This window comes from Streptomyces sp. NPDC052101, from assembly GCF_040680235.1.
Lineage (GTDB): Bacteria > Actinomycetota > Actinomycetes > Streptomycetales > Streptomycetaceae > Streptomyces.
In genome coordinates this window covers 1-57,243 of sequence record NZ_JBFAWH010000001.1, presented here as the reverse complement: position 1 = coordinate 57,243, position 57,243 = coordinate 1, and the positions used below count along the sequence as shown (strand labels likewise).

Below are 57,243 nucleotides of genomic sequence, written 5' to 3'. Positions count from 1 at the left end.
CTACTCCTGCGCCCGCGCCGGCATCGAGGTCCTCCTGAAGGACGTGTCCGCCGAAGCGGCCGCCAAGGGCAAGGGCTACTCCGAGAAGCTGTGCGCCAAGGCCGTCGCCAAGGGCCGTACGAGCCAGGAGAAGGCGGACGCGCTGCTCGCCCGCATCACGCCCACCGCCGACGTGTCCGACCTCGCGGGCTGCGACGCGGTGATCGAGGCCGTCTTCGAGGACACCGCGCTCAAGCACAAGGTGTTCCAGGAGATCGAGTCCGTCGTCGCCCCGGACGCCCTGCTCTGCTCCAACACCTCCACCCTGCCCATCACCACGCTCGCCGAGGGTGTGGAGCGCCAGGCCGACTTCATCGGGCTGCACTTCTTCTCACCGGTCGACAAGATGCCGCTGGTGGAGATCATCAAGGGCGGGCGCACCGGCGACGAGGCCCTCGCCCGGGCCTTCGACCTGGTGCGGCAGATCAACAAGACACCGATCGTGGTGAACGACTCGCGCGGCTTCTTCACCTCCCGGGTGATCGGCCACTTCATCAACGAGGGCGTCGCCATGGTCGGCGAGGGCATCGAGCCGGCCTCCGTGGAACAGGCCGCCGCCCAGGCCGGCTACCCGGCGAAGGTCCTCTCCCTCATGGATGAGCTGACCCTCACCCTCCCGCGCAAGATCCGGAACGAGACCAGGCGGGCCGTCGAGGAGGCCGGCGGCACCTGGACGGCGCACCCGGCGGAGGCTGTCATCGACCGCATGGTCGACGAGTTCGGCCGCCCTGGCCGCAGCGGCGGCGCCGGGTTCTACGACTACACGGAGGACGGCAAGCGGGCCGGACTCTGGCCGGGCCTGCGCGAGCACTTCGCCGCGCCGGGGCACGAGATCCCGTTCCGGGACATGCAGGAGCGGATGCTCTTCGCCGAGGCGCTCGACACCGTGCGGCTCCTGGAGGAGGGCGTGCTGACCTCGGTCGCCGACGCCAACATCGGCTCGATCCTCGGCATCGGCTTCCCGGGCTGGACCGGCGGCGTGCTCCAGTACATCAACGGCTACGAGGGAGGCCTGACCGGATTCGTGGCCCGCGCGCGGGAACTCGCCGAGACCTACGGCGAGCGCTTCACCCCGCCCGCGCTGCTCGTGGAGAAGGCCGAGAAGGGCGAGCCGTTCAGCGACTCAGTCCCTGCCTGACCCGGTGACCCACTCGCTCAGCTCTTCCCGCAGTGAGCGCTGGAACGTCGTCAGCAGCGCCTGCACCACCAAGGGGTGCATGTGCGCCGACAGGGACTTCACGTCCTGGGCGTCCCGCTCCGCCACCTCGCCGCGGAAGAGCTGGGAGAGTGCGTGAGCCGCGGCGCGCGAGTGCTCGATGAGCACCTCGCGCGCCGCGAGGATCGCCTCCTGCGAGAGCGGTACGTCGAGCAGTTGCACCCCGAGGCGGAGCAGCCCCGAGTCGACCCGGAAGGCGTCACCGCCCGCTGCGCCGTCGGCGGATGCGTCACCGTCCGCCGCCATGACGACGTTCATCGCCGCGAGCCGCTCCAGGTCCTCGGGGGCGAGCGGCCGTCCCGCCCGCCGCTCCAGTTCCCGCCGGGACACCGTGTCCACCGCGTCCGGCGCCCAGGAGGCCACCACCGCACGGTGAATGGCCAGGTCGTGCGGGGTGAGGTCGGCCGGCAGCCGGTGCAGGTACCGCTCGATGGCCGACAGGGTCATGCCCTGCTGCTGCAACTCCTCGATGAGGGCCAGCCGCGCCACATGCTCCGGACCGTAGTGCCCCACCCGGCGCGGGCCGATCACCGGAGGGGGCAGCAGCCCCTTGCTGCCGTAGAAACGGACGGTGCGGACCGTGACGCCCGCCCGGGCGGCCAGCTCGTCGATGGTGAGGGGCGTCTGCCCGGCATCGGTCGTCATGTGCAGCAGTATCGCTGTCTCACCAATGGTGTGAAACCTGTGGTGAACATCGCATGGACGCTGAGTGGATCGTGTGAGAAGCAACGCTCTGTGACATGGGACACCGCGTACGGGCGGATCTTTCTGGGAAGCTGCTGGCTTGGTCTGTGCCGCGACTCACCAGGGTGGTGCGGGCCGAGAAAGTAACCACCTGGGCCCACGAGGTCCGGGAGCACCAGGAAAGTGGTACCACCCGTGAGCAAGGACGCCGTGGATTCGGCACAGGCCGTAGCCCCTGCGCAGGCGGCCGCAACGCCCGCGGACGCGGGCGACGCCGGTTACAGCAAGGACCTCAAGGCCCGCCACATCAACATGATCGCCATCGGCGGCGCCATCGGCACCGGCCTCCTCCTGGGAGCCGGCGGCCGACTGCACAACGCGGGCCCCGCGCTCGCCCTGGCCTATCTGGTCTGCGGCGTCTTCGCCTTCTTCGTCGTGCGCGCCCTGGGCGAGCTGGTCCTGTACCGCCCGTCCTCCGGTTCCTTCGTGTCGTACGCGCGCGAGTTCCTCGGCGAGAAGGGTGCCTACGTCGCCGGCTGGATGTACTTCCTGAACTGGTCGACCACCGGCATCGCCGACATCACCGCGATCGCGCTCTACACGCACTACTGGAGCTTCTTCACCTCCATCCCGCAGTGGGTGCTGGCCCTGATCGCCCTCGCGGTGGTTCTCTCCGTGAACCTGATCTCGGTGAAGATCTTCGGCGAGATGGAGTTCTGGTTCGCGATCATCAAGGTCGCCACCATCGTCGGCTTCATGCTGATCAGCATTTTCCTGCTCGCCACCCACCACAAGGTCGGCGGCCACACACCCGGCCTGAACGTGATCACCGACCACGGCGGCGTCTTCCCGCACGGCCTGATGCCGGTCGTCCTGGTCATGCAGGGCGTGATCTTCGCGTACGCCGCCCTGGAGCTGGTCGGTGTCGCCGCCGGCGAGACCGCCGAGCCGGAGAAGGTCGTCCCGCGCGCGGTGAACTCGATCATGTGGCGTGTGGGCCTGTTCTACGTCGGCTCGGTCGTGCTGCTCGCCCTGCTGCTGCCCGGCTCGGTGTACTCCGCCGACGAGAGCCCGTTCGTGACCGTCCTGTCCAAGATCGGCGTCCCGGCGGCCGGTGACGTGATGAACCTCGTCGTGCTGACCGCCGCCATGTCCTCGCTGAACTCCGGCCTGTACTCCACCGGCCGCATCCTGCGCTCGATGGCCATGGCGGGCTCCGCCCCGAAGTTCACCGCCCGGATGAGCCGCACCCAGGTGCCCTACGGCGGCATCCTGCTGACCTGTGCGGTCTGCGTGCTCGGCGTCGGCCTGAACTACCTGATGCCCAGCCAGGCCTTCGAGATCGTGCTGAACGTCGCCTCCCTCGGCATCATCAGCACCTGGGTGATCATCATGATCTGCCACATGATCTTCGTCCGCCGCGCCCGCGCGGGCCTGGTGACCCGGCCGCACTTCCGCCTGAAGGGCAGCCCGGTCACGGAGATCGTCACGATCGCCTTCCTGCTGGTCTGCCTCGGCATGATGTGGAACGACCCCGATGTCGGCCGCAAGACGATCCTGCTGATCCCGGTGATCGCGGTCATGCTGGTGGGCGGCTGGTTCGCCTTGCGCCGCCGGGCGTCCGCGAACACCGACAAGGACCTGTCGCAGCTGACGAAGTAGCAGCTCAGAGCCACTGTCAGTGGCATCGCCTACGGTGGCGTCATGTCGGAGATCAGGTATGTCCGGGGTGACGCCACCGTTCCGTCGGTCAAGGGCGCCAAGGTGATCGCCCATGTCTGCAACGACATCGGGGGCTGGGGCAAGGGCTTCGTGCTCGCGCTCTCGCGCCGCTGGCCGGAGCCGGAGCGGGCGTACCGCGCCTGGCACCGCGACCGCGCGAAGAACGACTTCGGGCTGGGCGCGGTCCAGCTGGTCCGGGTCGGGCCGCAGCTGTGGGTGGCCAACATGATCGGCCAGCGCGGAGTGAAACCGGGCGGCAAGGGCGTCCCCGTCCGCTACGAGGCGATCGACACCGCCCTCGCCCGCCTCGCCGACGAAGTGATCGAACTCGGCGCGTCGGTGCACATGCCCCGCATAGGCTGCGGCCTGGCGGGCGGCACGTGGTCCCGCACGGAGCCGCTCATCGCCGAGCGGCTGGTGAAGCGAGGGATCACGGTGACGGTGTACGACCACGGGGAGGGCGGCGGATGAGCGCACAGACCGCGACGGACGTTCTGGTGCTGGGCGGGTCCGGCGTGGACACGATCATCCACGTCCCCGAACTGCCCCTCCCGTACGCCGACAGCTACATGATCGACACCGGGATCCGCACCCGGGCCGGGCAGACCGGTGACTTCGTCGCGCTGGGTCTCTCCGCGCTCGGCCTGCGCACCCACCACCTGGACCTGGTCGGCGACGACCCCGAGGGCGACCTGGTGCGCGTCCTGCACCGCGAGCACGGCATCGCACTGACCGCACTGCCGCAGCCCGCCGGCACCAGGAGGGCGGTCAACCTCGTCGGCCCGGACGGCCGCCGCCTGTCCCTGTACGACACCAGCCGCGCCCGCCCCGGCGACCGTTTCCCGTCGGAGACGCTGCGCATGCTGGCCGGGGCGAGCCGGCATGTCCATGTGACGATCACCCAGCCCTGCACCGAGGCCCTGCCGCTGCTCGCCGCGACGGGCGTACCCCTGTCGACGGACCTGCACGACTGGGACGGCGACAACCCCTACCACGAGCCGTTCGCGTACGCGGCGGACGTCGTCTTCCTGTCGGCCGCCGCGCTGACCGACCCCGAGCGGACCCTGCGGCGCATCGCCGAGCGGGGCCGGGCCCGGACCGTCGTCGCCACCGCCGGAGCCGAGGGCGCGTATCTGCTGGCCGACGGCGAGCTGACCCGCGTGCCCGCGGCGTCGCCGCCCGCGCCGGTGGTGGACTCAAACGGCGCGGGCGACGCCTTCGCCGCCGCGTTCCTCTACGGCCGCCTCAGCGGCGAGCCGCCCGAGACCTGCGCCCGCTACGGCGCGGTCGCGGGCGCGTACGCGTGCACGGTCCCGGCCTCCCGAGCGGAGTCGATAGGCCGGGACGAGCTGCTCGAGCGGGCGACCGAACCGAGACCTTAGCCCGCCCCGGCGCAGCGGCCGGGGCCCAGTGTCCCCGAGCCGCCCTCGCGTGTCGCCGCTCTGTAGCCGTGCTTTCGCGTGGCCGATCCGAGGCCGGAGCCCGCCGTGTGCGTCCGTCCCGGGGTCAGCGCCTGGAGGGCGTAGGCGCCCCGGTCGTGGACCGCGTCGCCTCCTGTCCGTCGTGCGCTGCCTCGATCTTCTTCCACGACTTGGGCTGGGCCACCGCCGTGCCCGCCTTCGCCAGGGACGCCGCGTGGCCCGCGAACGCGGCCGGCTTCGACGGCTGGAACAGCCAGGTGTCGAACAGCGCGGCGAGGGGCTTGCCGGACACCTGCTCGGCGTACCGCTGGAAGTCGGCCACCGAGGCGTTGCCGTACGCGTGATCCTTCGGCCAGCCCTTCAGAATGGCGAAGAACGCGTCGTCACCGACCTCGTTGCGCAGCGCCTGGAGGGCCAGGGCGCCCCGGTCGTAGACCGCGGCGTCGAACTGCTTGTCCGGGCCCGGGTCACCGGGCTTGACCGTCCAGAACGGGTCGTCGGCCGGGTGCGAGGCGTACACGTAGTCGGCCAGCTGCTGGGTGGTGCCCTCACCCTCGTGCTCGGACCACAGCCACTGCGCGTACGACGCGAAGCCCTCGTTGAGCCAGATGTCCTTCCAGCCCTTCACCGACACATCGTCGCCGTACCACTGGTGGGCCAGCTCGTGCACGACCACCGAGGCGTTGGAGCCCTTCGCGAACTGCTTCGGGCTGTAGTAGACACGGGTCTGGGTCTCCAGCGCGTACCCGGTCGTGGTGTTCGGCACATACCCGCCGGCCGAGCTGAACGGATACGGCCCGAAGTAGCCGCTCAGCCAGTCGACGATCTCGCCGGTGCGCTCCACGCTCGCCCGCGCGGCCCCGTCGTTGTCCCCGAGGTCCTTGCTGTAGGCGTTGACGACCGGCACCCCGCCGTCCGAGGTGCTGGTCGTGATGTCGAACTTGCCGACGGCGAGCGTGGCCAGATAGGTCGCCTGCGGCTTGTTCTGCCGCCAGCTGTAGCGGGTCCAGCCCAGCTTCGAACTGGTTGCCTGCAGCGTGCCGTTGGAGATGGCCTGGGTGTCGTCCGGCACGGCCACCGACACGTCGTAGGTGGCCTTGTCGCTCGGGTGGTCGTTGCTCGGGAACCACCACCAGGCGGCTTCGGGCTCGTCGGCCGCGACCGCGCCGTCGGGCGTGCGGTGCCAGGCGTTGAAGCCGTAGGCGGTCTTCGTCGACGGCACCCCGCTGTAGCGGACGACGACCGTGATCGGGGTGCCCTTGGCCAGCGGTGTCTTCGGCGTGATCACCAGCTCGTGCTGCCCGGAGCTCGTGAAGGCAGCCTTGGCGCCGTTGACCCGCACCTCGCTGACGTCCAGCAGGAAGTCCAGGTCGAAGCTGGACAGGTCCTGTGTGGTCTTCGCCAGGATCGTCGCCGTGCCCTGCAGCTCGTCCGTCTTCGGCTGGTACTGCAGCCTCAGGTCGTAGTGCGAGACGTCGTAGCCGCCGTTGCCGTAGTCGGGGTAGTAGGGGTCGCCGATGCCCGGCGCGCCGGGGGAGTAGCTCGCGGCCGATGCCGGGATCGCCAGCAGGAGAGAGGCCGCCGCGAGCGCGCCCGGCGCGATGATTCTGCGGTGCACGTAAGCTCCAAGTCGTCTGGACTGCGGGTCCGTTCGGAGAACTCTGTACGGAGCCTATTCAGTCCCTGTGGCCCCTGACCTGTCCATGGCCCCTGCTGTCACACGATCGCCATTCAGCCGTCATGAGCACGCGCGCCGCCGTAAAGTGCTCTTCTGTAAAGGAGTTCACCGGAGTACCGTCCGCGCATGCCGATTCGTTCTCTCATCCGCAGGCGCTTCACGATCTGGAGATCGCTCGCCACAGCGGTCGTCGCCATCCTGACGGCCGCCTTCCTCACCCCGGTCGCCGCGCAGGCCGCCACCCATCACAGCCGGACGGTCCGCGAGAGCCGGCCCGTCTACTCCTACGCCCACGCCATCCGCGAGTCCGTATGGGTCGACACCGGCCTGGACGCGGACGGCGACGGCCGGCCGGACCGTGTGGCCGCCGACATCGTCCGGCCCGCCGAGCCCGCCCACCAGGGGCGCAAGGTGCCCGTCATCATGGACGCGAGCCCTTACTACTCCTGCTGCGGACGCGGCAACGAGAGCCAGGTCAAGACGTACGACCCGCAGGGCCATGTCGTCCAGATGCCGCTGTTCTACGACAATTACTTCGTGCCGCGCGGCTACGCCTTCGTCGGCGTCGACCTCGCCGGCACCAGCCGCTCCGACGGCTGTGTCGACGTCGGCGGCCGCTCCGACATCCAGTCCGCGAAGGCCGTCATCGACTGGCTGAACGGCCGCGCCACGGCGTACACGAGCCGCACCGGGACACAGACCGTCAAAGCCGGCTGGACCAACGGCAGAACGGGCATGATCGGCAAGAGCTGGGACGCCACGATCGCCAACGGCGTCGCCACCACCGGTGTCCAGGGCCTGAGGACCATCGTCCCGATCAGCGGCATCTCCTCCTGGTACGACTACTACTTCGCACAGGGTGCCCCGCTGTACGACAGCAGCCCCGCCGGCCTCGCCGGCTACGTCCAGAGCGACGCGGCGAAGGCCCACTGCGCGGCCGTGGAGAAAAGGCTCACCGACGGCAGCCCGCGCAGCGGCGACTGGACCCCGCTGTGGACCGAACGGGACTACGTCAAGGACGCGGCGAAGGTGCGCGCCAGCGTGTTCCTGGTGCACGGCATGCAGGACCTCAACGTCCGCACCAAGCACTTCGGCCAGTGGTGGGACGCCCTCGCCGCGCATGGCGTGCACCGGAAGATCTGGCTGTCCCAGACCGGGCACGTCGACCCCTTCGACTACCGGCGCGGCGCCTGGGTCGACACCCTGCACCGCTGGTTCGACCACGAACTCCTCGGCTACGACAACGGCATCGACCGTGCGCCGATGGCCGACATCGAACGCCACCCCGAGCAGTGGGTGACCTCCCCTGTCTGGCCGCCGCAGGACACCCGCACCACGGTCCTGCACCCGGCCGCCGGCACCGGCGCCGGCGTCGGCACGCTCGGCCTGCGCCCCGCGACCGGCACCGAGACCTTCACCGACGACCCGAAGCTGAGCGAGACCGACTGGGCAGCGCACCTGACCACGTCCACGTCCGAGAAGTCCGGCTTCCTCACCGCGCCGCTCACCCGCGACCTGCGGCTGTCCGGCTCGTCCACGGTGACGGTGACCGCTACACCGACCACCACCTCGGCCCACCTCTCCGCCGTTCTGGTCGACCTCGGCCCGGACACCATCCGGGACTACGCCGACAGCCACGAAGGCATCACCACGCTCACCGACCGCACCTGCTGGGGCGAGAGCACGGCCGGGGACAGCGCCTGCTTCAAGGAGACCGAGGCCAAGACGACCAAGGTCGACTACACCGTGTTCAGCCGCGGCTGGGCCGACCTCGGCCACTACGCCTCCCTCGCCAAGGGCGTCCCGCTCACCCCGGGCAAGGCGTACACCATCACCCTCCGCCTCGCGGCCACCGACCACGTCGTACCCAAGGGCCACCGCCTGGCCCTGATCATCGCGGGCACCGACAACGGCCTCATCGACCCGCCGTCCACCAAGCCGACCCTCACGGTCGCCCTGTCCGGTACGACGGCCCGACTCCCGCTGGTCGGCGGCGCCCCGGCGTTCGCCCGCGCCACCAGCGGCGGCACGGCTGCGGCCCCCGCCCCGACGACCCTGACCGGCGTCCGCCCCCCACGCACCACCCAGCACATCCCGGCCGGCTGACACCCAAGGCGGCCGGGAACCAGCCACAGTCCCCGGCCGCCTGCCCCGCCGACGGCTCGGGCGCCGACGGCTCGGCCGCCGGGGGCGACGCCATGAGATCCGCCGAGTGAACTACCGGATGGCCGCCGGGTGGTGGTGGCGTGTACGGGCCGGTGGCCGATGGCGCATACGGGCTGGCGGGAGGTAGCGCATATTCCGGGTTCGGTCGGGCGGGTTCTGCGAGGGCGGGATCATCCTGGGGCCAGGAGACCGCCACGCCACCCCGGACCGTCTCCTCAGCCATCAGCACCACCATGCCCCCTCACCCCGCCGCAACCGCCAATTCCGCCGCCTCCCGGGCGCAGCCCCAGGCCACGGTGATGCCGGCGCCGCCGTGGCCGTAGTTGTGTACCAGGGCGCGGCCGTCGGGGAGGGGCCGGCGTTCCAGTCGTACCGCGGGCCGGGCCGGGCGCAGTCCCACGCGGTGGGACAGTACCCGCGCGTCGGCCAGCTCCGGGCGGACCGCCGCGCACCGGGCGACGATCGCCGCGGCGGTGGCCGGGTCCGGCTCCAGGGACCAGTCGTCGTCCTCCGCCGTACCGCCGAGCAGCAGGCCGCCCGGCTGCGGAATGAAGTACGTGGAGGCGCCGGAGGTGTCGTCTGCGGATGTGTACCAGGTCGTGATACCCGGGTTCGCCACGACCACCAGCTGCCCGCGTACCGGACGCACCGCAGGGTCCGGCACCAGTGAACGCGCGCCCAGGCCCGTGCAGTTGACCACGACCGGCGCCGGCACGGCGGCGAGGTCGGTCACCTCACGGGTCTCCACCACGGCGCCCGCCTTGCCGAGCCGCTCCCGCAGCCACGCCAGATGCACCGGCATGTCGATCACCGGCAACCGCGCCGCCAGCCCGCCGGGCACCGCCCGCAGCCCCGCCACGCGGCCCGCCCACGCGCCCAGATCGTCCAGCCGTATCCCCTGGTGTACGCCGTCGACCAGGCGTACGCCCGTCTCCTCCGGCCGGTCCGCCAACTCCTCGTACACGGCGAGGGACGCCACCGCCCACGCGCCGACCAGCGGCTCGGGTTCGATGCGATACGGCCACCACAGGCCGCCGGCGACCGCCGAGGTCGTACGCTCGGCGGGCTCCCGCGCCCAGACCCGTACCCGCCGCCCGGCCTCGGCCAGCACCACGGCCGTCGTCAGCCCGGCGACCCCGCTCCCGACCACGATCACTTCGGCACTCGGCTCGCTGTCCACGCCAGGACGATAGGCCCTGTCCGGCCGACTCGGTCCCGCCGTGCTCACATCCATGTCTGTGTGGGGATACTCACAGCATGTCTGCCGCATACGCGACCTTCGGCCTGGCTCCGGCGATCCGCGCCGGCGGTGTGCTCGCCGACGGCGGCTACCAGGTCCACCGCGACTTCGTGGACTTCGTCGTGGACGGCCGTCCGCTGCTCTTCCGGCTGTCCGACCTGGACGCCGTCTCCCCGCTCGCCTCGGACATCCCGCCCGCCATCTTCACGGAACAGGTGCGCGCGCTGCTGCTGGAGGCCGAACCACCGCTCCCGGACGGCCGGTTCGTGATCTACGGCTGCCCCGAGTGCGCGGACCTGGGCTGCGGGGCGGTCACCGCCGTCATCGAGCGCGACGGCGAGGACTACATATGGCGGGATTTCGCCTGGCAGACGGACGAACACGCCGACCTGGAACTCAACGGCTACCAGGGCGTGGGGCCGTTCCGCTTCCACGGTGCCGAGTACCGCGCCGCCCTGACCTCGCTGAGCGAAGGCCCGCCTCGGCGCCGGGTGCTGCTGATCGGCGCCCGGGTCGCGGTGCTGGCCAGGCTGGCCGCCGCGCTGCGCACCATCGGCATCGGCGCCGACATCACCCAGGACGCCCGTGCCGTCTCCGCCGAGGAGCTGCGCGGCTACGGCGCGGTCGCCTTCGGCCGCGCGGTCGGCGAGGCCGAACGGGCCGCGGTGCTGGAGGCCTTCGAGCGGGCCGGGGCCGAGGTCGCCCGCGTGGACGGCCTGGCCCCGATCGTGCCGCTGCTCGTCGCCCAGATCGAGCACGCCCTGGACCGCGGCCCGCTCCCGCAGCGCCGGCTCACCGGGCTGGCCGCCACCGACGGTGCCGCGGATGTCGAGGTGACCTCGGCGTGCCGGGTGCGGATCACCGCCTACCGGCTGGACCGGATCTACCGCACCCGCACCCGCGAGGTCTTCGACGGCGTCCTGGAGCCCGGCCGGCACCGCGTGCCCCTGGACCCGCGGGCGGTCAGAGGGCAGGCGTACCTTGTCGCCCGTACGACGGGAGAGGTGCTCGCGACACCGGTCACCGGCGGGAAGCGCGGCTGAGGCGCGGCCGGGGCGCGGCTGAGCCGCGGGCGCCGGGCCCGTTAGGATCGGCGTCCTGATGACTGCCACCCTCGTCGCCAAGAATCTCGCCGCCGGGCACGGCGACCGCTCCCTCTTCTCCGGGCTGGACCTCGTCGTGGCGCCCGGCGACGTGATCGGTCTCGTCGGTGCCAACGGCGCGGGCAAGTCCACCCTGCTGCGGCTGCTCGCCGGACTCGTCCGGCCCGAACAGGGCGAGCTGCGGCTGTCCCCGCCGACCGCGGCCGTCGGCCATCTGCCGCAGGAGCCGGAGCGCAGGCCGGGGGAGACCGTCCGGGAGTTCCTGGCCCGTCGTACGGGGGTCGCCGAGGCGCAGCGCGTCATGGACGAGGCCACTCAGGCGCTGGTGGACGGCGCGCCCGGCGCCGACGACGCCTACGCGACCGCCCTGGAGCGCTGGCTCGGCCTCGGCGGCGCCGACCTGGAGGAGCGCGCGGCGGACGTCGCCGACTCCCTCCGCCTCGCCGTCGACCTGGACCAGCCGATGACCTCGCTCTCCGGCGGCCAGGCGGCCCGGGCCGGCCTCGCCTCCCTCCTGCTGTCCCGCTACGACGTCTTCCTGCTGGACGAGCCCACCAACGACCTCGACCTCGACGGTCTGGAGCGTCTGGAACGCTTCGTCACCGGCCTGCGCGCCGGCACGGTCGTCGTCAGCCACGACCGCGAGTTCCTCACCCGCACGGTCACCAAGGTCCTCGAACTCGACCTGGCCCAGCGGCAGATCAACCTCTACGGCGGCGGATACGCGGCCTACCTGGAGGAACGCGAGGTCGCCCGCCGGCACGCCCGCGAGGACTACGAGGAGTACGCCGACAAGAAGGCCGGCCTCCAGGACCGCGCGCAGATGCAGCGGGCCTGGATGGACAAGGGCGTGAAGAACGCCCGGCGCAAGAGCGGCAACGACAACGACAAGATCGGCCGCAAGTTCCGCAGCGAGGCGAGCGAGAAGCAGGCCGCCAAGGCCCGGCAGACCCAGCGCATGATCGAGCGGCTGGAGGTGGTCGAGGAGCCGCGCAAGGAGTGGGAACTGCGCATGGAGATCGCCGCCGCCCCGCGCTCCGGCGCGGTCGTGGCGACCCTGCGGGACGCCGAGGTGCGGCGCGGCGACTTCACCTTCGGCCCGGTGTCCCTGCAGATCGACTGGGCGGACCGGGTCGCGGTCACCGGGGCGAACGGCGCCGGCAAGTCGACCCTGCTCGGCGCGCTGCTGGGCCGTGTCCCGCTCGACTCCGGACACGCCGCCATCGGCTCGGGGGTCCTCGTCGGCGAGGTCGACCAGGCCCGCAAGCTGTTCCACGGCACCGAGACGCTGCTGGACGCGTTCTGCGCGGCCGTCCCCGACACCGAGCCGGTCGACGTGCGCACCCTGCTCGCCAAGTTCGGCCTGAAGTCCGACCACGCGCTGCGCCCGGCCACGACGCTCTCCCCGGGCGAACGCACCCGCGCCGCCCTGGCCCTCCTCCAGGGCCGAGGCGTCAACCTCCTGGTCCTGGACGAGCCGACGAACCACCTCGACCTGCCCGCCATCGAGCAGCTCGAACAGGCCCTGGACAGCTACGAGGGCACGCTGCTGCTGGTCACCCACGACCGCCGCATGCTGGACGCGGTCCGGGTGGCCCGCCGCCTGGAGGTGGCGGCCGGGAAGGTGACGGAGCGTTAGCGCTCCGCTGGAAGGGCCGCGACGGGCCGCAGTGCCGTAGTCGTAGTGCCGTAGTTCCGGGACGCACGAAGGCGCCCTCCGGGGCGGAGGGTGCCTTTCAGCCGACCGAGACGGGTGGCGTGTGGGGAAATGCCGTCCCCGGGGCGGAGGCCCCGGGGACGCGGCCGAAGCCCCGCAGGGTCAGCGCTTCTTCGGGTCGAGCAGGCCCGCGCGGCGCAGCGCGTCGGCCATCGCGCTGTTAGCGGGCGGCTGGGCCTGCCGTCCGCCCCGGTCGCCGCCGCCCCGGCCCTCGCGCCGGCCCTGGCCCTGGCCGCCCTGCCGCTGCTGGGGCGGCCGGGTGCCGCCGCCGCGCTGCTGCCGGCCGCCGCCCTGGCCGCCCTGCGGGGCCGCCTCGTCGTCCAGGCGCAGGGTCAGCGCGATCCGCTTGCGCGGGATGTCCACGTCCAGGACCTTCACCTTGACGATGTCACCGGGCTTGGCGACATCGCGCGGGTCCTTGACGAACGTCCTGGACATCGCCGACACATGCACCAGGCCGTCCTGGTGGACGCCGATGTCCACGAACGCGCCGAAGGCGGCCACGTTCGTCACGACGCCCTCCAGGATCATCCCGGCGGACAGGTCGGAGATCTTCTCCACGCCCTCCTTGAAGGTGGCCGTCTTGAAGGCGGGTCGCGGGTCGCGCCCCGGCTTCTCCAGCTCCTTGAGGATGTCCGTCACCGTCGGCAGGCCGAAGGTGTCGTCCACGAAGTCGGCGGGCTTCAGCGAGCGCAGCACACCCGTGTTGCCGATGAGGGAGGCCACCTCCTGGCCGGCGGTCTTCACCATGCGGCGGACCACCGGATAGGCCTCGGGGTGCACGCTGGAGGCGTCCAGCGGGTCGCCGCCGCGGATGCGCAGGAAGCCCGCGCACTGCTCGAACGCCTTCGGGCCGAGCCGTGCCACCTTCTTCAGCTCCGAACGGGACATGAAGGGGCCGTTCGCGTCGCGGTGCGTCACGATGTTCTCGGCGAGGCCCGAGGAGATGCCCGACACCCGCGCGAGCAGCGGCACGGACGCGGTGTTGACGTCCACGCCGACGCCGTTCACACAGTCCTCGACCACCGCGTCCAGCGAGCGGGACAGCTTCACCTCGGACAGGTCGTGCTGGTACTGGCCGACGCCGATGGACTTCGGGTCGATCTTCACCAGCTCGGCCAGCGGGTCCTGCAGCCGCCGCGCGATGGACACCGCGCCGCGCAGCGACACGTCCATGTCGGGCAGCTCCTGCGAGGCGTACTGCGACGCCGAGTACACCGACGCGCCCGCCTCGGACACCATCACCTTGGTGAGCTTCAACTCCGGGTGCTTGGTGATGAGTTCACCGGCGAGCTTGTCGGTCTCGCGGGAGGCCGTGCCGTTGCCGATCGCGACCAGCTCGACCGTGTGCTCCCGGGCGAGCCGGGCCAGCTTGGCGATCGCCTCGTCCCACTTGTTGGCCGGGACGTGCGGGTAGATGACGTCCGTGGCGACGACCTTGCCGGTCGCGTCGACCACGGCGACCTTCACGCCCGTACGGAAACCGGGGTCCAGGCCCAGCGTCGCGCGGGTGCCCGCCGGGGCGGCCAGCAGCAGGTCGCGCAGGTTGGCGGCGAAGACGTTGACCGCCTCGTCCTCCGCGGCCGTACGCAGCCGCAGCCGCAGGTCGATGCCGAGGTGCACGAGGATGCGGGTGCGCCAGGCCCAGCGGACCGTGTCCTTCAGCCACTTGTCGGCGGGACGCCCCCGGTCGGCGACCCCGAACCGGTGCGCCACGGTGCCCTCGTACGACGACGGGCCCTCCGTGGCTTCCTCCGGCTCCAGGACGAGGTCGAGGACCTCCTCCTTCTCGCCGCGCAGCATCGCCAGGATCCGGTGCGAGGGCAGCTCGGTGAACGGCTCGGCGAAGTCGAAGTAGTCGGCGAACTTGGCGCCGGCCTCCTCCTTGCCGTCGCGCACCTTCGCGGCCAGCCGCCCGCGCACCCACATGCGCTCGCGCAGCTCGCCGATCAGGTCGGCGTCCTCCGAGAACCGCTCGGTGAGGATCGCCCGCGCGCCGTCCAGGGCGGCTTGCGGATCGGCGACGCCCTTGCCGGCGTCCACGAACGCGGCGGCGGCCGCCAGCGGCTCCACCGTGGGATCGCCCAGCAGGCCCTCGGCCAGCGGCTCCAGACCGGCCTCGCGCGCGATCTGCGCCTTGGTGCGCCGCTTGGGCTTGTACGGGAGGTAGATGTCCTCCAGCCGCGCCTTGGTCTCGGCGCCGCGGATCCGCGCCTCCAGCTCCTCGGTGAGCTTGCCCTGCTCGCGCACCGACTCCAGGATCGCGGTCCGCCGCTCCTCCAGCTCCCGCAGATAGCGCAGCCGCTCCTCGACCGTGCGCAGCTGCGCGTCGTCGAGCATCTCGGTCGCTTCCTTGCGGTAGCGGGCGATGAAGGGCACCGTCGAACCGCCGTCGAGCAGTTCCACCGCGGCCTTCACCTGCCGCTCCCGTACGCCGAGTTCCTCGGCGATCCTGCCTTCGATGGATCCTGCTCCGATGGATCCGGGTGTCGTCACGATCCCGTACCGCCTTCTCCACTGAGGTTGCGCGGCAATTGTGGCAGGTGACACCGACAACCGGGGATCAGGGCGGCGCTCCGGCGGGGCGCCGGGCCCAGGGGCCGCACGCGGGGCCCGGCCCCCAAGCCCGGCGCATGGCAGAAAAGGTGGGAAACGTGTCGTTGCGGCCACGCTTCGGGTGGCGAAGAATCGAGGGCATGGCGCAGCGAACCCTCCTCTTCGTCCTCTTCGACGGCGTCCAGAGCCTCGACGTCACCGGTCCGCTGGAGGTGTTCTCCGGCGCCGAGAAGCACACGCCGGGCACATACCGGGTCCGTACGGCCTCCCTGGACGGCGGCCCGGTGCGCACCTCCAGCGGCCTGACCCTCGTACCGGACGAGGCGCTCACCGCGGACCAGGATCCGCACACCCTGCTCGTTCCCGGCGGCGAGGGCACGCGCGCGCCCGACCCCAGGCTGATCGCCTGGCTGCGCGCCCACGGGCCGCGCGCGCCCCGGCTGGTCTCGGTGTGCACGGGCGCCATCCTGGTCGCCGCCGCGGGCCTCCTCGACGGCCGCCGGGCCACCACGCACTGGGCCTACTGCGACAAGCTCGCCCGCGACCATCCGGCCGTCGCCGTGGACCCGGAGCCCATCTACGTCCGGGACGGGCACGTCGCCACCTCGGCCGGGGTGACCTCCGGCATCGACCTGGCCCTCGCCCTGGTCGAGGAGGACCTGGACCGGGACGTCGCCCTCGCCGTCGCCCGGCACCTGGTGGTCTTCCTGCGCCGGCCCGGCAACCAGGCGCAGTTCAGCGCCCAGCTCGCCGCCCAGACCGCGCAGCGCGCACCGCTGCGGGAGGTGCAGCGATGGGTCACCGAGCACCCGGCCGGCGACCTCACGGTCGAGTCGCTCGCCGCGCGGGCCCGTCTGTCGCCCCGCCACTTCGCGCGCGCCTTCCGGGAGGAGACCGGCACGACACCCGGCCGCTACGTGGACCGGGTCCGCCTGGAACACGCCCGCCGGCTGCTGGAGGACACCACCGACGGCATCGAGGAGGTCGCCCGCGCCAGCGGCTACGGCACCCCCGAGGCGATGCGGCGCGCGTTCGTCAAGGCGCTCGGCGCGGCACCGGCCGAGTACCGGCGCCGCTTCCGGCCCGCCGTCACCCACTGACGTGCTGTTGCCCGGCACACCCACCGAAGGGACAAACCCATGCAGATCGCCATGGTCGTCTACGACCGCTTCACCGCCTTGGACGTCGTCGGACCCTACGAGATCCTCAGCCGGCTCCCGGACGCGGATCTCACCTTCATCGCCGAGCGGCCCGGCCCCGTCCGCACCGAGACCGGCTTCCTCGCCGTCACCGCCGACAAGGCCCTCGACGAGGTGCCCAGCCCCGACCTCCTGGTGGTCTCGGGCGGCCCCGGCACCATGGCCCAGCTGGAGAACCCGTCCCTGCTGGACTGGCTGCGCGTGGCCGACGCGACGAGCACCTGGACGACGTCGGTCTGCTCGGGCTCGCTGCTGCTCGCCGCCGCGGGGCTGCTGCGCGACCGCCGGGCGACCAGCCACTGGACCGCACTGGACCTGCTGAAGAAGCTCGGCGCGGAACCGACGAGCGAACGGGTCGTGACCGACGGCAAGTACGTCACCGCCGCCGGCGTCTCCTCCGGTATCGACATGGCGCTCACCCTGACCGGCCGGATCGCGGGTGACGAACACGCCCAGGCCGTCCAGCTGTTGACCGAGTACGACCCCCAGCCGCCCTACGACGCCGGTTCCCCGCAGAAGGCGCCCGCGCACCTCGTCGAGGAACTGCGTTCGGGCAGCCGGTTCAGTCTGACGTAGACACGCTCCAGCTGAAGCGCGGCAGCCGGCGCTCCAGGAACGCGGCGACCCCCTCCGCGGTGTCGGGGTTGCCGCGCGCCCGCTCGGCCCAGTGGGCGTCCCGGTCGGTCCGGCCGTCCGTGAACTCCTTGGCGGCGGCCTGGGTGAGCTGCGAGCGGGAGACCAGGACCCTGGTCAACTCCGCGACCCGCTTGTCCAGTTCGCCCTCCGGCAGCACCTCGTCCACCAGCCCGGCCCCGAGCGCCCGCCCGGTGTCGATCAACTCGGCGGTGAACAACAGGTACTTGGCGGTGGCCGGGCCCACCAGCGACACCAGGCGGCGGGTCGAGGAGGCCGGATAGACGATCCCGAGCCGTGCCGGTGTCACCCCGAACAGCGTGCCCTCCTCCGCCAGCCGCAGATCGCAGGCCGCCGCGAGCTGTGCCCCGCCGCCGACACAGTGCCCGCGCACGGCGGCCAGGGTCGGCTTGGGAAACGCGGCGAGCGCCTCCTCGGCGGCCACCGCGAGCGTCTGGGCCTCCTCGGGGGAGCCCTGCAGCGTGCTGATGTCCGCCCCCGCGCAGAAGGTCCCGCCCTCCCCGGTCAGCACCAGCACCCGCACCCCCGGGTCCCGCGCGAACCCCTCCAGCAGCGGCGGCAGCGCACGCCACATCGCGGCGGTCATCGCGTTGCGCTTGGCCGGGTTGCGGATGACGACGGTGGCGACGGCATCTTCGATGCGATGCGACAGCTGGGGCTCCATGCGCGGATCGTATCGGGGGGGAATCCTCCCCGCCCCCGGCCGGGGAGCGCAGCGAGTTACGGAATCCGACTCAGCGGGGACAAAAAGGAAAGGGAGGCTGAAAACGGCAGCTGTCGAGGAGGCCGCGATGCCCGGAGTCGGCAAGCGCAAGGACAGCAGGCGCAAGGACAAGGCGACGACACTGCGCCGGGACTTCGGCTGGCTCGCCGCGCTCGGCGTGATCCTCGTGCTCGCCGGGATCGTCGGGCTCTTCTACACCGCGGTCGCCACGCTCACCTCGATGCTGCTGTTCGGCTGGCTGCTGCTGATCGGCGGGATCGTCGGCCTGCTGCACGCGGTCCAGGCCCGCGGCACCAGCTTCTTCTGGCTCGGTGCCGTGGTCGCCGCCCTCAACATCGCGGCCGGCGTCGTCGTCATCCGCCTGCCGCACGCGGCGGCCGCCGCGCTCGCCATGTTCGCCGCGCTGCTGTTCCTCTCCGCGGGCCTCTTCCGGCTGGTCGGCAGCCTGGTCGTGCGCGGACCGCAGTTCGGCTGGACGCTGCTGCTCGGCGCCTTCGACCTGCTGCTCGGGATCCTGGTCCTCGGCTCCTGGCCGAGCAGCAGCCAGTATGTGATCGGCACCTTCTTCTCGCTCGCCCTGCTCTTCGACGGCCTCGGTCTGGTGGCCGCCGGCTACGGCGGGCGCCGTATCGTCGGGCTGGTCTCGGAGCGGGGGCGGCTCGGGCCCATACCACCCGACTAGTTCGCGAACCGGCGTCCGGGCGACAGGAACAGTCCCACACGTGACCGTGTCATACGCACTCGGTCAGAAACCGTCCGATACCCGCTGACTTGTGTTCAGGTGCGCGGACCGCAGCGGATCGTTACCAACACTCGACGTGTGGTGACAATCGAGCGCGAGGGTGGCGACCGGACGATGGACAACCACGGGCGCGGGGACGGCCCGCGCCCAGCGGGGGGCGCCGAGCGGCCGCCCGATCCGCTTCCGTACGAAGGCGTCTGGCGGTTCACCGCCGCCGCGGTGGACGCCTCGGTCCCGCAGGCCCGGCATGCCGTCCGGGACCTGCTGCTGCGCCAGGGCGTGCCGGTCTCCGACGAGCTGGAGTACGGCCTGCTGCTGATCGTCTCCGAGCTGGTCACCAACGCGGTCCGGCACGCGGCGCTGCTGTCGCCGACGCTGGCCGTGGAGGTCGCCGTCGGAGCCGAGTGGGTGCGGGTGTCCGTCGAGGACAACCACCCCTACCGCCCGACCGCCCTGGAGGCCGACCACGGCCAGACCGGCGGCCGGGGTCTGCTCCTGGTCCGCGAGGTGGCACGGGAGGCGGGCGGCACGGTCGACGTGGAGCACACGGCGAGCGGCGGCAAGGTGATCTGGGCCGCCCTGCCGCTCAAGCCCGTGGGCCTGCCGTAGCACCGCCGGACCCGGGCACCGCCGTCGGGCCGATCACCAGCCCGCGGACGGGCCGGTCAGCTCCCTGATCGCCGGGCGGGCGGAGTCCAGGACGGTCATGAACCAGGCTGAGAACGGGTCGCGGGCATGCCGCTCCGCCAGCTCGGCGGCGGTCACGAAGGCGGCCTCGGCGACCTCGTCCGGGTCCGGCGCGAGCGGCGCCTGCACCAGGCCGACGAACAGATGGTTGTACTCCTGCTCGACCAGGCCCGAGTCCGGGTCCGGATGGTTGTAGCGGACCCGGCCCGCCTCCGCCAGCAGCGACGGGGACACGCCCAGCTCCTCGAACGTGCGCCGGGCCGCGGCGGCGAACGGCGACTCGCCCGGGTAGGGGTGGCCGCAGCAGGTGTTGGACCAGACACCGGGGGAGTGGTACTTGCCGAGCGCCCGCTGCTGCAGCAGCAGCCGGCCCTGCTCGTCGAAGAGGAACACCGAGAACGCGCGGTGCAGCTGCCCCGGTGGCTGGTGGGCGGCGAGCTTCTCCGCCGTACCGATCGTCACACCCTTCTCGTCGACCAGTTCCAGCAGAATCGCCTCTTCGGTGCCTTTCGACGAGCTCTGCGTCGCGGTGGCAGGTGTGATCGGCATACCCATCCTTCGCCTCGGTCTTCGCACCCCAAGTCTGCCGTACGAATCCGGCACTCCCGGCACTTTCCGTCACGTACACGCGCGGCGGCGTGCCCGGAGTCGGACCCGGTAGATCATCGTTCCCGGCCGCAGGAGTGCAGAACCGCCCCGGGGTGTCGAACACCCGAGCGGGTCGTCAGTGGCACAGCCGGGCCTCGTGCTCCGCGTGTCCGCCCGGCTCCAGCTGGAAGGTGCAGTGCTCCACGTCGAAGTGATCGCCGAGGCAGCCCTGCAGCTCGTGCAGCAGCTTCTCGTGCCCGATCGCGCTGAGCACGTCCGAGCTGACCACCACGTGCGCCGACAGTACCGGCATCCCGGAGGTGATCGTCCAGGCGTGCAGGTCGTGTACGTCCACCACGCCGTCCAGCGCCAGGATGTGTGCCCGTACCTCCGTCATGTCGACGTTCTTCGGGGCCGCCTCCAGCAGCACGTCCAGCGTCTCGCGCAGCAGCTTCAGCGTCCTCGGCACGATCATCAGGCCGATGACGATCGAGGCGACCGGGTCGGCGGCCTGCCAGCCGGTGGTGAGGATCACCGTCGCCGCGATCACCGCCGCGACCGAGCCCAGCGCGTCCGCGGCGACCTCCAGGAAGGCGCCGCGCACGTTCAGGCTCTCCTTCTGCCCGCGCATCAGCAGGGTCAGTGAGATCGAGTTCGCGACCACACCGATCAGACCGAACACGATCATCAGCCCGCCGCGGGTCTGGGCGGGAGTCACGAACCGCTCGACCGCCTCGTACAGCACATAGCCGCCGACCCCGAGCAGCAGCAGGCAGTTGGCCAGGGCGGCGAGGATCTCCGCCCTGGCGTAGCCGAAGGTGCGGTTGGTGCTCGCCGGGCGGTTGGCGAAGTGGATCGCGAGCAGCGCCATGCCGAGGCCCACCGCGTCGGTCGCCATGTGCGCCGCGTCCGCGATCAGCGCGAGCGAGTTGGCGGCCAGACCGCCGACGATCTCCACCACCATGATCGTGAGCGTGATGCCCAGCGCGATCCGCAGCCGCCCCCGGTACGCGGCCGCAGCCGTACCCGTGGCCGGCGCATGGCTGTGCGCATGCCCGTGGTCGTGCCCTGCCCCCATGACCTTCCGCCCTTCCCTGTTCCGTCCGGCAGGGCCCAGTGAACTACGGGTGGGGGGTATGGGGCAACGCGGCACTGAACACCGTTGTCATGTGCCTTGACCTGCGGAAACGTTCCGCAGGTCAGGGTGGGTGCGGATCGTGTGCCCGGCTCACAGGCCGTGGTGCAGTTGCCAGCCCCGCCAGGCCGACTCCACCATCTCGCGCACCCCGCGCCGGGCCCGCCAGCCCAGCTGCTCGGCGGCCCGCTCGGCCGAGGCGACCGCACGCGGCGCGTCCCCCGGCCGGCGCCCCTCCACCACCGGCTCCCGGCGGTCCCCCGTCACCTCGCCGATGACCGTGATCAGCTCGCGCACCGAGACACCCTCGCCGCGTCCGATGTTCAGCGTCAGATCGCCCGACAGGTCCCCGTCGGTCAGCCGGTGCGCCGCCGCGAGGTGGGCCTCGGCGAGGTCGGCCACATGGATGTAGTCCCGGATGCAGGTGCCGTCCGGCGTCGGGTAGTCATCACCGAAGATCCGCGGGGCCTCGTCGCGGATGAGCCGGTCGAAGACCATCGGCACGATGTTGAACACGCCCGTGTCCGCCAGCTCCGGCGCCGCCGCGCCCGCCACGTTGAAATACCGCAGGCACACCGTGGAGATGCCGTGCGCCCGCCCGGCCGCCCGTACCAGCCACTCCCCGGCCAGCTTGGTCTCGCCGTAGGGGTTCACCGGCGCGCACGGGGTGTCCTCGGTGATCAGGTCCACGTCGGGGTTGCCGTACACGGCGGCCGACGAGGAGAACAGCAGCCGCCGGATCCCGGCGCCGGCCACCGCGTCCAGCAGCGTGGCGAGGCCGCCCACGTTCTCCCGGTAGTAACGGGTGGGCTCGGCCACCGACTCGGCGACCTGCTTGCGCGCCGCGAGATGGACGACGCCCGTGACGCCGTACTCCTTGAAGACCCGCTCCAGCAGCTCGCCGTCCAGCGTCGAGCCCGCGACGAGCGGGACGCCGGCCGGGAGCCGCTCGGGCACCGCCGCCGACAGGTCGTCCAGCGCCACGACGCTCTCCCCGGCACCGGCCATGACCCGTGCCACATGCGCCCCGATGTATCCGGCTCCGCCGGTGATCAGCCACGTCATGGTCGTCCACCCTATGCGGACCACGCGCCCCGGCCGGAGGCGGCGATGCGGCTCGTGCCTGTGGGGGGCGGTGCGGTGGGGCCTGGCGGGGGTTTGTGGCTGGTGTTGGTGGGGTCGGTGTGGTCTTGGCCCGGGGCGTGGCTGAGTGCTGGGGATGCGGGCTGGGCGCCGTTCGCGGGGGCGAGTGCTGGGTATTGCGGGTGGGAGGGGTGGACTGTGTGCCTGGGTCGGCGACGGCGATGTGGACTTGCGCCTGTGGCGGGGGCGGTGCGGTGGGGCCTGGCCGGGGTTCGTTGCGGGCCTGCGGGCCTGCGGGTCGGCGGGGGCGGCGGCGACCAGGCTGCCCAGCTCCGGCCGGTGCACCGCGCAGCCGTCGGTGTCGAGGGCGGTGACGACGCGGTCGGCGAGGCTGTCCACGGCGAGCGCGGTGCCGCCGCCGGCCGAGGTCTCGCGGGCGACCGCCCGGGTCAGCTCCTGGCGGGGGTTCGTGGGGTCGGTGTGGCCTCGGCTCGGGGTGTGGCAGAGTGCAGGCCGGGCGCCGGTTCCGCGGGCGAGTGCGGGCATGTCGGCCGGGAGGGGTCGGCCCGCGTGCCGGGAGGCTTGCGGCGGCGGTTGTGGGCTGTCCTGGTTGCCCGGGTCTGCGCCGGCGGTTTGTAGGGCGGGCCCCGGATCCCCGATGATGATCGCGGCAAAGGCCTGGGCAGCGCCCGTGGGCCGGGCCGTGAACGGCCGGTGAACAGGGGCTCGCGCCCATCCGATAGCCTCTGCCGACATGCCGCCCGGGTGCCGCAGGCAGGGCGCCCCATCATGTGAGAGACCGGCGCCCGCGCGCCGGCACCCAGGGAGTGAGTTCGGTTGTCGACGGCCATCGTCACCGGTCAGCCGGTCCCCGGATCGTCCCTAGAGAACGATCTGCGGTCGCTCGGCTTCGACGTCCGGGTGGCAGCGGACGCCGCCGAGGCCGAGACCCTGCTCGCCGCCGCTCCGGCCGGCGACCGCGTGGCCCTGGTCGACGCCCGCTTCGTCGGCCACCCGCACGCGCTGCGCCTCGGCCTGACCGACCCGCGCTTCCCGCTCGCCGCCGTCCCCGGCGCCGTCACCGCCCAGCCGCCCGCCCGCCCGGAGCTGACCCGGGCGGTCGCCCGCGAGACCTCGGCCGGCGGCGGCACCACGCTCGCCGTGGACAGCCTCGCCGACCGCGTCGTCACCGCCCTCGACACCGACGGCTGCGCGGTGCACCGGCCGGAGCTGGGCAGCCTGGTCGCCGCCGTCCCCGCCGACCCGCAGGCCCGCAACGAGGCCCGCCAGGCCGTCGCCGCCGTCGACGACGAGGCCGTACGCCTGAAGTCGGCCGTGAAGTCCCGCGACGGCTTCTTCACCACGTTCTTCATCAGCCCCTACTCGCGCTACATCGCCCGCTGGTGCGCCCGCCGAGGCCTGACCCCGAACCAGGTCACCACGGCCTCGCTGCTCACCGCCCTGATCGCCGCGGGCTGCGCGGCGACCGGCACGCGCGCGGGGTTCATCGCGGCGGGTGTGCTGCTGATCGCGTCCTTCGTGCTGGACTGCACCGACGGCCAGCTCGCCCGCTACGCGCTGAAGTACTCCACGCTCGGCGCCTGGCTCGACGCCACCTTCGACCGTGCCAAGGAGTACGCCTACTACGCCGGTCTCGCCCTGGGCGCGGCCCGGGGCGGCGACGACGTGTGGGCGCTCGCGCTCGGCGCGATGGTCCTGCAGACCTGCCGGCATGTGGTCGACTTCTCCTTCAACGAGGCCAACCACGACGCCACCGCCAACACCAGCCCCACCGCCGCCCTCTCCGACAAGCTGGACAGCGTCGGCTGGACGGTGTGGGTGCGGCGGATGATCGTCCTGCCCATCGGCGAGCGCTGGGCGATGATCGCGGTCCTCACCGCGGCCACCACACCCCGGATCACCTTCTACGTGCTGCTCATCGGCTGTGCCTTCGCGGCGACGTACACCACCGCCGGCCGCGTGCTGCGGTCCCTGACCCGCAAGGCGCGGCGGACCGACCGGGCCGCTCAGGCGCTCGCGGACCTCGCCGACTCCGGTCCGCTCACCGAGGCCGTGCGGCGGGTGGTCAAGCGGGGGCTGCCCGGCCTCGCCGTACCCGCCGTCGCCTTCCTGGGCGGCGCCGCGGTCGTCGCCTGCTCGGCCCTCACCGGCTTCGGCTCGGCGTTGCCGGTGATCGGCGCCCTGGTCTACGTCCTCACCTCGGCGCTCGCCGTCGCCCGCCCGCTCAAGGGCGCCCTCGACTGGCTGGTCCCGCCCTTCTTCCGGGCCGCCGAGTACGGCACCGTCCTCGCCCTCGCGGGTAAGGCGGGAGTAAACGGAGCCCATCCAGCGGCTTTCGGCCTGGTGGCCGCCGTCGCCTACCATCACTACGACACGGTGTACCGCATCCGCGGCAACGCCGGAGCGCCCCCGGCCTCGCTGGTGCGCGCCATCGGGGGGCACGAGGGGCGGACGCTGCTCGTCGCCGTCCTGGCCGCGGTGCTCACCGCCTCGCAGTTCACGGTCGCGCTCACGGTCCTCGCCGTGGCCGTGGCCCTAGTGGTGCTCGTCGAGAGCATCCGTTTCTGGGTCTCCGCAGGAGCCCCAGCCGTACACGACGAAGGAGAACCCGCATGATCGGCCTTGTGCTGGCGGCCGGCGCCGGACGGCGTCTGCGTCCCTACACCGACAGCCTGCCCAAGGCACTGGTGCCGGTAGGGCCCGCGGGCATAGAGGACTCGATCACGGTCCTCGACCTCACCCTGGGCAACTTCGCCGAGATCGGCCTGACCGAGGTCGCCATCATCGTCGGCTACCGCAAGGAGGCCGTCTACGAGCGCAAGGCGGCGCTGGAGGCGAAGTACGGCCTCAAGCTCACCTTGATCGACAACGACAAGGCCGAGGAGTGGAACAACGCCTACTCCCTGTGGTGCGGTCGTGACGCCCTCAAGGACGGTGTGATCCTCGCCAACGGCGACACCGTCCACCCGGTCTCCGTCGAGAAGACGCTGCTGGCCGCGCGTGGCGAAGGCAAGAAGATCATCCTCGCCCTCGACACCGTGAAGTCCCTCGCGGACGAGGAGATGAAGGTCGTCGTCGACCCCGAGAAGGGCATGACGAAGATCACCAAGCTGATGGACCCCGCCGAGGCCACCGGCGAGTACATCGGCGTCACCCTGATCGAGGGCGACGCCGCCCCCGAGCTGGCCGACGCGCTGAAGACGGTCTGGGAGACCGACCCGCAGCAGTTCTACGAGCACGGCTACCAGGAGCTGGTCGACCGCGGCTTCCGGATCGACGTGGCGCCGATCGGCGACGTCCAGTGGGTCGAGATCGACAACCACGACGACCTCGCCAAGGGACGGGAGATCGCGTGCCGCTACTGACCCGGCTCATTCCCTCGCCGGTCGTCGTGGACATCCGCCCGGGTGCCCTGGACGACCTGGCCGCTGTCCTCGCCGACGAGCGCATCGCGCAGTCCGGCCGGCTCGCCGTCGCCGTCAGCGGCGGCTCCGGCGCGAAGCTGCGCGAGCGCATCGCCCCCTCGCTGCCCGGCGCCACCTGGTACGAGGTGGGCGGCGGCACCCTCGACGACGCCATCCGGCTGGCCGGCGAGATGAAGTCCGGCCACTACGACGCGGTGGTCGGGCTCGGCGGTGGCAAGATCATCGACTGCGCCAAGTTCGCCGCGGCTCGCGTCGGCCTGCCCCTGGTCGCCGTACCGACGAACCTCGCGCACGACGGCCTCTGCTCGCCGGTCGCCACCCTCGACAACGACGCGGGCCGCGGCTCCTACGGCGTGCCGAACCCGATCGCGGTCGTCATCGACCTGGACGTGATCCGCGAGGCCCCGGCCCGTTTCGTGCGGGCGGGCATCGGCGACGCGATCTCCAACATCAACGCGGTCGCGGACTGGGAGCTGTCCAACCGGGTCACCGGAGAGAAGATCGACGGACTCGCCGCGGCCATGGCCCGCCAGGCCGGTGAGGCGGTCCTGCGCCACCCCGGCGGCATCGGCGACAACGGCTTCCTCCAGGTGCTCGCCGAGGCGCTGGTCCTCAGCGGTATCTCGATGTCGATCTCCGGCGACTCCCGGCCGTCCTCCGGCTCCTGCCACGAGATCAACCACGCCTTCGACCTGCTGTTCCCCAAGCGGGCGGCCGCCCACGGCGAACAGTGCGGACTCGGCGCGGCCTTCGCGATGTATCTGCGCGGGGCCCACGAGGAGGCGGTCCACACCGCCTTCGTGCTGCGTCGGCACGGGCTCCCGGTGCTGCCCGAGGAGATCGGCTTCACCCTGGACGAATTCGTCCGCGCGGTGGAGTTCGCCCCGGAGACCCGCCCGGGCCGCTACACGATCCTCGAACACCTCGACCTCAAGACGAACCAGATCAAGGACATCTACGCCGACTATGTCAAGGCCATCGGTAGCTGAACTCCGTCCGGTCGTCCACCCCGCGGGGGTGAAGGACCGGCGCAGCGGTGAGCACTGGGCGGGACGCCTCTACATGCGCGAGGTGTCCCTGCGCGTCGACCGCTACCTGGTCAACACCAGGGTCACGCCCAACCAGCTCACGTACCTGATGACCGTCTGCGGCGTGCTCGCGGCCCCGGCCCTGCTGGTGCCGGGGATCGCGGGCGCCGTCCTCGGCGTCGTCGCCACCCAGCTGTATCTGCTGCTCGACTGCGTCGACGGCGAGATCGCCCGCTGGAAGAAGCAGTACTCGCTCGGCGGGGTCTACCTGGACCGCGTCGGCGCCTATCTGACCGACGCGGCCGTCCTGGTGGGCCTCGGCCTGCGCGCCGCCGACCTGTGGGGCAGCGGCCGTATCGACTGGCTGTGGGCCTTCCTCGGCACGCTCGCCGCGCTCGGCGCCATCCTGATCAAGGCCGAGACCGACCTGGTCGGCGTCGCCCGGCACCAGACCGGCAAGCCCCCGGTCCAGGAGGCCGCCTCCGAGCCGCGCTCCTCCGGCATGGCGCTGGCCCGCCGGGCCGCCTCGGCGCTCAAGTTCCACCGCCTCATCCTCGGCATCGAGGCCTCGCTGCTGATCGTGGTCCTAGCCGTCGCCGACCAGATCCACGGCGACCTGTTCTTCACCCGCCTCGGCACGGCCGTCCTCGCCGGCATCGCCCTGCTGCAGACCCTGCTGCACCTGGTGTCCATCCTCGCCTCCAGCAGGCTGAAGTGAGTGCCGTGAAGGTCGGCGCCGTCATCATCACCATGGGCAACCGGCCCGAGGAGCTGCGGGCCCTCATCGACTCGGTCGCCAAGCAGGACGGCGACCAGGTCGAGGTGGTCGTCGTCGGCAACGGCTCGCCCGTCCCGGACGTCACAGAGTTCTCATCGGTTGTACGGACCGTGGAGCTGCCCGAGAACCTGGGCATCCCCGGCGGCCGCAACGTCGGCATAGAGGCCTTCGGGGCCAGCGGCCGCGATGTCGACATACTGCTCTTCCTCGACGACGACGGACTACTCGCGCGCCACGACACCGCCGAGCTGTGCCGTGAGGCGTTCGAGGCCGACCCGAAGCTCGGCATCGTCAGCTTCCGTATCGCCGACCCCGAGACCGGCGAGACCCAGCGCCGCCACGTGCCCCGGCTGCGCGCCTCCGACCCGATGCGCTCCTCGCGGGTGACGACCTTCCTCGGCGGCGCCAACGCCGTCCGCACCCGCGTCTTCGCCGAGGTCGGCGGCCTGCCGGACGAGTTCTTCTACGCCCATGAGGAGACCGACCTGGCCTGGCGGGCCCTCGACGCCGGCTGGATGATCGACTACCGGTCCGACATGGTGCTGTACCACCCGACGACCGCCCCCTCGCGGCACGCGGTCTACCACCGCATGGTCGCCCGCAACCGGGTCTGGCTCGCCCGCCGCAACCTCCCCGCCCCCCTGGTCCCGGTCTATCTCGGCGTCTGGATGCTGCTCACGCTGCTGCGCCGTCCCTCCCGGCCGGCCCTCAAGGCGTGGTTCGGCGGATTCCGCGAGGGCTGGACCACGCCCTGCGGTCCGCGCCGTCCCATGCGCTGGCGCACGGTGTGGCGGCTGACCCGGCTGGGCCGGCCTCCGGTGATCTGAGAAGCTTCTCTTACCTGAAGAGAGCAAGCTTCTTACCAAGAGAGTCCGGATTCCCACTCGTGAGTCACACAACCCATGACGGCGGTGTCGCGGTGAGCGCGATACCGCCGCCCGACGAGGGACTGACGGCCGCGCAGCTCGCCGCCAAGTACGGGCTCGCCGTCAGCGGTGCCCGCCCCTCTCTCGCCGAGTACGTCCGCCAGCTGTGGGGGCGGCGCCACTTCATCCTCGCCTTCTCCCAGGCGAAGCTGACGGCGCAGTACAGCCAGGCCAAGCTCGGCCAGCTGTGGCAGGTGGCGACCCCGCTGCTCAACGCGGGCGTGTACTACTTCATCTTCGGCGTGATCCTGCACGCGAGCCGCGGCCTGTCCCAGGACGTGTACATCCCGTTCCTGGTCACGGGCGTGTTCGTGTTCACGTTCACGCAGAGTTCGGTGATGTCGGGCGTGCGCGCCATCTCCGGCAATCTGGGTCTGGTGCGCGCCCTGCACTTCCCGCGCGCCTCGCTGCCCGTCTCCTTCTCGCTGCAGCAGCTCCAGCAGCTGCTCTTCTCGATGATCGTGATGTTCGTCGTGGCGATCGGCTTCGGCAGCTACCCGAGCCCGGCCTGGCTGCTGATCGTGCCCGTCCTGCTGCTGCAGTTCCTGTTCAACACCGGGCTCGCGCTGATCGTGGCCCGTATGGGCGCCAAGACCCCGGACCTCGCCCAGCTGATGCCGTTCGTCCTGCGCACGTGGATGTACGCCTCCGGCGTCATGTTCTCCATCCACACGATGATGGAGGGCCGCTCCGAGCTGGCGGTCCGGCTGCTCCAGGTCAACCCCGCCGCCGTCTACATGGACCTGATGCGTTACGCGCTGATCGACGGCTACGGCGCCGCGAACCTGCCGCCGCATGTGTGGGCCATCGCGCTGTTCTGGGCCGTGGTCGTCTTCGCCGGCGGTTTCGTGTACTTCTGGAAGGCGGAGGAGAGGTACGGCCGTGGCTGAGCAGAACGCCGAGCGCGGCGTCGAGCAGGACGCCGGGCAGACCACCGAGCAGAACAGCGGGCAGGACAGCGGGCAGACCGCCGAGCAGACCACCGGGCAGGGCGCCGGTGAGCGCCGCCCCACCGTGATCGCGGACGACCTGCACATCGTCTACCGCGTCAGCGGCGCCAAGACCGGCAAGGGCAGCGCGACGGCGGCACTGAGCCGGATCCTGAGGCGAGGCTCAGACGACGCGGCGCGCGGCGTACGCAAGGTGCACGCCGTGCGCGGCGTGTCCTTCGTCGCCTACCGCGGCGAGGCCATCGGCCTGATCGGCTCCAACGGTTCCGGCAAGTCCACGCTGCTGCGCGCCATCGCCGGTCTGCTGCCCGCCGAGAAGGGCAAGGTCTACACCGACGGCCAGCCCTCGCTGCTCGGCGTCAACGCGGCCCTGATGAACGACCTGACCGGTGAGCGGAACGTGATCCTGGGCGGCCTCGCCATGGGCATGTCCCGGGAGCAGATCAAGGAGCGCTACCAGGACATCGTCGACTTCTCGGGCATCAATGAGAAGGGCGACTTCATCACCCTGCCGATGCGCACCTACTCCTCCGGTATGGCGGCCCGGCTGCGGTTCTCCATCGCCGCCGCCAAGGACCATGACGTCCTCATGATCGACGAGGCGCTCGCCACCGGTGACCGCAAGTTCCAGAAGCGCTCGGAGGAACGCATCCGGGAACTGCGCAAGGAAGCCGGCACGGTCTTTCTGGTCAGCCACAACAACAAGTCCATCCGTGACACCTGTAACCGTGTCCTGTGGCTGGAACGGGGCGAGCTGCGCATGGACGGACCGACCGAAGAGGTTTTGAAGGAGTACGAGAAGTTCACGGGCAAGTAGTCCGTTTCGGCCAGGGTCCCGCCGGAACTCGTCCGGCGGGGCCCGCGCCCGTAAAGGAACCGCCAACTCCGGCCTGCGTCAGGAATCTTGGAACCAATCGGTGTGTTGTTGTGATCCGCGGGACACCCCGACGGACGGCACCGCGTTGTACAACGTAAGCTGTACCGGTGCCGGAAAGCGGCAAGTGGGGCGATATTGCGCGACACCCCACGCCAGGGCGACCCCGCGAATTGCCGGGCGGCGTGTCCGAAATAGTGTGTATTGGGTCGGCAGTGTAGAACGGGAGATGTGACGGCAATGGCTACGGAAACTCCCCAGCTCAACGCAGCATGTGCCGTCCCCGCCCCGGGCAGCGCCCGATGACGGCCACCGAGACGGCGCCCCACCTGGAACGCGCCACGCTGGACAAAGCCACGAGCGAGAACTTTCCCGTGGCCCCTTTCTTCCTGCCCCGGGCGTGGCGCGACGACCTCATGGCCGTCTACGGCTTCGCCCGACTGGTCGACGACATCGGTGACGGCGACCTCGCCCCCGGCGGAGCCGACGCCCGGGCGCTCGGCGTGTCGCGCGACGAGGCCGCGGACCGCCTGCTCCTCCTCGACGCCTTCGAGGCCGATCTGCGCCGTGTCTTCGACGGCACCCCGCGCCATCCGCTGCTGCGCCGGCTGCAGCCCACCGTCCGCCGCCGCTCCCTGACCCCGGAACCCTTCCTCGGTCTGATCGCCGCCAACCGCCAGGACCAGCTCGTCACCCGGTACGAGACCTACGACGACCTGCTCGCCTACTGCGAACTGTCCGCCAACCCCGTCGGCCGCCTCGTCCTCGGCGTCACCGGCACCTCCACCCCCGAGCGGATCCGCCTGTCCGACTCGATCTGCACCGCGCTGCAGATCGTGGAACACCTCCAGGACGTCGCCGAGGACCTCGGCCGCGACCGGATCTACCTTCCGGCCGCGGACATGAAGCGCTTTCACGTGCAGGAAGCGGATCTTGGCGCAAAAACCTCAGGCGCATCGGTGCGCTCCCTGGTTGCATACGAAGCACAACGCGCCCGTGATCTGCTGAATGAAGGCGCCCCCCTGGTGGGTAGCGTCCACGGCAGGTTGAAGCTGCTGCTCGCGGGGTTCGTGGCGGGAGGAAGGGCGGCGATCCGGGCGATCGCCGCCGCCGAATACGACGTACTTCCCGGCCCGCCCAGACCCGGCAAGGTCCAGTTGCTGCGTGAGGCGGGCGTGATCCTGCGAGGAGAGGGGTGATCCGGACCGTGGATTCTCCGTCACACGTGTCCGCACCGGTACTCGCCGCCTACAGCTACTGCGAGGCCGTCACCGGGCAGCAGGCCCGTAACTTCGCTTACGGCATCCGGCTGCTGCCCACGCCCAAGCGCCGCGCCATGTCGGCGCTGTACGCGTTTTCCCGGCGCGTGGACGACATCGGCGACGGCGATCTGGCCGACGAGGTGAAGCTGAAGCGGCTCGAGGACACCAGGGCGCTGCTCGCCCGGGTCCGGGAGGGCGAGGTGGAGGAGGACGACACCGACCCGGTGGCCGTCGCCCTCGATCATGCCGCGCGCGCCTTCCCGATCCCGCTCGGCGGCCTCGACGAGCTGATCGACGGCGTCCAGATGGACGTGCGCGGCGAGACCTACGAGACCTGGGACGACCTGAAGGTCTACTGCCGGTGTGTCGCCGGTGCCATCGGCCGGCTCTCGCTCGGCGTGTTCGGCACCGAACCGGGAGCGCGCGGCGCCGAGCGCGCGTCCGAGTACGCCGACACCCTCGGGCTCGCGCTGCAGCTGACCAACATCCTCAGGGACGTCCGCGAGGACGCCGAGGGCGGCCGTACCTATCTCCCCGCCGACGACCTTGCCAAGTTCGGCTGCTCGGCCGGGTTCGAGGGGCCGAACCCGCCCGAGGGCTCCGACTTCGCGGGCCTCGTGCACTTCGAAGTGCGGCGGGCCCGTGCCCTTTTCGCCGAGGGCTACCGGCTGCTGCCCATGCTCGACCGGCGCAGCGGCGCCTGCGTGGCCGCCATGGCCGGCATCTACCGCCGACTGCTGGACCGCATCGAGCGCGACCCGCAGGCCGTACTGCGCGGCCGTGTCTCGCTGCCCGGGCGCGAGAAGGCCTACGTCGCCGTACGCGGCCTGTCCGGTCTGGACACCCGGCATGTGACCCGCCATGTCTCCCCGCGTTCCGTCAGGAGGCGCGCCTGATGGACCTCGGCGAACCAGGGGACATGCGGCAGGCAACCCTTCACTGCGGCGTGGCGTCCCTGACTGCGACAGCCGAGCGTGCACCGTTCACCCTGCACGCCCGGCACGCATGGAAGGACGCACGATGAGCGACGGCTCGCGCCCCGCACCGGCGCACGGCACCGCGCAATCAGAGAGCGCGGCAGGCCGCAGCGCCGTCGTGGTCGGCGGCGGGCTCGCCGGGATCACCGCGGCGCTCGCGCTCGCCGACGCGGGCGTCCGTGTCACCCTGCTCGAAGGCAGGCCCAGGCTGGGCGGCCTCGCCTTCTCCTTCCAGCGCGGCGAGCTGACCGTCGACAACGGCCAGCATGTGTACCTGCGCTGCTGCACCGCCTACCGCTGGTTCCTCGACCGGATCCAGGGCGCGGCGCTGGCGCCGCTGCAGGACCGCCTGGACGTGCCCGTCGTCGACGTCACCAAGCCCGAGGGCAGACGGCTCGGCAGGCTGCGGCGCGACCCGCTGCCCGTCCCCCTCCACCTGGGGCGCAGCCTGGCCGCCTATCCGCACCTCTCGCTCGCCGAGCGCGCCGCGGTCGGGCGGGCCGCGCTCGCGCTGAAGGGGCTCGACCTCGCCGATCCGGCCCTGGACACCCAGGACTTCGGCAGCTGGCTGGCCGCGCACGGCCAGTCGGCGCGCGCTGTCGAGGCCCTGTGGGACCTGGTCGGGGTCGCCACCCTCAACGCGGTCGCGGGCGACGCCTCGCTGGGGCTCGCCGCGATGGTGTTCAAGACCGGTCTGCTGTCCGACCCGGGCGCGGCCGACATCGGCTGGGCCCGCGTCCCGCTGGGCGAACTGCACGACCGGCTGGCCCGCAAGGCGCTCGACTCCGCGGGCGTCCGTACCGAGGTCCGTACACGCGTCACCTCCGTCTCTACCAACGAGAACGGGACCTGGAGCGTTCAGGTTCCCGGCGAGCGCCTCGAAACCGACGCCGTCGTCCTCGCCGTACCCCAGCGCGACACCCACGACCTGCTGCCGCCCGGCGCCCTCGACGCCCCCGAGCAGCTGCTCGGGATCGGCACCGCGCCGATCCTCAACGTCCATGTCGTCTACGACCGCAGGGTGCTCGCGCGCCCCTTCTTCGCGGCCCTCGGCACCCCGGTGCAGTGGGTCTTCGACCGCACCGACGCCTCCGGTCTCTTGAGAGGCGGGCCCGAAGGGCCTCCGTACAAGGGTGGTGGCGGGCGACGGGCGGGCCAGTACCTCGCGCTGTCCCAGTCGGCCGCGCAGGACGAGATCGACCTGCCCGTCGCCGAACTCCGCGAGCGCTATCTGCCCGAGCTGGAGCGGCTGATCCCGGGTACCCGTGGCGCCGAGGTACTGGACTTCTTCGTGACCCGGGAGCGCACGGCCACGTTCGCCCCCACCCCCGGCGTCGGGCGCCTGCGGCCCGGTGCCCGTACCAAGGCCCCCGGCCTGTATCTGGCCGGAGCGTGGACCGCCACCGGGTGGCCCGCGACCATGGAGAGTGCGGTCCGCAGTGGAGTGAGCGCGGCCGACGCCGCCCTCAGTGCCCTGGGCCGGCCCCGCCCCCGCCATCTCTTCGAGATCGAGGAGGCGGCCTGATGCCCCACCGGCATGCGGCAGGCCCCCGCACCCCCGGTACCGCAACAAGAGGAGAGACTGTGCCCACTGTGCCCCCGGCCTCGACGCCCGTCCCACGGGCCGCGGTGGACGTGACCGCGTTGCTGGAGCGCGGCCGGACGCTGGCCACTCCGGTCCTGCGTGCGGCCGTAGACCGGCTGGCGTCTCCCATGGACACCGTCGCCGCCTACCACTTCGGCTGGATCGACGCCGCCGGCAACCCGGCCGACGGCGACGGCGGCAAGGCGGTGCGTCCCGCGCTCGCCGTGCTCTCCGCCGAGGTCACCGGCGCCGCGCCCGAGGTGGGCATCCCCGGCGCCGTCGCCGTCGAACTCGTCCACAACTTCTCGCTGCTGCACGACGACCTGATGGACGGCGACGAGCAGCGCCGGCACCGCGACACGGTCTGGAAGGTGCACGGCCCCGCCCAGGCGATCCTGGTCGGCGACGCCCTGTTCGCCCTCGCCAACGAGGTGCTGCTGGAACTGGGCACGGTCGAGGCGGGCCGCGCCACCCGCCGGCTGACCACCGCCACCCGCGCCCTGATCGACGGTCAGGCGCAGGACATCTCCTACGAGCACCGCGACCGCGTCAGCGTCGAGGAGTGCCTGGAGATGGAGGGCAACAAGACCGGCGCGCTGCTCGCGGCCTCCAGCTCCATCGGCGCGGTCCTCGGCGGCGCGGACGACGCCACCGCCGACGCGCTGGAGAAGTACGGCTACCACCTCGGTCTCGCCTTCCAGGCCGTCGACGACCTGCTCGGCATCTGGGGCGACCCGGAGGCCACCGGCAAGCAGACCTGGAGCGACCTGCGCCAGCGCAAGAAGTCCCTGCCGGTCGTCGCCGCCCTCGCGGCCGGTGGCCCCGCCTCCGAGCAGCTCGGCGAGATCCTCGCCGCGGACGCCAAGAGCAGCGACTTCGAGAACTTCTCCGAGGAGGAGTTCGCGGCCCGCGCGGCCCTCATCGAGCAGGCCGGCGGCCGCGACTGGACGGCCGGGGAAGCGCGCCGTCAGCACACCGTCGCCATCGAAGCCCTGGACGCCGTCGACATGCCCGACCGGGTGCGCGACTCCTTCACGGCGCTCGCCGACTTCGTCGTCGTACGAAAGAGATGATCACTATCGGTCGAACACTCGCGTAGTCGCCGGCCGGTGCCGCAGCGCTTGCGGACACCGACCGACGGCGGACCCACAGCAGCACGACTCGCACGACTGCACAAAGGGGAAGCCATGACAGCGACGACCGACGGAAGCACCGGGGCGACCCTGCCGCCCCGCGCGGCCGCGGCCAGCGACACCACCCGCACCACCCCCGAGACGACCGGGGTACAGGAAGCCGCCGCACGCGCCGCACGGCGCGCCACCGACTTCCTGCTCGCGCACCAGGACGCCCAGGGCTGGTGGAAGGGCGACCTGGAGACCAACGTCACCATGGACGCCGAGGACCTGCTGCTCCGTCAGTTCCTGGGGATCCGCGACGAGAAGACCACGCAGGCCGCCGCGCTCTTCATCCGCGGCGAGCAGCGCGAGGACGGCACCTGGGCGACCTTCTACGGCGGACCCGGCGAACTGTCCGCCACCGTCGAGGCGTACGTCGCCCTCCGGCTGGCGGGCGACGCACCCGAGGCCCCGCACATGGCGAAAGCATCCGCCTGGATCCGCGAGCGCGGCGGCATCGCCGCCTGCCGGGTGTTCACCCGGATCTGGCTCGCCCTGTTCGGCTGGTGGAAGTGGGAGGACCTGCCCGAACTCCCGCCGGAACTCATCTACTTCCCGACCTGGATGCCGCTCAACATCTACGACTTCGGATGCTGGGCCCGGCAGACCATCGTGCCGCTGACCGTCGTCTCGGCCAAGCGCCCGGTGCGCCCGGCGCCCTTCCCGCTGGACGAGCTGCACACCGACCCCGCGCACCCCAACCCGCAGGGTCCGCTCGCCCCGGTGGCCAGTTGGGACGGCGCCTTCCAGCGTCTGGACAAGGTGCTGCACCAGTTCCGCAAGGTCGCCCCGCGCCGGCTCCGCAGGGCCGCGATGAACTCGGCCGCCCGCTGGATCATCGAGCGCCAGGAGAACGACGGCTGCTGGGGCGGCATCCAGCCCCCGGCCGTGTACTCGGTCATCGCCCTGCACCTGCTCGGCTACGACCTGGAGCATCCGGTGATGCGCGAGGGCCTCGCCTCGCTGGACCGTTTCGCCGTGTGGCGCGAGGACGGCGCCCGGATGATCGAGGCCTGCCAGTCCCCGGTGTGGGACACCTGCCTCGCCACCATCGCGCTCGTCGACGCGGGGCTGCCCGTCGACCATCCGCAACTGGTCAAGGCGGCCGACTGGATGCTCGGCGAGGAGATCGTGCGGCCCGGCGACTGGGCCGTGAAGCGCCCCGGGCTCCCGCCGGGCGGCTGGGCGTTCGAGTTCCACAACGACAACTACCCCGACATCGACGACACCGCCGAGGTCGCCCTCGCGCTGCGCCGCGTCCGGCACCACGACCCCGAGCGCGTGGACCGGGCCGTCGGGCGCGCCGTGCGCTGGAACCTGGGGATGCAGTCGAAGAACGGCGCGTGGGGCGCCTTCGACGTCGACAACACCAGCCCGTTCCCGAACCGGCTGCCGTTCTGCGACTTCGGCGAGGTCATCGACCCGCCGTCGGCGGACGTCACCGCGCACGTGGTCGAGATGCTCGCCGCCGAGGGCCTCGCCCACGACCCGCGCACCCGCCGGGGCATCGAGTGGCTGCTCGCCGAACAGGAGCCGGACGGCTCATGGTTCGGCCGCTGGGGCGTCAACTACGTCTACGGCACCGGGTCGGTCGTCCCCGCACTGACCGCTGCCGGGCTGCCCGGCTCGCACCCGGCGATCCGGCGGGCCGTGACCTGGCTGGAGGGCGTGCAGAACGACGACGGCGGCTGGGGCGAGGACCTGCGCTCCTACAAGTACGTCAAGGAGTGGAGCGGCCGGGGCGCCTCGACCGCCTCGCAGACCGCCTGGGCGCTGATGGCGCTGCTCGCGGCGGGGGAGCGGGACTCCAAGGCCGTCGAGCGCGGTGTCCGATGGCTGGCCGACACCCAGCGGGAGGACGGCACCTGGGACGAGCCGTACTTCACCGGCACCGGATTCCCCTGGGACTTCTCCATCAACTACCACCTGTACCGGCAGGTCTTCCCGCTCACCGCGCTCGGCCGGTATCTGCACGGCGACCCCTTCGAGCGGGGTCTCCTCGCCGGGAAACCGCTGTCCGAGGCGAGGGTGAGCTGAATTGAGCAACCAGCCCGGACCGTCCCCGCTGCTGATCGCCTGCGCGCTCGGCATCGAGCATCTGGCCCTGCGCACGGGGGACCGGAGCGGGGCGGACGGGCCGGTCTCCTTCCTCCGCACGGGCATGGGGCCCCGTGCGGCGGAACGGTCCGTCACCCGGCAGCTCTCCGGCCCGGCGCTGGCCGACGCGGCTGTGCTCGCCACCGGCTTCTGCGCCGGACTCGCGCCCGGCATGCATCCCGGCGATCTGGTGGTCGCCGAGGAGACCCGGGACCCGCGCGGCACTGTCGCCTGCGTGGGCACCGAGCTTCTGGTCAAGGAACTCACGCGGCTGCTGCCCGGACGTACGGTCCACACCGGGCCGCTCACCGGCTCCGATCACGTCGTACGCGGCCCCGAGCGGTCCCAGCTGTTCGCGACCGGCGCGATCGCGGTCGACATGGAGTCGGCGGCCACGCTCCTGACCGCGGTGCGCGGCGGCGAGCGCCCGGTGGCGGCCGTACGGGTGGTCGTCGACGCCCCAGAACATGAACTCGTCCGGATCGGCACGCTACGCGGAGGAATATCTGCCTTCCGCGTTCTTCGTTCCGTTCTTCCCGCTTTTTATGAATGGCACCGTTCTTTGTTGCTCCCCCGGAGGTGAGCCAGATGGCCATGCCACTGCGTCAGACGATCAAGGTCGCTTCTTATCTGTTCGAACAGAAGCTCAGGAAGCGGGACAAGTTCGCCCTGCTCGTCGAGTTGGAGCCGTTGTTCGCGTGCAACCTCAAGTGCGAGGGCTGCGGCAAGATCCAGCACCCGGCGGGCGTGCTCAAGCAGCGCATGCCCGTGGCGCAGGCGGTGGGCGCGGTCCTGGAGTCCGGCGCGCCGATGGTGTCGATCGCCGGCGGCGAGCCTCTGATGCATCCTCAGATCGACGAGATCGTACGGCAGTTGGTGGCGAGGAAGAAGTTCGTCTTCCTGTGCACCAACGCGCTGCTGATGCGCAAGAAGATGGACAAGTTCAAGCCCTCGCCCTACTTCGCCTGGGCCGTGCACATCGACGGGCTGCGTGAGCGGCACGACGCCTCCGTCGCGAAGGAGGGCACCTTCGACGAGGCGGTGGAGGCCATCAAGGAGGCCAAGCGGCGCGGCTTCCGGGTGACCACCAACTCCACCTTCTTCAACACCGACACCCCGCAGACCATTGTCGAGGTGCTCAACTTCCTCAACGACGACCTGAAGGTCGACGAGATGATGCTCTCGCCCGCCTACGCCTACGAGAAGGCCCCAGACCAGGACCACTTCCTCGGCGTCCAGCAGACCCGGGAACTGTTCAAGAAGGCCTTCTCGGGCGGCAACCGCGCCAAGTGGCGGCTCAACCAGAGCCCGCTCTTCCTGGACTTCCTGGAGGGCAAGGTCGACTTCCCGTGCACCGCGTGGGCGATCCCGAGCTACTCGCTGTTCGGCTGGCAGAAGCCCTGCTACCTGATGAGCGACGGCTACGTGCCCACGTACCGGCAGCTGCTGGAGGAGACCGACTGGGACCAGTACGGCCGCGGCAAGGACCCCCGCTGTGACAACTGCATGGCGCACTGCGGCTACGAGCCGACCGCCGTCCTCGCCACCATGGGCTCCCTGAAGGAGTCGCTGCGGGCCGCCCGGGAGACGATGACGAGCGGAAAGCAGAACTGAGGCCATGGCCGCCATCCCCTTGGGCGTTCCCGGGGTACCGGCCCGGCAGGTGGCACCGCGGCGGCAGTCGCGGCAGATCCACGTCGGGCCGGTGGCGGTCGGGGGCGGAGCCCCGGTGTCGGTGCAGTCGATGACGACGACCCGTACGTCCGACATCGGCGCCACCCTGCGGCAGATCGCGGAACTCACCGCATCCGGCTGCCAGATCGTCCGGGTCGCCTGTCCCACCCAGGACGACGCGGACGCCCTCGCCGTCATCGCCCGCAAGTCGCAGATCCCGGTGATCGCGGACATCCACTTCCAGCCGAAGTACGTCTTCGCCGCCATCGAGGCCGGCTGCGCGGCGGTCCGGGTCAACCCCGGCAACATCAAGAAGTTCGACGACCAGGTGACGCAGATCGCGCGCGCCGCCAAGGACCACGGCACGCCGGTCCGGATCGGTGTCAACGCCGGCTCCCTGGACCGGCGGCTGCTGCAGAAGTACGGCAGGGCGACCCCGGAGGCGCTGGTCGAGAGCGCGCTGTGGGAGGCCTCGCTCTTCGAGGAGCACGACTTCCGGGACCTCAAGATCTCCGTCAAGCACAACGACCCGGTCGTGATGATCGAGGCGTACCGGCAGCTCGCCGAGCGCTGCGACTACCCGCTGCACCTCGGGGTCACCGAGGCGGGCCCCGCGTTCCAGGGCACGGTCAAGTCGGCCGTGGCCTTCGGGGCGCTCCTGTCCCGGGGTATCGGCGACACGATCCGCGTCTCCCTGAGCGCCCCGCCGGCGGAGGAGGTCAAGGTCGGCATCCAGATCCTCCGGTCGCTCGGTCTCAGGGAGCGGCGTCTGGAGATCGTCTCCTGCCCGTCCTGCGGCCGGGCGCAGGTCGATGTCTACAAGCTCGCCGAGGAGGTCACGGCGGGTCTGGACGGCATGGAGGTGCCACTCAGGGTGGCGGTGATGGGGTGCGTGGTCAACGGTCCCGGCGAGGCCCGCGAGGCCGACCTCGGAGTTGCCTCAGGCAACGGCAAGGGGCAGATCTTCGTGAAGGGCGAGGTCATCAAGACCGTACCCGAGTCGAAGATCGTGGAGACCCTCATCGAGGAGGCCATGAAGCTCGCCGAGCGGACGAGCCCCGCGGACAGTTGAGTCGAGGCAAGGCACGGATCGAGAGGGGGCCCAGCGTGACCATTCTGGAGAACATCCGGGGACCACAGGACCTGAAGGCGCTGTCCGAGGCGGAACTCGGCGAACTGTGCGAGGAAGTACGCGAGTTCCTGGTGCACGCGGTGTCACGGACCGGCGGCCATCTCGGGCCCAACCTGGGCGTGGTGGAACTCTCCGTCGCGCTCCACCGGGTCTTCGAGTCACCGGTCGACCGCATCCTGTGGGACACCGGCCACCAGTCCTATGTCCACAAGTTGCTGACGGGGCGTCAGGACTTCTCCAAGCTGCGCGGCAAGGGCGGTCTGTCCGGCTACCCCTCGCGCGAGGAGTCCGAGCACGACGTCATCGAGAACAGCCATGCCTCCACCGCGCTCGGCTGGGCCGACGGCCTCGCCAAGGCCCACCAGGTGCAGGGGGAGAAGGGCCATGTGGTCGCCGTCATCGGCGACGGCGCCCTCACCGGCGGCATGGCCTGGGAGGCGCTGAACAACATCGCGGCCGCCAAGGACCGCCCGCTGATCATCGTCGTCAACGACAACGAACGCTCCTACGCCCCGACCATCGGCGGCCTCGCCAACCACCTGGCCACCCTGCGCACCACCGACGGCTACGAGAAGGTCCTCGCCTGGGGCAAGGACGTACTGCTGCGGACACCCCTCGTCGGCCACACCATCTACGAGTCCCTGCACGGGGCGAAGAAGGGCTTCAAGGACGCCTTCGCCCCGCAGGGCATGTTCGAGGACCTGGGCCTGAAGTACGTCGGCCCGATCGACGGGCACGACATCAAGGCCGTCGAGTCGGCGCTGCGCCGCGCGAAACGCTTCCACGGCCCGGTCCTGGTCCACTGCCTCACCGAGAAGGGCCGCGGCTACGAGCCGGCCCTCCTGCACGAGGAGGACCACTTCCACACCGTCGGCGTGATGGACCCGCTGACCTGCGAGCCCCTCGCACCGTCGGGCGGCCCGTCCTGGACCTCCGTGTTCGGCGAGGAGATCGTACGGATCGGCGAGGAACGCGACGACGTCGTCGCCATCACGGCGGCCATGCTGCACCCGGTCGGGCTCGGCGCGTTCGCCGAGCGCTTCCCCGATCGCGTGTGGGACGTGGGCATCGCCGAGCAGCACGCGGCCGTCTCCGCGGCCGGCCTCGCCACCGGCGGCCTGCACCCGGTCGTCGCCGTCTACGCCACCTTCCTCAACCGCGCCTTCGACCAGCTGCTGATGGACGTCGCCCTGCACCGCTGCGGGGTCACCTTCGTCCTGGACCGGGCCGGCGTCACCGGCGTCGACGGAGCCTCCCACAACGGCATGTGGGACATGTCGGTCCTGCAGGTCGTCCCCGGTCTCAGGATCGCCGCCCCGCGCGACGCCGGCCAGCTGCGCGCCCAGCTGCGCGAGGCCGTCGCCGTGGACGACGCGCCCACCCTGGTCCGCTTCCCGAAGGAGTCTGCCGGGCCGGACATCCCGGCGCTCGACCGCGTCGGCGGCATGGACGTGCTGCACCGCGCCGAACGCCCCGAGGTGCTGCTGGTGGCGGTCGGCGTGATGGCCCCGGTGTGCCTGCAGGCCGCCGAGCTGCTTCAGGGGCGCGGCATCGACTGCACAGTGGTGGACCCCCGCTGGGTCAAGCCTGTCGACCCCGCGCTGCCGGGCCTCGCCGCCGAACACCGGCTGGTGGCCGTCGTGGAGGACAACAGCCGTTCCGCGGGCGTGGGTTCGGCCGTGGCGCTGACCCTCGGCGACGCCGACGTGGACGTGCCGGTGCGCCGGTTCGGCATCCCGGAGCAGTTCCTCGCGCACGCCAAGCGCGGCGAGGTGCTGGCCGACATCGGTCTCACGCCCGTCGAGATCGCCGGGCGGATCAGCGCGAGCCTGGCCGTCAAGGACGTGGACGGCACAGCCAAGGAGAGTCAATGAGCACGGAGTTCGACCTCGGCGCCCTGCTCGCCGAGCGCGGAGCCGAACGTTACGAGCTGCACGCGAAGCACCTCAATCCACAGCTCCCGCGCATGCTGCACACCATCGGCTTCGACAAGTTCTACGAGCGGGCCGAGGGCGCCCACTTCTACGACGCGGACGGCAACGACTACCTGGACATGCTCGCCGGGTTCGGGGTGATGGGCCTCGGCCGCCATCACCCGGTCGTCCGCAAGGCGCTGCACGACGTGCTCGACCTGGATCTCGCCGACCTGACCCGGTTCGACTGCCAGCCGCTGCCCGGCCTGCTCGCCGAGCGGCTGCTCGCCCACAGCCCGCACCTGGACCGGGTGTTCTTCGGCAACAGCGGCACGGAGGCCGTCGAGACGGCCCTGAAGTTCGCCCGGTACGCCACCGGCAGACCCCGCGTCCTCTACTGCGACCATGCCTTCCACGGCCTGACCACCGGCTCCCTGTCGGTCAACGGCGAGCGAGGCTTCCGCGACGGCTTCGCCCCGCTGCTGCCCGACACCGCCGTACCCCTCGGCGACCTGGACGCCCTCGCCCGGGAGCTGAGGAAGGGCGACGTCGCCTCGCTGATCGTCGAGCCGATCCAGGGCAAGGGTGTGCACGAGGCGCCGCCCGGCTATCTGCGCGCCGCACAGGAACTCCTGCACAGGCACAAGGCGCTGCTCATCGCCGACGAGGTGCAGACCGGCCTCGGCCGCACCGGCGACTTCTACGCCTATCAGCACGAGGACGGCGTCGAACCCGATCTGGTGTGCGTGGCCAAGGCGCTGTCCGGCGGGTACGTCCCGGTCGGTGCCACGCTCGGCAAGGACTGGATCTTCAAGAAGGTCTACTCGTCCATGGACCGTGTGCTGGTCCACTCGGCGAGCTTCGGCTCAGGCGCCCCGGCGATGGCGTGCGGCCTCGCCGTGCTGTCGGTCATGGAGAACGAGCAGATCGTCGCCGGCGCGCGCACCACCGGCGAGCTGCTGAAGTCCCGGCTGACCGCGCTCATCGACAAGTACGAGCTGCTCGCCGACGTCCGCGGCCGGGGCCTGATGATCGGCATCGAGTTCGGCAGGCCGTCCTCGCTGAAGCTGCGCAGCCGCTGGACCATGCTCCAGGCCGCCCGCAAGGGCCTGTTCGCACAGATGGTCGTCGTACCGCTGCTGCAGCGGCACCGGATCCTCACCCAGGTCTCCGGTGACCACCTGGAGGTGATCAAGCTGATCCCGCCGCTGGTCGTCGACGAGGCGGACGTCGACCGGTTCGTGGACGCCTTCACGGCCGTGATGGACGACGCGCACAGCGGCGGCGGCCTGATGTGGGACTTCGGCAAGACACTGGTCAAGCAGGCGGTGGCCAACCGCTGATCCTCGCCGGCCTCCAGACCCGTCCGATGCCCCGGAGGGCGGCGTGGTTTGCCTCAGAGGCAAGAATATTGCCGAATGGGCAAAATCGGGGCTGAATGGAGGCATGAACGCCTCAGACGCCGGGCCACCGGCGGATCCGGGCGACGAGCTGCCCGCCGTCGTGCCCGCCGTGGCACCGCAACTGCGGGCACTGCGCCGACGGGCCGGCCTCACGCTGGAGGCCGCGGCCCGCGCCGCCGGGCTCTCACCGGCCCATCTGTCCCGGCTGGAGACCGGGCAGCGCCAGCCGTCGCTGCCGATGCTGCTGGCCCTCGCCCGCATCTACGGTACGACCGTCTCCGAGCTGCTGGGCGAGACGGTCGCCGACCGGGACGCGATCGTGCGCGCCGGCGACATGGAGCCGACCCGGGCGGGCGGCTGGACCTACTTCCAGGCCGGGGCGCCCGGCCGGGGCATGCAGGCCCTGCGCGTGCGGGTGCCCCACGGCACGCAGGGCGACATCGTGCGGGTCCATCCCGGCGAGGAGTGGCTCTATGTGCTCAGGGGCCGGCTGCGGCTGCGCCTCGGTGACACCGCGCACCTGCTCGGGCCCGGCGACAGCGCGCACTTCGACTCGCTCACCCCGCACCGCCTCGCCGCCGAGGACCACGACGGCGTCGAGCTGCTGTTCGTCCACACCCTGCTGCAGAGCCCCACGGCCACGCTGTGCCTGGGGCCGCTGACCGGAGAGCTGCCATGAGCAATCCCGAGACCGAGTTCCCCCGTGCCCTGTGGATCCGCCTGATCATCTACATCGCCCTCGGCCATGTCCTGGCCGGGTTCCTGTACTTGCTGTTCGCGCTGGGGGCGAAGGGCTGACGCGACGGACGGGTCCGGAGGCCGGCCCGTCGGCCCGGTCAGTCCAGCAGGCGTTCGCGCAGGTGTTCGCGGGCGGTCAGGGTGAGGGCGAGGCCCTGCTCCAGGTAGGTCTCCACATCGCCCCAGGTCTGCTCGATGGTCTCGAACGCCGCCAGCAGGTACTCGGCGCGGGCGTCGAAGAGCGGGCTGAGCAGCTCCATGACCTCGGGGGTGTAGGCGGTCTCCGCGCTGCCGCTGCGGCGGACCTTGTAGCGCCGGTGCTTGGCGTTGGACTCCAGGTAGTCGGCGACGATCGCGTCGCGCTCCACCCCCAGCGCGAGAAGTGTCACAGCTATCGAGATGCCCGCGCGGTCCTTGCCCGCCGCGCAGTGCATGAGCGCAGGCACGCTGTCCTCGGTGAGGGCGCGCAGCACCCGGGAGTGCTCGGCGGTGCGCTCCTTGACGATCGACCGGTACGAGGCGACCATCCGGGCCGCCCCCTTGCCGTCGTCGAGGATCCCGCGCAGCTGGTCCAGGTCGCCGTCGCGGACCATCTTCCAGAACTCGGCGCCGTCCGCCGGGTCGCTCAGCGGCAGGTTCACATTCCGCACGCCGGGCAGCTCGACGTCCGGGCCCTCCAGCTTCTGGTCGGCGGCGTTGCGGAAGTCGAAGATCGTGTGCAGGCCCAGGGAGGCGAGGAAGGCGGCGTCGCCCTCGGTGGCGTGCGCCAGGTGCCCGCTGCGGAACAGCACCCCCTGCCGCACCCGGCGGCCGTCCACGGTCGGCAGCCCGCCCACATCACGGAAATTGCGCACTCCGGCCAGATCCGGCTCGGTCGACGGGACCTGCTGCGTCACGGGGGCTCCTCCCGGTAGGACCCCGCCGTCGCGGCTCGTCGGCGGGCGCTCTGTCGACCATACGACATCGGTTTCCTCGGGCAAGGAGTTGTCCACAGGCATTGTCACCAGGGAGCGCGAGCCTGATGATGTTGGCACTTGAGCGGATCTGTTGAGCCCTGTGAGGTTTCTGTGGTGGACATCGCCGAAGACGGTCGTACCTGGCTCCTCTCGGGGCCCACCAGCAGTTATGCCCTGCATCTCACCGACGAGGACGAGCTGCTCCATCTGCACTGGGGGCCACGCATCACGCTCGCGGACGCACAGGCCCTGGCCAAGGACCCGCTGCCGGGCTACTGGCCCTTCGAGTCCCCGCTCGACGGCCGCGAGGAGTACCCGGTCGAGGGCGGCCCCCGCTTCGTCCGCCCCGCCCTGTCCGTGCGCACCGACGAGCGCCGCGGCACCGAGTGGAGCTTCCGGGCGCAGGAGGCGGAGGCCGGCGAGCTGCGGCTGCGCTTCGACGACGACGGCATCGCCGTCACCCTGCACTACCGGATGCGCGGTGACGTCGTCGAGCGCTGGGTCACCGTGGCGAACGGCGGGGACGCGCGCGTGGAGCTGCTGCGCGCCGACGCGGCCACCTGGACCCTGCCCGACCGCGACGGCTGGCGGCTGTCCCAGCTGCACGGCCGCTGGGCCGCCGAGTCCCGCCTCACCACCGCCCCGCTCACCTACGGCGAGAAGGTCATCGGCAGCCGCCGCGGCCACACCGGCCACCAGCACCTGCCCTGGGTGGCCCTCGACACCGACGCCACCGAGGAGCGCGGCGAGGTCTACGGCTGCGCGCTCGGCTGGTCCGGTTCCTGGCGTATCGCGGTCGCCCAACTCCCGGACGCGCGCGTGCAGATCACCGGCGGCGCCGGCTACGACGACTCGGGCCTGCTGCTCCTTCAGCCGGGGGAGTCGTACACCACCCCCGTCTTCGCGGGCCTGTGGAGCGACGGCGGCTTCGGCGGCGCGAGCCGCACCTGGCACGCCTACCAGCGCGCGTACGTCATCCCGGACGCCGAGCGGGACCGGCCGGTGCTCTTCAACTCCTGGGAGGCGACGAACTTCGCCATCTCCGAGGAGCAGCAGCTCGCCCTCGCCCGCCGGGCCGCCGACATCGGCGTGGAGCTGTTCGTGGTGGACGACGGCTGGTTCGGCGCCCGCACCAGCGACCGCGCCGGGCTCGGCGACTGGACCCCCAACCCCGACCGCTTCCCGCAGGGCCTGAAGCCGCTGGCCGACCAGGTGCACGGCCTCGGTATGCGGTTCGGCATCTGGGTCGAGCCCGAGATGGTCAACGCGGACAGCGACCTGTACCGCGCGCACCCCGACTGGGTGCAGTACCAGCCGGGGCGGAAGCGCACGGAACTGCGCAACCAGCTCGTCCTCAACCTCGCCCGCGAGGACGTCCAGGAGTACCTCTGGGAGCAGTTGGACACCCTGCTCTCCAGCGCGCCGATCGACTATGTGAAGTGGGACTTCAACCGCTGCTTCACCGACGCCGGCTGGCCCGGCGAGCCGTACCCGCAGCGCCTGTGGGTGGACCACGTCCGCGCCCTGTACGCCCTGCTGGACCGGCTCCGGGCGGCCCACCCGGGCGTCGCCTTCGAGTCCTGCTCGGGCGGCGGCGGGCGGATCGACCTCGGGGTGCTCGGCCGCACCGACCAGGTGTGGACCTCCGACAACACCGACCCGCTCGACCGGCTCGCCATCCAGCACGGCTTCACCCAGATCCATCCCGCCCGGGTCATGGCCGCCTGGGTCACCGACAGCCCGAACACCCAGCTCAACGGCCGGGTCAGCACGCTGCGCTTCCGCTTCGTCAGCGCCATGGCGGGTGTCCTCGGAGTCGGCGGCGACCTCACCGAGTGGACCGACGAGGAACTGGCCGAGGGCCGCCGGTGGGTCCAGCTCTACAAAGAGATCCGCCCGGTCGTCCAGCACGGCGAGCTGTACCGGCTGCGGCCCCCGGCCGGCGGCCTGAGCGCCGTCCAGTACGTCGGGGAGCAGGAGATCGTGGTCCTCGCCTGGCTCCAGGCGCAGAGCTACGGCGAGCCGGTCCCGGCGCTGCGGCTGCGCGGACTCGACCCGACGGCATCGTACGAATGCCACGAAACGGGTGAAGTCCACCGGGGTGCCGTCCTGCTGCACCACGGGCTGCGCACCGGACTCAAGGGTGACCTGGATGCGACGGTGCTCCGACTGCGCCGCATGGGCTGAAGGCCTTCAACCCGCCTGAGGTCAGCCCTATTCCTGATTCGCAAACTATTTAAGGGTGTCTCTTCTCACCGTTCGTCAACCCCTCCTTACGGTCGCGTAGGTCACACCGGAAGGTGAATCATGGTGCTTCGTGGTAGACGATTCGAAGAATGACAACAGATCAGTGATCGGGTCGTACGTGGCGGTGGGGGACAGCTTCACCGAGGGCGTCGGCGATCCCGGGCCCGACGGGGCGTTTGTGGGCTGGGCGGACCGGTTCGCGGTACTGCTCGCCGACCGGCGGCCCGAGGGGGACTTCAAGTACACGAATCTCGCGGTCCGCGGGAAGCTGCTCGACCAGATCGTGCAGGACCAGCTCCCGCAGGCCGTCGAACTCGCCCCGGACCTGGTGTCCTTCTGTGCGGGCGGCAACGACATCATCCGCCCCGGCACCGACCCGGACGAGGTGGCCGAGCGCTTCGAGCGGGCCTTGGCCCAGCTCACCGAGGCCGCGGGCACGGTCATGGTGACGACCGGCTTCGACACCCGTGGCGTTCCCGTGCTCAAGCATCTGCGCGGCAAGATCGCCACGTACAACGGGCACGTCCGTGCCATCGCGGACCGGTACGGCTGCCCCGTGCTCGACCTGTGGTCCCTGAAGTCCGTGCAGGACCGCAGGGCCTGGGACAGCGACCGGCTCCACCTCTCGCCCGAGGGGCACACACGCGTGGCGCTGCGCGCAGGCCAGGCCCTCGGCCTTCAGATCCCGGCCGACCCCGAGCAGCCGTGGCCTCCGCTGCCGCCCCGGGGCACCCTGGACATCCGCCGCGACGACGTCCACTGGGCCCGTGAGTACCTCGTCCCGTGGATCGGCCGCCGCCTGCGCGGTGAGTCCTCCGGCGACCACGTCACGGCCAAGGGCACCCTGTCGCCCGACGACATCAAGCACCGCATCGCCTCGGTGGCCTGACCCACACCCCGTGCCCCGCACCGCGCACCATTCGATGCGGGGCACGGCGGCGTGCGGTACCGGCGGAACCTGCTGACGCCGGTCCGGGCGCCCCCCCAGGGGCGCGAGAAACCGCGACGCACCCGCAGCCGCACGCCTCGCAGGCGCCGTCGCGGACGGGCGCGGCCTAGCGTTCCGTCAACGCCTTCCGGTCCAGGCCCAGTTCCCGGGCGAGCGTGTCGTCGACCCACTCCTGCGCGCGCGTTCGCGGCACCGCGCCCGAGTACGACGTCAGCTGCACGGCCAGCCCGTCCAGCAGCGCCGTCAGCCGCAGCGCGGCACCGGCCGGGTCGGCGCACGCGAACTCGCCCGCCGCCACGCCCTCGGCGATGACCTCGGTGATCGCCGCCTTCCACTGCCTGTCCAGGTCCCGGGTGACCTCCCGCAGGGCGGGTTCGCGCAGGGCCACGGCCCAGCCCTCGATCCACAGCCGCCAGCCCTTGGCCTGCCCGGTCGGCGCGTACCAGCGCACCGCGGCCCGCAGCCGGCGCAGTGCGGACGTCCGCCGGCCCAGCAGCTTGCGCAGGTGCGCGAGATCGCCCTCGGCCGCATGGGCGAACGCGGCCCCGACCAGCTTCTCCTTCGTCGAGAAGTGGTACAGCACCAGCGCGTTGCTCACCCCGAGCACCGCGGCCACGTCGGCGATCCTGACCGCCGCCACGCCCCGCGCCTCGATCTGCCCGATAGCGGCCCGCAGCAGTTCCTCCCGCCGCTCGGCCACGCTCAACCGCACTCTCGCCACGCGGTCACCCTAATCCGTGGCTCACGCCGGCGCCGAAGGAACCCGGTTCCTTCGGCCTTCGCAGCCGCGGCGGGCCCCGTCACCGGTGCCACCCGAAGCGGTCCGCGATCACCGGCAGTCGGTCGGTCACCAGGGCGTGGGCGGCCGCGCGCGGGGTCGTGCCGTCGGCGCGCGCACGGTCGAGCATCAGCTCGACCAGGGCCCGCATGGAGCGCCGGATGTGCGCGAACGCCTCGTCGGCGTCGGCACCGATGTCGCCGAACAGGGTCCACCACCACCAGGCGTTCGTCCCGGAGTTGACCACCACGTCGGGCAGCACGGTCACTCCGCGCGCGGCCAGCAGTGCCTCCGCCTCGGGCAGTACGGGCATGTTGGCGGCCTCGACGATCCAGCGCGCGCGGATCCGTTCCTGGTCGGCGGTGTCGATGGCGTACGACACGGCCGCGGGCACGAGCACCTCCGCGTCGGCGGACAGCCAGGCGTCGCCGGGCAGTTCGCGGTCGCCGGGGCGCAGGGCACGCCGGTCGACGGTGCCGTGACCGTCCCGCGCGGCCAGCAGCTCCTCGACGTCCAGCCCTGCCGGATGGGCGATCGTGCCCTTGATGTCGGCGACCGCCACGACCGTCAGCCCCGCGCGCGCGAGGAACCGCGCCGTGGCCCCACCCATCGTGCCGAGCCCCTGCACAGCCACGCGCGTGCCCGAGTACGGCACGGCCGCCCGGTCCAGCGCCGCGAGCACGGACTCGGCGACCCCGCAGCCGCCGGCCAGCTCGCCCAGGCCGATGCCGTCCACCTCGAGCGCGAAGGCGTCCGCGAGCCGCTTGCGGGCCGCCGCCTCGTCGTCCAGCAGCGGGTACACCGCCTGGACGGAGGAGACCAGGCCCGCCTCGGCTGCCGCGCGGTCGATCAGATCCTGGGTGAGGCCGAGGTCCTCGCCGGTGGTCCAGCAGCTCTCGATGTACGGCCGCATGGCGCGCAGATAGCGCACGAGCAGTCCGTACGCCCGCGGATCCCGGGGATCGCAGTCGATGCCGCCCTTGGCGCCGCCGAGCGGGACGTAACGGGCCTCGGGGTCGTAGTGCAGGGCCTCCTTCATCGTCATGCCGCGGGCGAGCCCCGTCACCTCATCCAGGGTGCAGCCGGGGCGCATCCGCAGCCCGCCGCTGGCCACACCGCGCACCAGCCGGTCCACGACCAGGAAGCCCTGACAGCCGGTGACGTGGTCGGTCCACACGAGCGACATCAGGGGAGCGTGGGCGGTCATGGTGACTCCAAGGGGCCGCGGACAGTCGTCAGGGGAGCGACGGGTGAGGGTCGGGGCAAGGGGCGGGGAGGGCCGGGGCAAGGGCGGGCGGAGGTTTACTGAATCGCGGGTCAGTCTGCGGAGCCGGTGCGCACCCTGTCAACGTGCTGAACGGAGGTTCAGTAGCACAGCTCGTGTGCGCACGGGCACCCCGGCGGTCCCGGGCTGTCGGAGGGGCCGACCATAATGGAGGGCCTCACCCACTCCACCGGGAGGTACCGTGACCGGATTGCGTTCCTCGAGCTCCGGGCTCCGCGCGCTGCGGCCGACGGCGTTCGGCGCGGACCCGGGCGGTGAGCGCCTGGCACGCATCCGCCGCTCCCCCCACTTCAAGGACGGCGTCTTCCAGAACCCGGGAGGTGCGGCGCGCACCCGGCCCTCCGGTTCCACGCTGGACCTCGCGAAGGTGTTCCTCGACAAGGACACCCGGCCGCTGCGCGCCCCGAGAGGCACCGTCCCGGTGCATCCCACGACCTTCGCCGACCTGGCCAAGCCGCCCGCCACGGGACTGCGGCTGACCTGGATGGGGCATTCCAGCGTCCTCGCGGAGATCGACGGCCACCGGGTGCTGTTCGACCCCGTCTGGGGCGAGCGCTGCTCCCCGTTCCCCTTCGCCGGCCCCAAGCGGCTGCACCCCGTACCGCTGCCGCTCGCCGCGCTCGGCCCCGTCGACGTGGTAGTCATCTCGCACGACCACTACGACCACCTGGACCTGCCCACCATCAAGGCGCTGGCCGGCACGGACACCCTCTTCGCCGTGCCGCTCGGCGTGGGCGCCCACCTGGAGCACTGGGGCGTCTCCCCCGACCGGCTGCGCGAGCTGGACTGGCACGAGTCCACCAGGATCGGCGGGCTCACCCTCACCGCCACCCCGGCCCGCCACTTCTGCGGCCGCGGCCTGCGCAACACCCAGCACACCCTCTGGGCGTCCTGGTCCGTCGCCGGCGAGGAGCACCGGATCTACCACAGCGGGGACACGGGCTATTTCGACGGCTTCAAGGACATCGGCGCGGCCCACGGGCCGTTCGACGCCACGATGATCCAGATCGGGGCCTACAGCGAGTTCTGGCCCGACATCCACATGACTCCGGAGGAGGGCTTGCGGGCCCACCTGGACCTGCAGGGCGGGGCCCCGCACGGCGTGCTGCTGCCGATCCACTGGGGCACCTTCAACCTCGCCCCGCACCCCTGGGCCGAGCCGGGGGAGTGGACGAAGGAGTCGGCCGAGGAGGCCGGCCAGGCGGTGGCCCTGCCCCGGCCCGGCGAGCCCTTCGAGCCCGCGGGCAAGCTCCCGGCGGAGGCGTGGTGGCGTGGCGTGTCGGGAGAGGTCCGGCGCACCTGGCGCTCGGTCGGCGCGTTCGTCGCCGAGCCGCCGAAGCGGGGCTGACGGCTTCCTCGACGCGATCAGGCGCATCAGGACGACGTCAGGCGCATCGGGACGAGGCCAGGCGCATCAGGGAGCCGATCATGCTTCCCCTGTGCGCTGTCGTGCGCCCTGCGTGCGTTCGATGCGTGGACGGGCGTGACGCAAACCCCGCACCGCCCGGGCCGTGAATTGCTCTGCTGTGCGCATGACGCAGAGCTGGTACACCGACGACCGCGCGCCGTTCCTCGACACTCTGCCGGAAGCTCTCCGAGCCGGCCTTCGGCGACTCGGCAGCCGGCGCCACTACGCACCTCGCGACGCCCTGATCAGTGAGGGCGAGACCACGTGCGACCTCATGCTGTTGCACGAGGGGATCGTCAAGGTCACCGTCCGCTCGGACGGCGGCCGCCCGAAGCTGATGGACATCCGGATCGCCGGGGACGTCGTGGGAGAGATGGCGGCCACCGATCGCAAGCCCAGGTCCGCCACGGTCACCGCGTGCGGCGACGTCGTCGCCACCGTGATCCCGCAGGACGACCTGCGGCGTTTTCTGTCTGCCACCCCCGAGGCATGGCAGGCGTACTGCGGGTTGTTCAGCAGCCGCCTGCGGCGGGCCAACCGCCGGTTTCTGGACTTCGCCGGGTACCCGGTCAGGGTGCGCCTGGCCCGCGTGCTCGTGGAGCTGGCCGAGTCGTACGGACGTCGCGGCGGGTGGGGGGAGTTGCTGATCGACGTGAACCTCACGCAGGACGAGTTCGCGGCGCTCGCCGGCTCGACCCGGGACACCGTGCAGAAGGAACTGGCGCAGCTGCGCCGGGACGGGCTCATCCGCACCGGTTCCCGGCACACCTGCATCCGTGACCTCCGACGGCTGCGCGAGACAGCCCGGCTCGGCTAGCAGACCGTCGCCCCCGCCGCCAGAAGTCCGCGTCAATGCGGACTTCTCGATGCTTCCTGCCGCCGTCCGCACAGTGGGCATGCACCGCACCCCGCCCACCGAAGCCAGGTGACAGGAGTCGTCATGAACATCCATCCCCATGCGCCACGGGACACCGCCGGTCCCCAGCACAGGCTGTGCCTCGCGGCCGACGTGGAGCAGTACAGCCGCCTCGACACCCTGGCCCAGTCCGTCGTCCAGGCCGATCTCGTACGCGTCCTGGACGAGGCCGCCGGGCTGGCCGGCCTGCACCGCGCGGACTGGGCCCGTCAGCCGCAGGGAGACCAGGAGTTCGCCGTACTGCCCGCGCACACGAGGCAGGACATCGTGCTGGGCTCGTTCGTGCGCCACCTGGCGGCCCGTCTGGCCGCCGTGAACGCCCGCCGCACCACCCGCCTGAGGGTGCGGCTCGCGGTGGACTCGGGCGTGGTGGCGGACGCTGCCCTCGGCCACGCCGGGCCCGCGCCCGTCGCGGTGGCGCGCTATCTGAACGCGCCGCAGACGAAGTCCGTCCTCGCGGCCCTCGCCTCGACGGATCTGGTCATGATCGTCTCCGACCGGCTGTACCAGGACGTCGTACGGCTCGGGCAACCCGGTCTCGACCCGCGTCAGTACGTCAAGGTGCACGTCGAGGTGAAGGAGTTCGGCGGCTACGGCTGGCTCCACGTGCCCGGCCACGGCCCGGAGCGGCTACGGCCGCTCGTCGCGGGGCCCGGCCGGGAGCCGTCCCCGGACACGCCGGCGACCGACGGGACGAGCCGTACCGCGGTCTCCCAGAGCCCTACGACCGCCTCCCAGAGCCGCACCACGGTCTCCGAGAGGCCTGCCACGGTCTCCCAGCACATCCACGGCGATGGTGTCGCCGTGGGCGGAGACGTCACCGGCGGTGTCACCGTGGGGCTGCCGCCCGCCCCGCGGTCCGGCGGCCCCCACCACGCCCGATGACGGCGCTGTTCGACGCCTCGCCCTTGCCCGACGGCGACGGCGACGGCGACAGCGACGGTGGCGATGACGACGGCGGCGGGCCGGCGCAGTGCGCGGGCCACGGCGTGAACGTCGGCCGCAACGTCTACGGCGGCATCGGCATCCACATCCACACGGCACCCACCACCGCCCCGCCGGTACAGCGGCGGCACCGGCAGGCGAGCCCGGTCTCGGCGGCGCGGCACGCGTACGTGCTCGCGCGGCTGGCCGCCCTGTCCCGCGCCTGCGGGCGGGCGATGGCGGCCATGTCGGCACTCGGCCCGACGCGGCCGGACAGGAGGCAACGATGACATCGTCGGAATCCCCGAGCCTGTTCGACGCCGTCGCGCGGAGTCTGGCCGCGCCCGGCGCCGACGGGCGGTTGTGCCTCACCGTACCCGTCGGTGACCGGACGTCACACCTGTCCCCGCAGCAGGCCAGGGCCGCGCTGTACGGGTCTCGGGCCGACCGGACGCTGTGGACGGCGATCTGGCGGCAGGCCGTCGTGGAGGCCCAGCGGTCCAAGGATGGGGACGGAGGTTACCGGCTCCTCGCCGTGTGGCTCGCGCTCCCTGGGCTGTATCGGTCCTGGCACCGGATCAGGCGGCAACTGCCCGTCGAGCGGGCCGATCTCGAGGCGGAGATCGCGCTCGCCGTGCTCGAAGCCCTGGACGCGGCGGATCCGTGCCATCCGGATCCCGGCGGCCGCATCCTCGGGCACGCCGCGAACCGGATGTGGGCCGCCGTGAGCAGCCGCAGGCATGAGGTCCCGGTCGCGGATGTGGCGGCGGCCGCGGCCGCCCGGTATCCCGGAGCCGGGCCGGAGGCGGACCCCGGCGGGCACTGGGACCTGCACATCACGCCTCCGCCGCGGTGTGACGGACTGTCGGCGACGCTCCGCTTCGTCGACGCGGGCACCCGGCGGGAGGGCGAGCGGCTCGGTGCGCTCGCCCACAGCGCCGGGCTCGCTCACCTCGTGTTCCGGGCCCGGCGGCATGCGGAGGCGTACCGTATCGGCACCCTCGCGCTGCTTCCGTCGGGGAGCCGGCCGTGAGCCCGCGGTCCGGTCCGCCCCTGACCTTCGCGGAGGCCTTCGACCTCCCGCTGAGCGTCGACCTCCGCACGGCCGCCCGCGCGTTGGGCATTTGCCCCGGCACGGCGTACCGGCTGATCCACCTGGGCCTCTTCCCCTGTCCGGTGCTGCGGCTCGGCCACCGCTACCGCATCCCCACGGCGTTCCTCCTGCGGGCCCTCGGCATCGAGGAGAGGCCCGTCTACGCCGTCGACCTCGAAGCCGGCGCCGCGCACGCCGCCCGGCTGCACTCCGCCAACGACCACGCAACGGAGGTTTCCGGATGATCACGACCCTGGCCGTCCGCGACGAGCAGGGCGGCAGCCCCTCCTGCTTCGTCATCGGTCCGATCGGCAACTCCTACGCCCCGCACGGCAGTCCCGAGCGGGAGGCGTACGAGCACCACCTGCGGATCTTCGAGCAGGTGATCGCCCCGGCCTGCGAGAGGCACGGCATCACCCCGCTGCGTGCCGACGGCATCGCGCACGCCGGAGACATCAACGAGCAGATCTGCCGGCATGTCATCCAGTCCGACCTGGTCATCGCCGATGTGAGCGGCGGCAACCCCAACGTCATGTACGAGCTGGGACTGCGCCACATCACCGGCAAACCGACCATCCACATCGGCGAGCACGGGCAGTTGCCCTTCGACATCGCCTCCATCAGGACCATCCACTACCACCCCTCCCGCAGCGGTCTCGCCGACGCCCGCGGGATCATCGAGAACGCCCTGGAGGTCGGGCTGCGGGACGGCTTCGAACCCCTCACCCCGGCCCGCGTGCTGCGCGGGATCCAGACGGCCGACGGGACACCGGCCCTGCCGGGGAGCGAAGAGGAACAGGGCGAAGAAGCCCCGGGCCTGCTGGACGAGTTCGCCGCGATCGAGGACGGTCTGGAGCAGGTCACCGAGGACATGGACGCGATCGCCAAGGCGATCGAGACGATCGGCGCACTGACCGAGCAGCACGGCGCGGAGATCTCCCAACTCGGCCAGGCCAACGTTCCGATGAGCGCCCGGCTCGCGGCCGTCGCGCGCTACGCCGAGTCGATCGGCGCTCCCGCCGAGGAGCTGAAGGACACGGCGCACGCCTTCGCCGGGCGCATGACCAGCCTGGACAGCGGGGTGCGTGCGGCACTGGGCCTCATCGAGATCACCCCGCGCGACGAATGGGGCGAGGGAACGGAGGAGTTCCTGCGTCAGCTCCTCGGCCTGGAGGCGGCCGCCCAGGAAGGCATGGCGGGCCTCGGCGGGTTCGGCACGGCCGTCGACGGCCTGGTGGGCCTGAGCCGGCACCTGCGCAAGCCCGTGAAGAACATCTCCTCCGCCGTCAGGCAGGTCACCTCGGTGACGGCATGCATCGAGGACTGGGCGGGCGCGGCCCGCACGCTGATCCAGCGCACCGCCGGGTGACACCTGCCCGTCGAGGGCCAAGCCCGCGACCGTCCGGCACGAACCTCATGCCGCCGATCCAAGGCCAAGGCCGACACTCTCGGTGACAATCCGTGAGTGCCGTCGACGTCGGGGGCGGTGGGGTGAAGGAGCGATCGAGTCGGGCGGAAGGCCGGTAGCCGGCGTCCGGCCGGGGCGGTGGGCCGATGCGGTCCGCCGCCCTACGGCTTTTCTTTCTGATCGGTTTTGACCAGGTGGTATCGGTCTCTTTCGGCCCGATCTCGCCTGCCCGACTGGGTTATCGGTCTGTCGTACGACGCTTCATACCAGAGCGGGACGCTCCTCGGGGGACTTTGTCAACTGCCCGCCGCACATGATGCGCAAGCAACTACTGTGAGTGTCCGTCACGTCGCGCGGCCGGGTTCGCCGGTCAAGCCGACGGACACCGCGATGACGCATGCCCGTCTCGCGCACCGCGTGAGAAACAGGCCCGACGGACCAGTACGAGGACGCAGATGTCTCACCTCCGAGCACCGGCCACCCGCGCCGACCGCCGTGAGGGCGGCCGGCACGGGCGACCGGTCGCCCGACCCGCTCCCGCACTGCCCGACATGCACATACGGCCTCAGCTCATGCGGCTCGCCGTGCTGCCGCCCGTCGCGGTCGCGCTCAGCGCCACCGCCACGGTCCTCTTCAGCATCCGCTCCACCGGCGCCCGCACCGGACCCACGCTCTGGGCCGTACTCGCCGGAGCGGTCACCGTGACCGTCGCCGGCATCCTCATCGCCGCCGTGGCCGCCGACCGCGCCGCCCGCGCGGTCTCCGACCGCGTCGAGGCGCTGCGCCGTACCGCCGCGCGCGGCGAGGCCGACCTGCATGCCCTGGTCGACGCGCTGCGTCAGGGGGAGGCCCCGCCACAGCGTTCGGCGCGCCGCCGACTGCCCGAGGACGCCGACGACTTCGAGCTGCTCGCCGCCGACCTGGCCCGGGGGGGGGGGGGGGCCGGGGGCGCCCCCGGCGGCGGCCG

General features: G+C 71.7%; 51 protein-coding genes and 1 pseudogene (1 of these 52 only partly in view). 41 read left to right on the top strand and 11 right to left on the bottom strand.

The genetic code is table 11. From position 1 onward, the window contains the following. A protein-coding gene (locus AB0L75_RS00260; protein WP_365173260.1) for a 3-hydroxyacyl-CoA dehydrogenase NAD-binding domain-containing protein crosses the window boundary here: on the top strand, positions 1-1,177 show its 3' portion. The gene continues 1,007 nt to the left of window position 1, outside the view; the window shows 1,177 of its 2,184 coding nt (coding positions 1,008-2,184); the start codon falls outside the window, past its left edge; it ends in the stop codon at positions 1,175-1,177. Here AB0L75_RS00260 and AB0L75_RS00255 read toward each other — a convergent pair. Beyond that, complete coding sequence (locus AB0L75_RS00255) at positions 1,163-1,900, bottom strand: MerR family transcriptional regulator (protein ID WP_365173257.1); 738 nt, start codon at positions 1,898-1,900, stop codon at positions 1,163-1,165. The genes AB0L75_RS00260 and AB0L75_RS00255 overlap by 15 nt on opposite strands. Positions 1,901-2,134: 234 nt before the next feature. Here AB0L75_RS00255 and AB0L75_RS00250 point away from each other — a divergent pair, with 234 nt between their 5' ends. Genes AB0L75_RS00250 through AB0L75_RS00240 form a run of 3 tightly spaced genes read left to right on the top strand, consistent with a single transcriptional unit; the run spans position 2,135 to position 5,043 of the window. Beyond that, entirely contained in the window at positions 2,135-3,601 is a 1,467-nt protein-coding gene (locus AB0L75_RS00250) for an amino acid permease (RefSeq protein WP_365173255.1), read from the top strand. A gap of 42 nt (positions 3,602-3,643) precedes the next feature. Further along, on the top strand, positions 3,644-4,132 hold the full coding sequence (locus tag AB0L75_RS00245; protein ID WP_365173253.1) for a macro domain-containing protein: 489 nt from the start codon (positions 3,644-3,646) through the stop codon (positions 4,130-4,132). After that, positions 4,129-5,043: an adenosine kinase gene (locus AB0L75_RS00240; RefSeq protein WP_365173250.1), complete on the top strand. Its 915-nt coding sequence runs from the start codon at positions 4,129-4,131 to the stop codon at positions 5,041-5,043. Before AB0L75_RS00245 ends, AB0L75_RS00240 begins: the two co-directional genes overlap by 4 nt. 124 nt (positions 5,044-5,167) lie before the next feature. Here AB0L75_RS00240 and AB0L75_RS00235 read toward each other — a convergent pair whose 3' ends face one another. Continuing rightward, complete coding sequence (locus tag AB0L75_RS00235) at positions 5,168-6,700, bottom strand: M1 family metallopeptidase (protein ID WP_365173247.1); 1,533 nt, start codon at positions 6,698-6,700, stop codon at positions 5,168-5,170. A 186-nt stretch (positions 6,701-6,886) separates the two neighbouring features. On the opposite strand from AB0L75_RS00235, the gene AB0L75_RS00230 reads away from it, so the two are divergent. Next, the gene (locus AB0L75_RS00230; RefSeq protein ID WP_365173245.1) at positions 6,887-8,866 is read left to right on the top strand and encodes a Xaa-Pro dipeptidyl-peptidase; all 1,980 of its coding nucleotides are present in this window, start codon (positions 6,887-6,889) and stop codon (positions 8,864-8,866) included. A gap of 301 nt (positions 8,867-9,167) precedes the next feature. On the opposite strand, the gene AB0L75_RS00225 is transcribed toward AB0L75_RS00230, so the two are convergent. Further along, complete coding sequence (locus AB0L75_RS00225; RefSeq protein ID WP_365173242.1) at positions 9,168-10,106, bottom strand: FAD-dependent oxidoreductase; 939 nt, start codon at positions 10,104-10,106, stop codon at positions 9,168-9,170. A gap of 77 nt (positions 10,107-10,183) precedes the next feature. Here AB0L75_RS00225 and AB0L75_RS00220 point away from each other — a divergent pair, with 77 nt between their 5' ends. Both AB0L75_RS00220 and AB0L75_RS00215 read left to right on the top strand, forming a co-directional pair. After that, entirely contained in the window at positions 10,184-11,209 is a 1,026-nt protein-coding gene (locus AB0L75_RS00220) for an oxidoreductase (RefSeq protein ID WP_365173240.1), read from the top strand. Between the two features lie 58 nt (positions 11,210-11,267). Continuing rightward, positions 11,268-12,908, top strand: a complete 1,641-nt coding sequence (locus tag AB0L75_RS00215) for an ABC-F family ATP-binding cassette domain-containing protein (protein WP_365173238.1) — start codon at positions 11,268-11,270, stop codon at positions 12,906-12,908. 180 nt (positions 12,909-13,088) lie between these two features. On the opposite strand, the gene AB0L75_RS00210 is transcribed toward AB0L75_RS00215, so the two are convergent. Further along, positions 13,089-15,482: a Tex family protein gene (locus tag AB0L75_RS00210; RefSeq protein ID WP_365173236.1), complete on the bottom strand. Its 2,394-nt coding sequence runs from the start codon at positions 15,480-15,482 to the stop codon at positions 13,089-13,091. A 200-nt stretch (positions 15,483-15,682) separates the two neighbouring features. Between AB0L75_RS00210 and AB0L75_RS00205 the strand changes: the two genes are divergently transcribed. Beyond that, positions 15,683-16,642, top strand: coding sequence for a GlxA family transcriptional regulator (locus AB0L75_RS00205; RefSeq protein ID WP_365173233.1), 960 nt, complete (start codon positions 15,683-15,685; stop codon positions 16,640-16,642). Between the two features lie 39 nt (positions 16,643-16,681). Beyond that, positions 16,682-17,317 carry a DJ-1/PfpI family protein gene (locus AB0L75_RS00200; protein WP_365173231.1) on the top strand — a complete coding sequence of 212 codons (636 nt, stop codon included), beginning with the start codon at positions 16,682-16,684 and terminating at the stop codon, positions 17,315-17,317. On the opposite strand, the gene AB0L75_RS00195 is transcribed toward AB0L75_RS00200, so the two are convergent. Next, a complete protein-coding gene (locus AB0L75_RS00195; protein ID WP_365173229.1) occupies positions 17,304-18,059 on the bottom strand; it encodes an enoyl-CoA hydratase/isomerase family protein in 756 nt (251 codons plus the stop codon). The two genes, AB0L75_RS00200 and AB0L75_RS00195, sit on opposite strands and share 14 nt — an antisense overlap. A gap of 127 nt (positions 18,060-18,186) precedes the next feature. Here AB0L75_RS00195 and AB0L75_RS00190 point away from each other — a divergent pair, with 127 nt between their 5' ends. Together AB0L75_RS00190 and AB0L75_RS00185 are read left to right on the top strand one after the other, a co-directional pair. Continuing rightward, the gene (locus AB0L75_RS00190) at positions 18,187-18,801 is read left to right on the top strand and encodes a DUF308 domain-containing protein (protein ID WP_365173227.1); all 615 of its coding nucleotides are present in this window, start codon (positions 18,187-18,189) and stop codon (positions 18,799-18,801) included. A 174-nt stretch (positions 18,802-18,975) separates the two neighbouring features. After that, entirely contained in the window at positions 18,976-19,470 is a 495-nt protein-coding gene (locus AB0L75_RS00185) for an ATP-binding protein (protein ID WP_365174797.1), read from the top strand. A gap of 33 nt (positions 19,471-19,503) precedes the next feature. Here AB0L75_RS00185 and idi read toward each other — a convergent pair whose 3' ends face one another. The 3 genes from idi to galE all read right to left on the bottom strand — a co-directional run bounded on the left by idi (position 19,504) and on the right by galE (position 22,336). Then, a complete protein-coding gene (gene idi / locus AB0L75_RS00180; protein ID WP_365173224.1) occupies positions 19,504-20,097 on the bottom strand; it encodes an isopentenyl-diphosphate Delta-isomerase in 594 nt (197 codons plus the stop codon). Between the two features lie 175 nt (positions 20,098-20,272). After that, on the bottom strand, positions 20,273-21,214 hold the full coding sequence (locus AB0L75_RS00175; protein WP_365173222.1) for a cation diffusion facilitator family transporter: 942 nt from the start codon (positions 21,212-21,214) through the stop codon (positions 20,273-20,275). A gap of 150 nt (positions 21,215-21,364) precedes the next feature. Beyond that, positions 21,365-22,336, bottom strand: coding sequence for a UDP-glucose 4-epimerase GalE (galE, locus tag AB0L75_RS00170; protein WP_365173220.1), 972 nt, complete (start codon positions 22,334-22,336; stop codon positions 21,365-21,367). Positions 22,337-23,191: 855 nt separating this feature from the next. Between galE and AB0L75_RS00165 the strand changes: the two genes are divergently transcribed. The 20 genes from AB0L75_RS00165 (at position 23,192) to AB0L75_RS00070 (ending at position 44,372) form a co-directional block, all read left to right on the top strand. Next, positions 23,192-24,991 (top strand): DUF5941 domain-containing protein, encoded by a 1,800-nt coding sequence (locus AB0L75_RS00165; RefSeq protein WP_365173218.1) that lies wholly within the window; start codon positions 23,192-23,194, stop codon positions 24,989-24,991. Next, positions 24,988-25,740 carry a phosphocholine cytidylyltransferase family protein gene (locus tag AB0L75_RS00160; RefSeq protein ID WP_365173216.1) on the top strand — a complete coding sequence of 251 codons (753 nt, stop codon included), beginning with the start codon at positions 24,988-24,990 and terminating at the stop codon, positions 25,738-25,740. Before AB0L75_RS00165 ends, AB0L75_RS00160 begins: the two co-directional genes overlap by 4 nt. Further along, positions 25,728-26,789 (top strand): iron-containing alcohol dehydrogenase family protein, encoded by a 1,062-nt coding sequence (locus tag AB0L75_RS00155; RefSeq protein WP_365173214.1) that lies wholly within the window; start codon positions 25,728-25,730, stop codon positions 26,787-26,789. Before AB0L75_RS00160 ends, AB0L75_RS00155 begins: the two co-directional genes overlap by 13 nt. Then, positions 26,767-27,546, top strand: a complete 780-nt coding sequence (locus AB0L75_RS00150) for a CDP-alcohol phosphatidyltransferase family protein (RefSeq protein ID WP_365173212.1) — start codon at positions 26,767-26,769, stop codon at positions 27,544-27,546. The genes AB0L75_RS00155 and AB0L75_RS00150 overlap by 23 nt, the downstream gene beginning before the upstream one ends. Next, positions 27,543-28,433, top strand: coding sequence for a glycosyltransferase (locus tag AB0L75_RS00145; RefSeq protein WP_365173209.1), 891 nt, complete (start codon positions 27,543-27,545; stop codon positions 28,431-28,433). Before AB0L75_RS00150 ends, AB0L75_RS00145 begins: the two co-directional genes overlap by 4 nt. 59 nt (positions 28,434-28,492) lie before the next feature. Further along, positions 28,493-29,422: an ABC transporter permease gene (locus AB0L75_RS00140; protein ID WP_365173207.1), complete on the top strand. Its 930-nt coding sequence runs from the start codon at positions 28,493-28,495 to the stop codon at positions 29,420-29,422. A gap of 124 nt (positions 29,423-29,546) precedes the next feature. Beyond that, positions 29,547-30,299, top strand: coding sequence for an ABC transporter ATP-binding protein (locus AB0L75_RS00135; protein ID WP_365174793.1), 753 nt, complete (start codon positions 29,547-29,549; stop codon positions 30,297-30,299). Between the two features lie 359 nt (positions 30,300-30,658). Next, a complete protein-coding gene (gene hpnC / locus AB0L75_RS00130; RefSeq protein ID WP_365173205.1) occupies positions 30,659-31,555 on the top strand; it encodes a squalene synthase HpnC in 897 nt (298 codons plus the stop codon). Beyond that, entirely contained in the window at positions 31,552-32,514 is a 963-nt protein-coding gene (hpnD, locus tag AB0L75_RS00125) for a presqualene diphosphate synthase HpnD (protein WP_365173203.1), read from the top strand. The genes hpnC and hpnD overlap by 4 nt, the downstream gene beginning before the upstream one ends. Further along, positions 32,514-32,642 carry a DUF6380 family protein gene (locus tag AB0L75_RS00120; RefSeq protein ID WP_365173201.1) on the top strand — a complete coding sequence of 43 codons (129 nt, stop codon included), beginning with the start codon at positions 32,514-32,516 and terminating at the stop codon, positions 32,640-32,642. Before hpnD ends, AB0L75_RS00120 begins: the two co-directional genes overlap by 1 nt. After that, the gene (gene hpnE / locus AB0L75_RS00115) at positions 32,639-34,120 is read left to right on the top strand and encodes a hydroxysqualene dehydroxylase HpnE (protein ID WP_365173199.1); all 1,482 of its coding nucleotides are present in this window, start codon (positions 32,639-32,641) and stop codon (positions 34,118-34,120) included. The genes AB0L75_RS00120 and hpnE overlap by 4 nt, the downstream gene beginning before the upstream one ends. Further along, positions 34,120-35,253 (top strand): polyprenyl synthetase family protein, encoded by a 1,134-nt coding sequence (locus tag AB0L75_RS00110; RefSeq protein ID WP_365173196.1) that lies wholly within the window; start codon positions 34,120-34,122, stop codon positions 35,251-35,253. Before hpnE ends, AB0L75_RS00110 begins: the two co-directional genes overlap by 1 nt. Positions 35,254-35,367: 114 nt before the next feature. Then, positions 35,368-37,392: a squalene--hopene cyclase gene (gene shc, locus AB0L75_RS00105; protein ID WP_365173193.1), complete on the top strand. Its 2,025-nt coding sequence runs from the start codon at positions 35,368-35,370 to the stop codon at positions 37,390-37,392. Between the two features lies 1 nt (position 37,393). Then, a complete protein-coding gene (locus AB0L75_RS00100) occupies positions 37,394-38,035 on the top strand; it encodes a 1-hydroxy-2-methyl-2-butenyl 4-diphosphate reductase (RefSeq protein ID WP_365173190.1) in 642 nt (213 codons plus the stop codon). Between the two features lie 5 nt (positions 38,036-38,040). Then, on the top strand, positions 38,041-39,066 hold the full coding sequence (gene hpnH, locus AB0L75_RS00095; RefSeq protein WP_365173187.1) for an adenosyl-hopene transferase HpnH: 1,026 nt from the start codon (positions 38,041-38,043) through the stop codon (positions 39,064-39,066). A gap of 4 nt (positions 39,067-39,070) precedes the next feature. Next, entirely contained in the window at positions 39,071-40,198 is a 1,128-nt protein-coding gene (gene ispG, locus AB0L75_RS00090; RefSeq protein ID WP_365173184.1) for a flavodoxin-dependent (E)-4-hydroxy-3-methylbut-2-enyl-diphosphate synthase, read from the top strand. A gap of 35 nt (positions 40,199-40,233) precedes the next feature. Continuing rightward, the gene (dxs, locus tag AB0L75_RS00085) at positions 40,234-42,132 is read left to right on the top strand and encodes a 1-deoxy-D-xylulose-5-phosphate synthase (protein ID WP_365173181.1); all 1,899 of its coding nucleotides are present in this window, start codon (positions 40,234-40,236) and stop codon (positions 42,130-42,132) included. Beyond that, the gene (locus AB0L75_RS00080; protein ID WP_365173179.1) at positions 42,129-43,514 is read left to right on the top strand and encodes an aspartate aminotransferase family protein; all 1,386 of its coding nucleotides are present in this window, start codon (positions 42,129-42,131) and stop codon (positions 43,512-43,514) included. The genes dxs and AB0L75_RS00080 overlap by 4 nt, the downstream gene beginning before the upstream one ends. 103 nt (positions 43,515-43,617) lie before the next feature. After that, the gene (locus AB0L75_RS00075; protein WP_365173176.1) at positions 43,618-44,253 is read left to right on the top strand and encodes an XRE family transcriptional regulator; all 636 of its coding nucleotides are present in this window, start codon (positions 43,618-43,620) and stop codon (positions 44,251-44,253) included. Further along, positions 44,250-44,372: a DUF6126 family protein gene (locus AB0L75_RS00070; RefSeq protein WP_365173174.1), complete on the top strand. Its 123-nt coding sequence runs from the start codon at positions 44,250-44,252 to the stop codon at positions 44,370-44,372. Before AB0L75_RS00075 ends, AB0L75_RS00070 begins: the two co-directional genes overlap by 4 nt. Before the next feature lie 38 nt (positions 44,373-44,410). On the opposite strand, the gene AB0L75_RS00065 is transcribed toward AB0L75_RS00070, so the two are convergent. Beyond that, a complete protein-coding gene (locus AB0L75_RS00065; protein WP_365173172.1) occupies positions 44,411-45,208 on the bottom strand; it encodes a tyrosine-protein phosphatase in 798 nt (265 codons plus the stop codon). 171 nt (positions 45,209-45,379) lie between these two features. On the opposite strand from AB0L75_RS00065, the gene AB0L75_RS00060 reads away from it, so the two are divergent. Then, a complete protein-coding gene (locus AB0L75_RS00060; protein ID WP_365173170.1) occupies positions 45,380-47,455 on the top strand; it encodes an alpha-galactosidase in 2,076 nt (691 codons plus the stop codon). Between the two features lie 163 nt (positions 47,456-47,618). Continuing rightward, on the top strand, positions 47,619-48,404 hold the full coding sequence (locus tag AB0L75_RS00055; RefSeq protein ID WP_365173168.1) for an SGNH/GDSL hydrolase family protein: 786 nt from the start codon (positions 47,619-47,621) through the stop codon (positions 48,402-48,404). A 166-nt stretch (positions 48,405-48,570) separates the two neighbouring features. Here the strand turns inward: AB0L75_RS00055 and AB0L75_RS00050 are convergent, their stop codons facing one another. Next, positions 48,571-49,185: a TetR/AcrR family transcriptional regulator gene (locus tag AB0L75_RS00050; protein ID WP_365173165.1), complete on the bottom strand. Its 615-nt coding sequence runs from the start codon at positions 49,183-49,185 to the stop codon at positions 48,571-48,573. 79 nt (positions 49,186-49,264) lie between these two features. After that, positions 49,265-50,449 (bottom strand): Glu/Leu/Phe/Val dehydrogenase dimerization domain-containing protein, encoded by a 1,185-nt coding sequence (locus tag AB0L75_RS00045; protein WP_365173163.1) that lies wholly within the window; start codon positions 50,447-50,449, stop codon positions 49,265-49,267. A 259-nt stretch (positions 50,450-50,708) separates the two neighbouring features. On the opposite strand from AB0L75_RS00045, the gene AB0L75_RS00040 reads away from it, so the two are divergent. The 8 genes and pseudogenes from AB0L75_RS00040 to AB0L75_RS00005 form a co-directional block, all read left to right on the top strand. Next, the gene (locus tag AB0L75_RS00040; protein ID WP_365173160.1) at positions 50,709-51,875 is read left to right on the top strand and encodes an MBL fold metallo-hydrolase; all 1,167 of its coding nucleotides are present in this window, start codon (positions 50,709-50,711) and stop codon (positions 51,873-51,875) included. 184 nt (positions 51,876-52,059) lie between these two features. Next, a complete protein-coding gene (locus AB0L75_RS00035) occupies positions 52,060-52,752 on the top strand; it encodes a Crp/Fnr family transcriptional regulator (protein ID WP_365173157.1) in 693 nt (230 codons plus the stop codon). Positions 52,753-52,875: 123 nt separating this feature from the next. After that, entirely contained in the window at positions 52,876-53,736 is an 861-nt protein-coding gene (locus AB0L75_RS00030) for a hypothetical protein (RefSeq protein ID WP_365173154.1), read from the top strand. After that, on the top strand, positions 53,733-54,065 hold the full coding sequence (locus AB0L75_RS00025) for a hypothetical protein (protein WP_365173151.1): 333 nt from the start codon (positions 53,733-53,735) through the stop codon (positions 54,063-54,065). Before AB0L75_RS00030 ends, AB0L75_RS00025 begins: the two co-directional genes overlap by 4 nt. Further along, positions 54,062-54,808, top strand: a complete 747-nt coding sequence (locus tag AB0L75_RS00020; protein WP_365173148.1) for a hypothetical protein — start codon at positions 54,062-54,064, stop codon at positions 54,806-54,808. The genes AB0L75_RS00025 and AB0L75_RS00020 overlap by 4 nt, the downstream gene beginning before the upstream one ends. Further along, entirely contained in the window at positions 54,805-55,113 is a 309-nt protein-coding gene (locus AB0L75_RS00015; RefSeq protein ID WP_365173146.1) for a helix-turn-helix domain-containing protein, read from the top strand. Before AB0L75_RS00020 ends, AB0L75_RS00015 begins: the two co-directional genes overlap by 4 nt. Continuing rightward, positions 55,110-56,237, top strand: a complete 1,128-nt coding sequence (locus AB0L75_RS00010; protein WP_365173141.1) for a hypothetical protein — start codon at positions 55,110-55,112, stop codon at positions 56,235-56,237. Before AB0L75_RS00015 ends, AB0L75_RS00010 begins: the two co-directional genes overlap by 4 nt. Before the next feature lie 494 nt (positions 56,238-56,731). After that, positions 56,732-57,243, top strand: a pseudogene (locus AB0L75_RS00005) (ATP-binding protein); the annotation flags it as partial.

Excerpts from the sequence above, each read along its gene's own strand:
- AB0L75_RS00255 (WP_365173257.1), bottom strand. The coding sequence starts at position 1,900 with ATGACGACCGATGCCGGGCAGACGCCCCTCACCATCGACGAGCTGGCC.
- AB0L75_RS00245 (WP_365173253.1), top strand. The coding sequence starts at position 3,644 with ATGTCGGAGATCAGGTATGTCCGGGGTGACGCCACCGTTCCGTCGGTC.
- AB0L75_RS00240 (WP_365173250.1), top strand. The coding sequence starts at position 4,129 with ATGAGCGCACAGACCGCGACGGACGTTCTGGTGCTGGGCGGGTCCGGC.
- AB0L75_RS00230 (WP_365173245.1), top strand. The coding sequence starts at position 6,887 with ATGCCGATTCGTTCTCTCATCCGCAGGCGCTTCACGATCTGGAGATCG.
- AB0L75_RS00220 (WP_365173240.1), top strand. The coding sequence starts at position 10,184 with ATGTCTGCCGCATACGCGACCTTCGGCCTGGCTCCGGCGATCCGCGCC.
- AB0L75_RS00215 (WP_365173238.1), top strand. The coding sequence starts at position 11,268 with ATGACTGCCACCCTCGTCGCCAAGAATCTCGCCGCCGGGCACGGCGAC.
- AB0L75_RS00205 (WP_365173233.1), top strand. The coding sequence starts at position 15,683 with ATGGCGCAGCGAACCCTCCTCTTCGTCCTCTTCGACGGCGTCCAGAGC.
- AB0L75_RS00200 (WP_365173231.1), top strand. The coding sequence starts at position 16,682 with ATGCAGATCGCCATGGTCGTCTACGACCGCTTCACCGCCTTGGACGTC.
- AB0L75_RS00195 (WP_365173229.1), bottom strand. The coding sequence starts at position 18,059 with ATGGAGCCCCAGCTGTCGCATCGCATCGAAGATGCCGTCGCCACCGTC.
- AB0L75_RS00190 (WP_365173227.1), top strand. The coding sequence starts at position 18,187 with ATGCCCGGAGTCGGCAAGCGCAAGGACAGCAGGCGCAAGGACAAGGCG.
- AB0L75_RS00185 (WP_365174797.1), top strand. The coding sequence starts at position 18,976 with ATGGACAACCACGGGCGCGGGGACGGCCCGCGCCCAGCGGGGGGCGCC.
- idi (WP_365173224.1), bottom strand. The coding sequence starts at position 20,097 with ATGCCGATCACACCTGCCACCGCGACGCAGAGCTCGTCGAAAGGCACC.
- AB0L75_RS00175 (WP_365173222.1), bottom strand. The coding sequence starts at position 21,214 with ATGGGGGCAGGGCACGACCACGGGCATGCGCACAGCCATGCGCCGGCC.
- galE (WP_365173220.1), bottom strand. The coding sequence starts at position 22,336 with ATGACGTGGCTGATCACCGGCGGAGCCGGATACATCGGGGCGCATGTG.
- AB0L75_RS00160 (WP_365173216.1), top strand. The coding sequence starts at position 24,988 with ATGATCGGCCTTGTGCTGGCGGCCGGCGCCGGACGGCGTCTGCGTCCC.
- AB0L75_RS00150 (WP_365173212.1), top strand. The coding sequence starts at position 26,767 with ATGTCAAGGCCATCGGTAGCTGAACTCCGTCCGGTCGTCCACCCCGCG.
- hpnC (WP_365173205.1), top strand. The coding sequence starts at position 30,659 with ATGACGGCCACCGAGACGGCGCCCCACCTGGAACGCGCCACGCTGGAC.
- AB0L75_RS00120 (WP_365173201.1), top strand. The coding sequence starts at position 32,514 with ATGGACCTCGGCGAACCAGGGGACATGCGGCAGGCAACCCTTCACTGC.
- hpnE (WP_365173199.1), top strand. The coding sequence starts at position 32,639 with ATGAGCGACGGCTCGCGCCCCGCACCGGCGCACGGCACCGCGCAATCA.
- AB0L75_RS00110 (WP_365173196.1), top strand. The coding sequence starts at position 34,120 with ATGCCCCACCGGCATGCGGCAGGCCCCCGCACCCCCGGTACCGCAACA.
- shc (WP_365173193.1), top strand. The coding sequence starts at position 35,368 with ATGACAGCGACGACCGACGGAAGCACCGGGGCGACCCTGCCGCCCCGC.
- hpnH (WP_365173187.1), top strand. The coding sequence starts at position 38,041 with ATGGCCATGCCACTGCGTCAGACGATCAAGGTCGCTTCTTATCTGTTC.
- ispG (WP_365173184.1), top strand. The coding sequence starts at position 39,071 with ATGGCCGCCATCCCCTTGGGCGTTCCCGGGGTACCGGCCCGGCAGGTG.
- AB0L75_RS00080 (WP_365173179.1), top strand. The coding sequence starts at position 42,129 with ATGAGCACGGAGTTCGACCTCGGCGCCCTGCTCGCCGAGCGCGGAGCC.
- AB0L75_RS00075 (WP_365173176.1), top strand. The coding sequence starts at position 43,618 with ATGAACGCCTCAGACGCCGGGCCACCGGCGGATCCGGGCGACGAGCTG.
- AB0L75_RS00070 (WP_365173174.1), top strand. The coding sequence starts at position 44,250 with ATGAGCAATCCCGAGACCGAGTTCCCCCGTGCCCTGTGGATCCGCCTG.
- AB0L75_RS00045 (WP_365173163.1), bottom strand. The coding sequence starts at position 50,449 with ATGACCGCCCACGCTCCCCTGATGTCGCTCGTGTGGACCGACCACGTC.
- AB0L75_RS00035 (WP_365173157.1), top strand. The coding sequence starts at position 52,060 with ATGACGCAGAGCTGGTACACCGACGACCGCGCGCCGTTCCTCGACACT.
- AB0L75_RS00030 (WP_365173154.1), top strand. The coding sequence starts at position 52,876 with ATGAACATCCATCCCCATGCGCCACGGGACACCGCCGGTCCCCAGCAC.
- AB0L75_RS00025 (WP_365173151.1), top strand. The coding sequence starts at position 53,733 with ATGACGGCGCTGTTCGACGCCTCGCCCTTGCCCGACGGCGACGGCGAC.
- AB0L75_RS00020 (WP_365173148.1), top strand. The coding sequence starts at position 54,062 with ATGACATCGTCGGAATCCCCGAGCCTGTTCGACGCCGTCGCGCGGAGT.
- AB0L75_RS00010 (WP_365173141.1), top strand. The coding sequence starts at position 55,110 with ATGATCACGACCCTGGCCGTCCGCGACGAGCAGGGCGGCAGCCCCTCC.